General features: G+C 59.6%; 36 protein-coding genes (2 of these 36 cut by a window edge). 12 read left to right on the top strand and 24 right to left on the bottom strand.

Annotated elements, in window-relative coordinates:
• A protein-coding gene (locus tag C8N45_RS16565) for a hypothetical protein (RefSeq protein ID WP_108387375.1) crosses the window boundary here: on the top strand, positions 1–1,150 show its 3' portion. The gene continues 887 nt to the left of window position 1, outside the view; 1,150 of the gene's 2,037 nt are visible here — the last part of the coding sequence; its start codon lies off the left edge, out of view; its stop codon occupies positions 1,148–1,150.
• A 78-nt stretch (positions 1,151–1,228) separates the two neighbouring features.
• On the opposite strand, the gene C8N45_RS16560 is transcribed toward C8N45_RS16565, so the two are convergent.
• From C8N45_RS16560 to C8N45_RS16545, 4 genes are read right to left on the bottom strand one after another with little or no spacing between them, the layout of a single operon-like run.
• Positions 1,229–2,179 carry an ATP-grasp domain-containing protein gene (locus tag C8N45_RS16560; RefSeq protein WP_108387374.1) on the bottom strand — a complete coding sequence of 317 codons (951 nt, stop codon included), beginning with the start codon at positions 2,177–2,179 and terminating at the stop codon, positions 1,229–1,231.
• On the bottom strand, positions 2,176–2,892 hold the full coding sequence (locus C8N45_RS16555) for a hypothetical protein (protein ID WP_108387373.1): 717 nt from the start codon (positions 2,890–2,892) through the stop codon (positions 2,176–2,178). The genes C8N45_RS16560 and C8N45_RS16555 overlap by 4 nt, the downstream gene beginning before the upstream one ends.
• 60 nt (positions 2,893–2,952) lie before the next feature.
• A complete protein-coding gene (locus C8N45_RS16550; RefSeq protein ID WP_211095480.1) occupies positions 2,953–4,836 on the bottom strand; it encodes a S8 family peptidase in 1,884 nt (627 codons plus the stop codon).
• A gap of 27 nt (positions 4,837–4,863) precedes the next feature.
• The gene (locus C8N45_RS16545; protein ID WP_108387372.1) at positions 4,864–5,070 is read right to left on the bottom strand and encodes a hypothetical protein; all 207 of its coding nucleotides are present in this window, start codon (positions 5,068–5,070) and stop codon (positions 4,864–4,866) included.
• A gap of 361 nt (positions 5,071–5,431) precedes the next feature.
• Between C8N45_RS16545 and C8N45_RS16540 the strand changes: the two genes are divergently transcribed.
• Entirely contained in the window at positions 5,432–8,170 is a 2,739-nt protein-coding gene (locus C8N45_RS16540; RefSeq protein WP_108387371.1) for a trypsin-like peptidase domain-containing protein, read from the top strand.
• A gap of 60 nt (positions 8,171–8,230) precedes the next feature.
• Here the strand turns inward: C8N45_RS16540 and C8N45_RS16535 are convergent, their stop codons facing one another.
• Both C8N45_RS16535 and C8N45_RS16530 read right to left on the bottom strand, forming a co-directional pair.
• Positions 8,231–8,905: a fumarylacetoacetate hydrolase family protein gene (locus C8N45_RS16535; RefSeq protein ID WP_375342480.1), complete on the bottom strand. Its 675-nt coding sequence runs from the start codon at positions 8,903–8,905 to the stop codon at positions 8,231–8,233.
• A 199-nt stretch (positions 8,906–9,104) separates the two neighbouring features.
• Entirely contained in the window at positions 9,105–10,517 is a 1,413-nt protein-coding gene (locus C8N45_RS16530; RefSeq protein WP_108387369.1) for a preATP grasp domain-containing protein, read from the bottom strand.
• Positions 10,518–10,645: 128 nt separating this feature from the next.
• On the opposite strand from C8N45_RS16530, the gene C8N45_RS16525 reads away from it, so the two are divergent.
• Entirely contained in the window at positions 10,646–11,464 is an 819-nt protein-coding gene (locus tag C8N45_RS16525; protein ID WP_108387368.1) for a class II glutamine amidotransferase, read from the top strand.
• Between the two features lie 7 nt (positions 11,465–11,471).
• Here the strand turns inward: C8N45_RS16525 and C8N45_RS16520 are convergent, their stop codons facing one another.
• Both C8N45_RS16520 and C8N45_RS16515 read right to left on the bottom strand, forming a co-directional pair.
• Positions 11,472–12,485, bottom strand: coding sequence for a hypothetical protein (locus tag C8N45_RS16520; protein WP_108387367.1), 1,014 nt, complete (start codon positions 12,483–12,485; stop codon positions 11,472–11,474).
• Positions 12,472–12,705 carry a hypothetical protein gene (locus C8N45_RS16515; RefSeq protein WP_114427853.1) on the bottom strand — a complete coding sequence of 78 codons (234 nt, stop codon included), beginning with the start codon at positions 12,703–12,705 and terminating at the stop codon, positions 12,472–12,474. The genes C8N45_RS16520 and C8N45_RS16515 overlap by 14 nt, the downstream gene beginning before the upstream one ends.
• A gap of 275 nt (positions 12,706–12,980) precedes the next feature.
• Between C8N45_RS16515 and C8N45_RS16510 the strand changes: the two genes are divergently transcribed.
• The 4 genes from C8N45_RS16510 (at position 12,981) to C8N45_RS16495 (ending at position 20,852) form a co-directional block, all read left to right on the top strand.
• Entirely contained in the window at positions 12,981–14,222 is a 1,242-nt protein-coding gene (locus C8N45_RS16510) for an efflux RND transporter periplasmic adaptor subunit (protein ID WP_108387365.1), read from the top strand.
• Positions 14,215–14,925, top strand: a complete 711-nt coding sequence (locus C8N45_RS16505; protein ID WP_108387364.1) for an ABC transporter ATP-binding protein — start codon at positions 14,215–14,217, stop codon at positions 14,923–14,925. The genes C8N45_RS16510 and C8N45_RS16505 overlap by 8 nt, the downstream gene beginning before the upstream one ends.
• The gene (locus C8N45_RS16500; protein ID WP_245882711.1) at positions 14,879–16,138 is read left to right on the top strand and encodes an ABC transporter permease; all 1,260 of its coding nucleotides are present in this window, start codon (positions 14,879–14,881) and stop codon (positions 16,136–16,138) included. Before C8N45_RS16505 ends, C8N45_RS16500 begins: the two co-directional genes overlap by 47 nt.
• A gap of 328 nt (positions 16,139–16,466) precedes the next feature.
• Positions 16,467–20,852, top strand: a complete 4,386-nt coding sequence (locus C8N45_RS16495) for a chemotaxis protein CheB (protein ID WP_168769505.1) — start codon at positions 16,467–16,469, stop codon at positions 20,850–20,852.
• A 59-nt stretch (positions 20,853–20,911) separates the two neighbouring features.
• Here the strand turns inward: C8N45_RS16495 and C8N45_RS16490 are convergent, their stop codons facing one another.
• The 5 genes from C8N45_RS16490 to C8N45_RS16470 all read right to left on the bottom strand — a co-directional run bounded on the left by C8N45_RS16490 (position 20,912) and on the right by C8N45_RS16470 (position 26,535).
• Entirely contained in the window at positions 20,912–22,315 is a 1,404-nt protein-coding gene (locus tag C8N45_RS16490) for a DegQ family serine endoprotease (RefSeq protein WP_108387361.1), read from the bottom strand.
• A gap of 58 nt (positions 22,316–22,373) precedes the next feature.
• Positions 22,374–22,880 carry an Hsp20/alpha crystallin family protein gene (locus C8N45_RS16485; protein WP_108387360.1) on the bottom strand — a complete coding sequence of 169 codons (507 nt, stop codon included), beginning with the start codon at positions 22,878–22,880 and terminating at the stop codon, positions 22,374–22,376.
• 43 nt (positions 22,881–22,923) lie between these two features.
• Positions 22,924–23,325 carry an Hsp20/alpha crystallin family protein gene (locus C8N45_RS16480; RefSeq protein WP_108387359.1) on the bottom strand — a complete coding sequence of 134 codons (402 nt, stop codon included), beginning with the start codon at positions 23,323–23,325 and terminating at the stop codon, positions 22,924–22,926.
• A 26-nt stretch (positions 23,326–23,351) separates the two neighbouring features.
• Complete coding sequence (locus tag C8N45_RS16475; protein WP_108387358.1) at positions 23,352–23,795, bottom strand: Hsp20/alpha crystallin family protein; 444 nt, start codon at positions 23,793–23,795, stop codon at positions 23,352–23,354.
• Between the two features lie 94 nt (positions 23,796–23,889).
• Positions 23,890–26,535, bottom strand: a complete 2,646-nt coding sequence (locus tag C8N45_RS16470; protein WP_108387357.1) for an erythromycin esterase family protein — start codon at positions 26,533–26,535, stop codon at positions 23,890–23,892.
• Positions 26,536–26,724: 189 nt separating this feature from the next.
• Here C8N45_RS16470 and C8N45_RS16465 point away from each other — a divergent pair, with 189 nt between their 5' ends.
• The gene (locus tag C8N45_RS16465; RefSeq protein ID WP_108387356.1) at positions 26,725–27,000 is read left to right on the top strand and encodes a hypothetical protein; all 276 of its coding nucleotides are present in this window, start codon (positions 26,725–26,727) and stop codon (positions 26,998–27,000) included.
• A gap of 36 nt (positions 27,001–27,036) precedes the next feature.
• Here C8N45_RS16465 and C8N45_RS16460 read toward each other — a convergent pair whose 3' ends face one another.
• Positions 27,037–28,320 (bottom strand): SAM-dependent methyltransferase, encoded by a 1,284-nt coding sequence (locus C8N45_RS16460; protein ID WP_108387400.1) that lies wholly within the window; start codon positions 28,318–28,320, stop codon positions 27,037–27,039.
• A 280-nt stretch (positions 28,321–28,600) separates the two neighbouring features.
• Here C8N45_RS16460 and C8N45_RS16455 point away from each other — a divergent pair, with 280 nt between their 5' ends.
• The 4 genes from C8N45_RS16455 (at position 28,601) to C8N45_RS16440 (ending at position 40,734) form a co-directional block, all read left to right on the top strand.
• Positions 28,601–29,626 (top strand): universal stress protein, encoded by a 1,026-nt coding sequence (locus C8N45_RS16455; protein ID WP_108387355.1) that lies wholly within the window; start codon positions 28,601–28,603, stop codon positions 29,624–29,626.
• Positions 29,626–38,067, top strand: a complete 8,442-nt coding sequence (locus C8N45_RS16450; RefSeq protein ID WP_108387354.1) for a glycoside hydrolase family 94 protein — start codon at positions 29,626–29,628, stop codon at positions 38,065–38,067. The genes C8N45_RS16455 and C8N45_RS16450 overlap by 1 nt, the downstream gene beginning before the upstream one ends.
• Before the next feature lie 317 nt (positions 38,068–38,384).
• Positions 38,385–39,329: a hypothetical protein gene (locus tag C8N45_RS16445; RefSeq protein ID WP_108387353.1), complete on the top strand. Its 945-nt coding sequence runs from the start codon at positions 38,385–38,387 to the stop codon at positions 39,327–39,329.
• A gap of 31 nt (positions 39,330–39,360) precedes the next feature.
• Positions 39,361–40,734: a sigma 54-interacting transcriptional regulator gene (locus C8N45_RS16440; RefSeq protein WP_108387352.1), complete on the top strand. Its 1,374-nt coding sequence runs from the start codon at positions 39,361–39,363 to the stop codon at positions 40,732–40,734.
• Here C8N45_RS16440 and C8N45_RS16435 read toward each other — a convergent pair.
• From C8N45_RS16435 to C8N45_RS16390, 10 genes are all read right to left on the bottom strand, one after another.
• Positions 40,731–43,922: a hypothetical protein gene (locus C8N45_RS16435; RefSeq protein ID WP_108387351.1), complete on the bottom strand. Its 3,192-nt coding sequence runs from the start codon at positions 43,920–43,922 to the stop codon at positions 40,731–40,733. The two genes, C8N45_RS16440 and C8N45_RS16435, sit on opposite strands and share 4 nt — an antisense overlap.
• A gap of 38 nt (positions 43,923–43,960) precedes the next feature.
• Positions 43,961–44,887, bottom strand: coding sequence for a hypothetical protein (locus C8N45_RS16430; RefSeq protein WP_108387350.1), 927 nt, complete (start codon positions 44,885–44,887; stop codon positions 43,961–43,963).
• Between the two features lie 2 nt (positions 44,888–44,889).
• The gene (locus tag C8N45_RS16425; RefSeq protein WP_108387349.1) at positions 44,890–49,689 is read right to left on the bottom strand and encodes a hypothetical protein; all 4,800 of its coding nucleotides are present in this window, start codon (positions 49,687–49,689) and stop codon (positions 44,890–44,892) included.
• Complete coding sequence (locus C8N45_RS16420) at positions 49,689–51,302, bottom strand: baseplate J/gp47 family protein (RefSeq protein ID WP_108387348.1); 1,614 nt, start codon at positions 51,300–51,302, stop codon at positions 49,689–49,691. The genes C8N45_RS16425 and C8N45_RS16420 overlap by 1 nt, the downstream gene beginning before the upstream one ends.
• Positions 51,299–51,769 carry a GPW/gp25 family protein gene (locus C8N45_RS16415; RefSeq protein ID WP_108387347.1) on the bottom strand — a complete coding sequence of 157 codons (471 nt, stop codon included), beginning with the start codon at positions 51,767–51,769 and terminating at the stop codon, positions 51,299–51,301. Before C8N45_RS16415 ends, C8N45_RS16420 begins: the two co-directional genes overlap by 4 nt.
• A 16-nt stretch (positions 51,770–51,785) precedes the next feature.
• The gene (locus C8N45_RS16410; protein ID WP_108387346.1) at positions 51,786–52,118 is read right to left on the bottom strand and encodes a hypothetical protein; all 333 of its coding nucleotides are present in this window, start codon (positions 52,116–52,118) and stop codon (positions 51,786–51,788) included.
• A 12-nt stretch (positions 52,119–52,130) separates the two neighbouring features.
• Positions 52,131–52,931: a phage baseplate assembly protein V gene (locus tag C8N45_RS16405; RefSeq protein ID WP_108387345.1), complete on the bottom strand. Its 801-nt coding sequence runs from the start codon at positions 52,929–52,931 to the stop codon at positions 52,131–52,133.
• Positions 52,928–53,890: a contractile injection system protein, VgrG/Pvc8 family gene (locus C8N45_RS16400; RefSeq protein ID WP_168769504.1), complete on the bottom strand. Its 963-nt coding sequence runs from the start codon at positions 53,888–53,890 to the stop codon at positions 52,928–52,930. Before C8N45_RS16400 ends, C8N45_RS16405 begins: the two co-directional genes overlap by 4 nt.
• 72 nt (positions 53,891–53,962) lie before the next feature.
• Entirely contained in the window at positions 53,963–54,712 is a 750-nt protein-coding gene (locus C8N45_RS16395; protein WP_108387343.1) for a hypothetical protein, read from the bottom strand.
• An 8-nt stretch (positions 54,713–54,720) separates the two neighbouring features.
• On the bottom strand, positions 54,721–57,671 hold the 3' portion of the coding sequence (locus tag C8N45_RS16390) for a peptidoglycan-binding protein (RefSeq protein ID WP_108387342.1). 1,135 nt of this gene lie beyond the right edge of the window; only the last 2,951 of its 4,086 coding nucleotides appear in the window; the start codon falls outside the window, past its right edge; it ends in the stop codon at positions 54,721–54,723.

The raw sequence follows: 57,671 nt of genomic DNA, 5'->3' as shown, positions 1-57,671 counted from the left end.
ACCGGGGCCTGCGATCTGGCTGAAGGCAGGCGATCTGCTGAAGAATCTGGAACCTGCGAGCCGGGATCTGGGGCTGGATGCCTTGCACGACAATATCGGTGACGTGGCGCAATGTGCACCGCCGTCGATCACCTTTATCAGCGGGGTGGAAGTGGGGGTCATCGACCCGACCACAGGTCTTGGTGATTGGGGTGGTGTTGCGCAACGGCCCTTTGCCGGAGATATCCGTATTCAGGGGTCCATGCCCGAGGTTGTGAATTGCCCTAATCTGGCACTTTACGAGTACCGGGTGGAAATCGACCAGGGTGCTGGGTTCCCGACCTTTGCCGACCCCGGTGTTGTGCATATGGCCAGCGATAACTGGCGGCGCATGGTGCGGCCGACTCCATTTTCGCCATGCCCGATTTCGCGCAATGACACCTATGACAGCGATGCGCTTGGCTGGTTTGCGGTGACGGACTATCGGCGCTTTGACGGTTGCGGTGATCCGCCAAGCCTTGCTGTCTGGGATTCGACCACCGGTGCCAGCAATGCCTTGGTGCGTGTCCGTCTGGTGATGCGTGAAATCGGGGCCGCGACCCCGACCTATGTCAGTGGCGCTGTGCGCGTGCAGATTGACAATGACCGGATCAGCCTGCCTGACAACCTGCTGCAAACGTCGTCAGGGACCGGCGACATGTGGTTTGACATCTACCGCGCGTCCGAGACTTCACCACTGGGTGATCAGTGCAAGGTCGAAGGCGAGGGCGAGGATGTGGTGCTCGACATGAAAGGGCGGATCAACGACGACCATTTCTGGAAGTATGATCTGCGTTGGTCGGGCGGGTTTGTCGTGGGGGCGCATATGATCACGGATGCGACCGATCAGACCCATTTTGATGATGGCCGTGCGGATCTCAACAGCACTGGCACGCAGCCGCCTGCGTCCATTCTGATACCGCTCAAGACCGGATTTGATCTGACAGCGGCCTATGCGACCGTTGCCGCAGCACAAAGCGTGCCGACAGCGCTGCCGGACGTGTGTGGCTTTACGGTGCATTTCCGGGCGTGGGACAGGGCCGTGCAGCTGAACTTTGTTCCCGGCAACAACCACTTCAGCCCTGTCAGCAGACATACGACGATGTGGCGATCTTTCTGCGTCTCGCGCTAGGACCGCAGCAGGCAAAAAATGGCCCCCGACCTTGCAGAAGGTCGGGGGCTGTTCAAAAAGTATCAAAAGATACACCCGCTAGTCCGACATCCCCGCCAGATACTGCGCGATCGCAGTCGAAATCGGCTGGCCCGTGTTCGCTTCATAATAGGAATAGGCGGGGCTTGGGTTCACTTCGAAACAGACCCATTCGCCTTGCGGCGTCTCGCGCAGGTCAATGCCCGCAAGTGGCAGATCAAGCGCCTGTGACAAGGCCACCGACCGCGCGGCCACTTCGGGTGGCAGGGCAAAGGGCGCAAGATCGGTTTCGCCGCCATCATCGCGGCTGGCATAGCGGTAATCGACACCCGTGGTTGTAATGCGGGTGGCAAAGACCTGTTCGCCCACGACATGCACGCGCACGTCGCGCCCTGTGACCCTCTCTTGAAACTGCACCGGACAGATCCGCAGCCGGTCCAGCCGGTTCAGATCACCAGCCGTGACCGTGCGCACAATCGACCGCACGGCGCTGGCGGATTTGAAAATCACCTCTGTGCCGTGCGCCTTCGCATCCAGCACAAAGGCGCGGGCCTTGTCGGGGACGTTGGTAATCAGCGTGCGCGGGGTGGCAAACCCTGCACGTGCAATGATCTGCGCCTGAAACGGTTTGGAATTATTGGTGCCCATACCGGGGGTTCGGTTCAGGACCCGGCCGGAACAGAGGTCGGAAAACACCGTGAACAGGGTCACGATGCGCCCGAAGCGGACCCTTGCAGGGTGGGTCGGCGGCAGGTCACACAGGTCTGGGAAGCTGTCATCAGAATGCAGGCGCTGATAGAGCCCGGTGACGGTTTCAAGCGCGATGTCCTCTTCGCCTGCACAGCGCAGGTGACCCTGCAAGATACCCTGTGCACCTGCCGGATCAAACGACAGATGCATGTCCGCGTGGCGGCGCTGGTCGATCATGCGGTACGCGATACCCAAATCATCCAGCGCAGTAGCGACACGCGCGATGGGCGGCTCATCGGGCAATCCTGCCAGCACGATCATGGTGCTGCGCCGTGGAATATCTGTGCGACCTGCGCAAGCAGTGCACTGTCCGCGCGGCCAAGGTCTGGGATGGGTGAGGCGGCAGAAAAGACCGGACCATCGGGACCGGCACCAAAGAAAAGCTCGACCATATCAAGCCCCGCAAAGGCTGCCAGATCGCAACAGGCGCCAAAAAGGGCGGGGGGCAAGGATGCGCTATGGCACTGCCCCTGACAGACAATCGCCGACTGCACAGGCGTCGGCGGCACCGGGTCAGGCAGATCGGCGTCATAGGTCAATTGCGCCACAGGCAGCCCGGCTGCGGCGGCGCTATGGTGCCAGACTGCGGGGTGATACATCGGTCCGGATATCGATGTCGCAGTGGGCCGGTTCAGTACCGTACAGGGGAGGGCGCTTATCCAGCTGGACCAGATTGCGAGCAATTCCTGCTGTATGTAGGTGCGGTCTGTGGCGGCCACGTTGGCCAAATGCCCATCGGGCAAAAAGGCAATGCGGTTGATCACGCCCGTGATGGATGCGCTGTCCAATGGCCCAACCGATTTCAGCGTCACGCTGCTGCTGGACGCGGTTCCATCAGAGCGCAAGTGCATGTCGGGCGCATAGACCAATTCCTGCGGGGTGACGATGCGCGCCTGCACGCCATGCCGCCTGCGCAGTTCGGTCGTAAACCATTGCGCCGCGCGGTCGTCGGGCGCGCATAGACAAAGTAGCATAGGAAAAACTTTCAAAGAAATGCAGCGCCCCCCGGAACTGGTCAGAGGGGCGCTGTGGGATCAGAAGGTTTCAGTGTCCTTGGCGTCTTTTTCATCCTTGGCCATCTGGGCTGCCACTTCGGGGTCTTCGTCGTAGTCCCCTGCATAATCCTGCGCGCCCTGCGCCAGATCGGGACGAAGTTCAGACGTGATGAAATGGGTCAACTCGCCCACCATCGCTTCCAGCGACGCCATGCGGTCTTCAATCGTGTCACCGGTTGGTGTCAGCCCGCCTTCGCGCTGTTTCTCGATCTGCTTTTCTACCTGCTTGTCAAAACGCTTCTCAATCGATTTTTCAAAGCGGTCCTTATCCTTTTCCTTGAACTCCTTGATCTCTTTCTCTTTGACCTCTTTGCGGTCTTTTTCCTTCATCTCTTTGATGAATTCCTTACGCTCTTTGTTCTTTTCGATCTCTTTGATCGTTTCTTTTATGAACTCTTTGCGCTTGATGACCGGGCCAAAGGCACAGCGATGCAGGGCCTTCAGGTCGGGACGGTTGCCGATGCGCTGGGTGCGCGGGCGACCGGGGCCGTCGGTTTGGGCAGCGCCCGTTGTGCGCAGGCAACGGCGGACCTTGGCGGGGCTTAGCACCGCCGTGCCCCGTGCGCGCGCCATCCCCTGCAAAGATGCCACGGCACCAACTACTATGGGTGATGCGGATGACGTCCCCGAGAATGTGTCGGTGTACCAGACATCCTCGTGACCGCCCTGAAGCCCGCCATAGCCGCAGGTCGTGACTTCGCGGCCCCAACCCTGGGCATCAATCAGCGCGCCATAGTTCGAAAAGTCCAACCGCGACCGGTCTGGCCCATGGTTGCGCCCATGTGTGCCCGGAGGCGGCGCACCGGCACCAACGACAACCGCCCCCGAATCCCGGTTTGATCGGCGGAACGGGTTGGTCCAGCTTGTGGGGAACCCCGATGGCCGCGTCTGATAGAGATTGTCGTCAAGGTTTTCCGCACCGTTCCCGGCGGCTTCGACAACGACGATCCCGCGCCGGGTCGCGGCCAGAATGGCGGCAAAGTCGTCTTCCCACCATTCGATCGCGATATAGCCTTTCTGATCGGACCGGGACTGGAAGTTGTGCCGTGGCCCGGGCCGGTGCAATTCCAGCAACATCACATCGCCGCGGCGCAAACGGGTGGTGGCATGGCGGATCGCACCTGCCGACCCCATCCCGCCAAAGATCGACACGGCCGAGGCGCGGGCCCGATCGGCGATTCCGGAAATCCCAAAGCTGTTGTGATCGCCCGAGTATTCGCCCAGCACCGCAGTGCCGTGGTTGCGCCAGCCAATGTTGGTGGATTGGGTCCCACCCACGACGCCGCCCTGCATCTGGCGCAGGTCTTCGTGGGTAAACCGCCACGCGCCTTCGATGTCGATGATGCGCACATTCTGGCCGCGACCGCCACCGCGCGCCCATGCCCAGCGGGCATCGACTCCCACGGGACTTGGATCAAGATAGCCTTGCCGCGACACAAAGTTTGGCGTCACTGGCGGCTCTTCCTCGGCGGGGGCGGCTTCGCTTTCCGGCATCACAGGTGGCTCTGCGCCGGGCTTGACGTAAGCCGCCTCGACCTGGCTCAATTCGGCCATTGCGGCGGCTGCCTCTTCGGCCTTGGCGTCCTCGACCTCCAGCTTGTAGAAACGCGACAGCTCTGGCATGGGCGCATCGCTTTCGGCGGTTTCCTCCATCATTTCCAGCTCGATCCGCTCTTCTGTGGTGCCAAAGATCGGCGCCATGCTCGCCTTGTATTTCTTCAGCACTTTTTCAAGATCGGTGACAGGTTCTGCTGTGGTGGTTTCAAACCTGCCTGCGGACGCGCGCAAGCCTGCGTCGGGCTGCATCACGACAATCGTCTCGCGCGGTGACGCAGGCGCGTTGTTGGGTGTATCCTCGGTCATGTCTCAAGCTCCTCCATAGGTAAATCGCTAGGGAAGGGCGTCAGCTGGCTTTCTATAGCTTGTGTCAACGAACGCCTTACCCACAAGTTCAGCGATCAACGCGTCTGCCTGCGCCTCGTCTGAGGTCAGAACAGCCGCAAACCGCAAGGTTTCCGCATCGTTGTCGACAGGTGTTTGGACAGTCACATCATGTGTGGCCGCCCAGTCTTTGAGCATCGCAAATGCCTGAGCCATAGAAACCGCGCCAGAGGGCTCCGGCACGGGTTTAAGAATAACTGTTATCAAAGTCGGCTCAGGCAAATACAATTCTCCTGTGCAACGTGCGGTAAACGCCTAAAAAAAACTGTATGGTCGTCTGATGGGCCAGATTTGACAAATATCAATTGGCGGGTTCCGCCAGCGACCTAACAAGAGTATTATACGCGAACCTCGCGATATGTCTATTTTACAGTGCATTCGCCACAAGACGGAGCGTCCGATTTCCGCGCTACGACAGTTTTAGGGTCAGAAGAACCCGATATCGGAGACGACGCACCACGAAAATTCACATTGGCATTTGCACGGTCCGGGGCCGGCAATTCAACGAAGGTGCATTATGACAAAGCAAATTACACTGACAGAACTCAAAGCCAAAATCCGTGACATTGATACCCCCGACGAAGAAATTGCTGCCTATTTGCAGGCTGCCCCGGATGTATCTGATGCTTTTGCCCCGCAAGTGCGGATCAACCCCGAACTGGTTGATGATGAAGGAAAAGAGGCCGACGTCGCCATGCGTTTCTTTAACGCCATGTCCAAACGGCGGCGGCAAAAGAAATATCAGCGCAAGATCGCAAATGGCTGGACCGGCCTGCGTGTCGTGTCCGAAGGTGACAGCTGGTTTCAGTACCCGTTTCTGCTGTGCGATGTGATTGACCAGCTTTTCGATGACTACGCGATCTACAGTCTGGGTGCTGCGGGTGATCTGGTACAGGATATGCTGGATCAGGATGAAATCCTGCAAGCGGTCCGGCAGCAAAAGCCCCATGTTTTCCTGATCAGTGGTGGCGGGAACGACCTGTTGGGCGACGGCATGCTCAAGACCGCCTTGCACCCCTTCAAAGCGGGCAGACCGGTCAAGGATTACCCGAATGCCACTTTTGCCAGCCGTCTGAACGATATCATCGGCGTCTATCGCAACATCTTTAAGTCGTTGCTGGCTGAATTTCCCAGCCTCAAGATCCTGTGCCATGGCTATGATTATGCCAAGCCCGACAACGCCCGCTGGCTGGGCAAGCCGATGGCCAGTCTGGGCATCAAGGACCAGACACTTCAAACCCAGATCGTGGCCGAACTGATTGACCGCTTCAACATCGCATTGGTAGGGCTGGCGAGCGAATTTCCCGGGGCGGTCACGCATGTCAGTTGTCTCAATACGGTGGGCGACAACTGGCATGACGAACTGCATCCCAACAACGCGGGCTACGCGGACGCTGCCAACAAGTTCCGCTCTGTCATTGCATCGATGTTTGGCGCGCCACATGCGTTCGAAGAAACGGCACGCCTGTCGCCGGGCAAAGAGGCGATGATCGATGCGCAGGACCTCGAGCCCGAAGCCTTTCGTGAACTCGTCGATTACCGGGGCCGCGAATTGCTGGCTACCCCGCTGCCCCCGACCGAGGATGAAAGCCGCCGCAAGGAAATCGAACAGGATATCTCGCAGCATTTCGAAAAGATATCGGGGGGCGCCGACTTCCTGCCTGCCAGTTTCCTGTATCACGGGGCGGATGCCGCCGCCTCTGTCTGCCGGATCAACCTGCCGGGTGGTTCCGGCACCGGTTTTCTGATTGCCACCAGCAATTTCATCATGACCAACAACCATGTGATCGCCGACAAAGAAGAAGCCCGCGACGCGCTGGCCGAATTCCGTTTTGAAGAGGGCGGTGACAGCTTGATGGTCAACCTTGATCCGGATCGTTTCTTTATCACCTCAAGGGAACTGGATTTCACAATTGTTGGGTGCGACGACCCCGCGCTTGCCGATTTTGACCCGATCCCGCTGTTGCGCAACCCGTCCACTGTGACGCGGGGCGAAAAGGTCAACATCGTGCAACATCCGCGGGGCCGCCCGAAAGAGGTGGCCTTGCATAACAATGATGTGTTGCGGATCAAGGACAAGGTGGTCTGGTACGAAACCGACACCGAACCGGGGTCATCGGGCAGTCCGGTTTTCAATAACACGTGGGATTTGGTGGCGCTGCATCATGCTGGCTGGATTGAAAACGGCGTGACCACCAACGAAGGTGTGCGCATGGCGGCCATCGTATCGCATCTGGTTGCCCGCCAGCACACAGAAGCCACCGCATCAGGCGCGCTTATGGAATTGCTGTCCACTATCCCGGACAGTTCGCCACATTTGGGGTTCTTTGATATTGCAGGGATCACCGGGGCCCGCCCGGAAGAAGTCGAGGTGCCCGAATACAAAGGGTCGCTTGAATTCGCCGATATCGGCTTTTGGAACATCGAGCATTTCAATGATGCAATTACTGATGCGCGGGTGGATAAGGTGGCAGGCGTACTGGGCCATCTGTCGCTTGATGCGATGGGCCTTGTGGAGGTGCAAAAAGACGCGATGGACCGCGTCGTTGAATCACTTCAGGCGCTTGGGCATAGTTACTCGTACAAATACCTTGATGTGAAAGGCCGGCAGGATCTGGCCGTGCTGTATGATAGCAAGACGACCGAGGTAAACATCTCGGCCAAGATACTGAACCGTCACAAGACCGCGTGGGCCGCGACGACTGGCACAGGGCGCACGGCCTTTCCGCGTCGCCCGCTGATCGCGCATGTCAAGGTGGCCCCCAATACCAAGAACGCAGAGCAGGTGGAATTCATCATGATCCTGCTGCACCTGAAGGCCTTTGGAGATCCGCAAAGCAAGGCACGCCGCCGTCTTGCCGCCGAGATTCTGACCGAGGTGATCGCCGACATTCGCAAGACCGAGAAACTGCCCGTGGTGCTGGGTGGTGATCTGAATGAAACGCTCAACACCGATGTGCTTGCTCCGCTGACCGATGCGCCTGATCTGTTCACGCTGACCACCGACGATGCGGCCAACAATGCGCTGTCTTATGTGGGGGCAAGCCACAGGTCTCTGATCGATCATATCGTGGTCAGCAATGACGTGCGGATGTCACCCATCAGCGGCGATGACGCCGCCATCGTGCGGCTTGACAAATCAGTGGCGGATTTCACCCAAGACGTGTCCGACCACATGCCGTTGGTCATCCGGATGGTCAACCGCGACGCACCGATCCAGATGAACGATGCGGGCAAAGGGCAGGATCAGTGTTGACGTTTGCAGCCCACAAATAAGGGGCAGGGCTGTTATTGTGATTGCGCTGACCCTGATGGCTTAGACGACCTTGACCTCAAGGCTGCCAAGCCCGTCAATTGTCATCGTCATGACGTCACCCTTTTCGACAGCGGCAACACCGGAAGGTGTGCCCGACATGATCACGTCGCCTGCGGCAAGTTCGAAATAGGCAGACAGGTAAGAAATCATTTCCGGGACCTTCCAGATCATCTGGTTCAGGTCGGCGGCTTGACGGGTTTCACCGTTGACCTTCAGTTCAAGGTGGCCGCAATCGGGGTGTCCGACCTGCGACACAGGATGCAACGGGCCGCAGGGGGCGGACTTTTCAAAGGCTTTGCCAATTGCCCACGGCCGCCCCATTTTCTTTTGGATGCCCTGCAAGTCTCGGCGGGTCATGTCGAGTGACAGTCCGTACCCAAAAACATGGCCAAGCGCATTGTCAGGCGCAATGTCGGTTCCGCCGGATTTGAGGGCGACGATCATTTCGGCCTCGTGGTGGACGTCACTGGATTGGGGTGGGTAGGGGAACAGGCCGGACACATCCAGATTGTCAGGATTCTTTTGAAAGAAAAACGGTTCTTCGCGGTCCGGGTCGTGGCCCATCTCGATCGCATGGGCGGCATAGTTGCGACCGATGCAATACACCCGACGGACCGGAAACTTTGCATCTGTTCCGACGACCGGAAGGGCGACCACGGGCGGGGTGTCGATCACGTATTCTGTCAATTGGGGCTCCGGCCAGCAAGGATTTCATGATCAATCTAGGTGAGTGTTTGTCGCCGATCAATCGCAACTCAACGCGAACATGAAATGCAGCCAGATGGATCGTTTGGAAGTGACGGTGATTTGTCGGTCCTTGGCACAAACAGCCGACCAATTGCCCGAAATGCGTGGCGCCACAGGCTGGCTTGGTTTAGCCGGTGGAGTGGGTTCTCAGCAGTGTTATTGCCCGCTGGGCCATCTCGTCTGCTGCGGACTGGCTTTCGGCAAAGACCAGCAGATTGATAACCATGCTGCGCGCGCCGGAGGGCGGTGACATTAGCACGACGCCGTTTGCGGGGGCTGCGTCGGATCCGGGCCGCGCCAACATATCATCCAACGCCTCAACAGCCCGTGTGGTGCCGATCACGCGCCCTTGCAAGGTTTGCTGCACAACGACAATCCCCTCTGGGCGCTTGCCCCGCGTGATATTATCCAACGTGATCAGAGGTATCGAAACACCTGTCCAACGCCCATTGCATTCAATCCAATGGATGTGACGGGTCCCGCTTTCATCTTTGTAGATCACGGCATCAAGGCTGCAATTCCCGTAGTAGCCAAGCCTTTGCAGAACGGCAGCGATTCTGGTGGCCTGCGCCACAAGTTCGTCCTGCATCGCCTTTGGAAGGGTCGAGCGCACCGCGCCGATAAAGGCACCGGCTTGCCCCATAACGGCTTGTTCGAAGACCCCCAGCGAAATGGGCCGGCCATCAGTGGTATGTGGCAGCCACATCTGGACAGAAGGGCTATGGGTGACGTGCCTGTCCCAAACGCCCACAAGGATCGGAAAGCGGTCTGCCCAGCCCGTCGCATGCAGACGATCCAGCAACAGGGTTTCAAGGCTTTGGATTGTTTGCTGCGCCATCAGGGTGGAATCCAGCCTGATATTGCCCGCTGACCCTGCACTGTCAGGCACTTTGACAACAACCTGTTCCCCTGACTTTCCCAGTTTCAGGGCAACCGCCGCTGCGGCATCGGGGCCATAGGCGGGCATTGTCGGCGGCACGGCACTGGCCCCGATAATCGTGCGCGCCAATCGCGTGAACCACAATTTGTCATTTGCCCTTTCGCTGATGCGCGGGGCAGGGCCGCTGACGTTTATGGTGCAACCAGTGGCCGCGCCAATCTGTTGTGCCAGCCGCCATATTGTTCCAGTGGTCAGATAGGATTTGACCGTCAGACCACCATGTTTGCGGGTGATGTCCGTGATTGCCTGTTGCAGCAGGTCCTTCTCCATCGCCTTTGTCGCGATTGGACCCCCGTCCAGCGGATCGGGTGCAAGGATCGTGATGTCATCAAGTCCGCGTACCTGCGCCAGATAGCTGTCGAATTCCGGGTCCCTGCGCCCGACCAGAACAATGTCACCGGGTTTGGCCAGATGCGCCATCCGGTAATCAAGGTAAGAGCTGCCAGGCGGTTGCATCAGGCTGATCTGGGACATGTCGCCGATCAGAAGCGACGGGCCTGCGCCGGTGCCTTGCGTCACATGCGGCCCGAAATCAAGCGATGACAGGAATGCAGGCTCATCAGCAAGAAGTTGGTTTGTCAGCGTATTATCATTGGACATAAGCGGCCTGTTTTCGCGCTGGATTGCTTCTTAGAGCTATACGGCCATCACCTGCAAAAGACTGATCTATGTCAACGTGGATCTGACCTGAACTGTATCCTGTTCCCAAAAGCTGACAGGAGCGAAAAATGTGCCGTCTTTATGCAATGCACGCCAATGAGCCCACCCGCGTCGAATGCGGGCTGGTCATTGCCCAGAATGCGCTGATGGCGCAAAGTGCAAGCGATATGCAGGGCTATTCGCATGGTCATGGCTGGGGTGTCGCCGACTATAATAATGGTCTGCCCTTGGTTGAAAAGCAGACATGGGCGGCGTTTCATGGCGAACATTTCGCCAAAAAAGCGGCACGGGTCTATGCGCGCACGGTCCTTGCCCATGTCCGCCGGGCAACTGTTGGCGGCACCAGCATTGAAAACACGCACCCGTTTCATCACGGCAAATGGATATTTGCCCATAATGGTACGGTGCCCGCGTTTGATCAGGTGCGTCCGCTGATGCTGGAACATACTGACCCGCTGCACCGTGTCGAAATCAGGGGCACAACCGACAGCGAGCATGTCTTTCGTTATCTGCTCAGCCTGTTTCTGCACCATCCGGAACGGGGTCTGAAAGACACCGTGCGGCATGGGTTGGAGCAGGTGATTGCATGGTCGGCAGAGGTCGCGCCAGAGGCGAAGGTGGGCTTGAATATCGTTCTGACCGACGGCACGCATGTGATTGGATCGCGCTATAACCGCTCGCTCCATTATCTGGTGCGCGATCATATTTATGCCTGTCCGATCTGTGGCAAATCGCACGTGCATCATGAACCAAGCACCGCATATCAAGCGGTCGAGATTGCCTCGGAACCGGTGACACCGGACGAAGACTGGTACAAGGTCCCCAACAAGACGATCTACAGTATCGCTGAAGACTACCGTCTGGATATGGAACCGCTGGGGCGCTGATTGGCGGCTACGTGTCCGGGGTGCCTTCAATACCCAGCGACCTTTCGGCCATCGCGATATAGCGCAGCCCAAGGGGCAGCCATTTTTCAGGGGTGCGCGGTGCAGGCCGTAAAAGATGCGCAAGGCAAAGGCGCGCGCGCAGTAGAGCGTAAGTAATTACGTAGAAGTTGCGCAGTGCGGCATTTGCAGGGCTGCCAAGCGCGTCTGCAAGGGCGGTCCACAGCGCCGTCATTATCCATGGCGCGCCCATCAGATCGGCCTCGATCCCCAGTTGGGTTATTTCCTGATAAGGGTCTAGCAATCGCAGGTTTCGGTTGAATTCCAGACAATCAAAAATGGCCGGTGGATCGATCAGGCAGATATGTTCAAGCCGCAGATCGCCGTGGCATTCCCTGATCCACCCTTTGGCGACCCGGTCAGCCATGTGGTCGTAGGTGCGCTCGTACAGATTACCCAGAGCGTCGGTGACCGCGTTGAAACGTGCGTATTGGTCGCTAAAGAGCGGATCAAACAGGACAGCGTTGTTCATCTCTTGTTGGTCAAGCACGACCGAGAACAGTTCGTCCGGGCCAAGGCAGGTGCGGGGGCAGGACTGATAGAAAACGATCAATTCGCGCGCTAGTATATCAATGAATGGGGCAAGAATTTCGCGCTGTCCGCCATGCACGAAAATCATTTGGTCCAGCATCCGGCTTGCCGGCAGCCGCTTCATTTCAACCAGCCAGTCGATTGTTCGTCCCGGACCAAAAAGCGCCAGCGTGTGATTGGCATCTTCGCGCAACCGCAGCGCACCCAAATAGGTCTGTGGCGCCAGACGCCGGTTGAGGTCGATTTCAGTCAGCGCATTATCGTGACGCCCGCGCAGGCTTGTCAGGTCCTGCAACTCATCCCGGACCCGTTTCTTGAGTTTGTAGACGTGGGTTTCAGTCAGAAAGACCCATGATTTGCTGGTTTCAATGGTCGTGGCGTTGCCCAACAGCTGCGCAACCCGGATGTGTAGGCCGCTTTTAGTCCCGGGCATCGGGTGTCCCGCCGGTTTCCAGTCGCAGCATCCGGCCCAAATGACCGGCAACAAGAATGATCGCAGTGACGAAAGGGGCGATGGGCAGAAACGCAGACAGGATCGGCCTGTTCATCAGCGCCATGACGATCGCGAAAAGCGGGATGATGACCAAATCTTTGATCCTGGTCGGGCCTGTCACGCGCCCTGCGAGCAGGTCATTGATGAATTGATCGGTCATGCTGTAGCCCGCCCACAGTTCATGATGCTGTCCCGGTGCCGCCCGGCAGGACCGCAAGCGCAGCTGTCAGTTTTTGTAATAAAGTGAATGATTTAGGCATGGTTTCTACCTGGGCGCGCAATGAAATCACAAGCTACGGTAGTGGCTCTGCACGGGGTCTGATTGATCAAGATCAATACCTGCTGATCGTGCTGCGGCATCATCCGCGTCAGTGACGGGAACGGAAAGTCCGCCTGCGTCTGATCCGGGGTTTCAATGACAATTGAGGGTGCAGCATGTCGGAAACAGCAGATGACGTCGCCAGAAAGCTCGGCCTTGACGACCACAAGAGCGGCATGCCCCGGTGGGCAAAATATGCGCTTGGTGTGGTCGTGGTTGGTGTGGCGGTTTTGCTCTGGCCGACGCTTACGGATGAAACAAGGGACGTGCGCTATGTGACCGCGCCTGCCATGACGGGCGATTTGCGCGTCACCGTGATTGCAACCGGCACTGTCGAGCCGACCAATCTGGTCGAGATTTCAAGCGAATTGTCGGGCACCCTTGATGAAGTCCGCGTGGATTTCAATGACCAGGTCGTTGCGGGCGATGTGCTGGCTGAGTTGGACACAACCAAGCTTGAGGCATCACTGGCGGTCAGCAAGGCGGCGCTGGACAGTGCAATCGCACGTGTCGCAATGGCGCGGGCCACGCTTGAGGAAGCAAAGACCCAGTACGACAGCGTCGAGCAACTGGAGGAACGTGGCGTCGCGGCGCATCAGACCTTTGTGACGCGCAAAGCGGCCTATGTGCGTGCACAGGCCGAGTTGCAGTCAGCGCTTGCCGACCGTGCCTTGGCCGAAGCCAATCTTGATCTGACCCAAGCTGAACTGGACAAGGCCTGTATCTGTTCGCCCATCACCGGCGTTGTGTTGGACCGGGCCGTTGATCCGGGGCAGATCGTGGCAGCATCCCTGTCCGCACCGATATTGTTCACCTTGGCCGAGGATCTCACCAAGATGGAATTGCAGGTCGATATCGACGAAGCTGACATCGGTCGCACGGCCGTGGGCAACAAGGCCACATTCACGGTGGATGCCTATGACGAGCGTCTGTTCCCTGCCGAGATATCCGAAATACGCTTTGCGCCCGAAACGGTCGAAGGGGTCGTGACCTACAAGGCGGTGCTGACCATCGACAATGCCGATTTGTCCTTGCGTCCGGGCATGACCGCCACAGCCGAGATTACGGTAGAGGAACTATCGGATGTGCTGACGGTCCCGAATGCCGCGCTGCGCTATGTGCCGCCCGCTGTGCCTGACGCAGAAAAAGACGAAACGGTCGGCCTGTTGGGGATGCTGATCCCCGATGGCCCGGATACCCGCAGGATGGGGGATGACCGCACGGTTTGGGTATTGCGCGATGGAATGCCAGTGGAAATCCCGGTTGTTGCGGGTGCGACTGACGGGATCAGAACAGAAATCATCGAAGGTGCGTTGGACAAAGGTGATGAGGTTATCGTGGACCGTGTGGATGCCTGAACCTGTTCCATTGATCCGGCTGCGCGGTATTTCACGCATCTACGGCACAGGAGAGGCCGAAGTGCGTGCGCTTGACGGCATTGATCTGGATATTGATGCGGGCGAGTTCGTGGCGATCATGGGGCCCAGCGGCTCTGGCAAATCGACCGCGATGAATGTGATTGGCTGTCTGGATGCCCCGACAGCGGGCCACTATCTGTTTAACGGGGTTGAGGTGGCAAAACTGACGCAGGACCAGCGTGCCTTGCTGCGCCGCCACTATCTGGGTTTTGTGTTTCAGGGCTATAATCTTTTGCCGCGCACCAGCGCTTTGCAGAATGTCGAACTGCCGCTGATCTACAAGGGGCTGTCGCGTACCGAACGTCATCGCGCCGCAACCGAAGCACTGGCCAAGACCGGATTGGCCGAGCGGGCGCATCATGATCCCTCAGAATTGTCGGGCGGCCAGCAGCAGCGGGTTGCCATCGCGCGCGCACTTGCAGGCAATCCACAGGTCATTCTCGCCGATGAGCCGACGGGCAACCTTGATACCAAGTTATCGGTCGAAATTATGGAAGTTCTGCAAGAGCTGAACCAGCGCGACGGGCTGACAATCATCATGGTGACGCACGAGTCAGACATGGCAGAGTATGCCAAACGGAAGATCTGGATGGTTGATGGGCGGATCGAAAGCGACGCCGCGACAGCAAGGGTGGTGGCTTAGTGTGTTGTGGGAAACGATCAAACTGGCGGTGCAAGCGATCTTTCGCAATGCGCTGCGGTCGTTCCTGACGGTGTTGGGCATCGTGATCGGTGTGGGCGCCGTGATTGCGATGGTCACGGTGGGGCAGGGGTCAACGCAGCAGGTCACCGCCGACGTCGCAAAGCTGGGGACCAACATGCTGATGGTCATGCCCGGACAAGACGCCATGCAAGGCGGACCCCCGGGTACGGCTGTCCCGATGTTTACTGTGCGCATGAACAACCTGCTTGAAGAACAGTTAAGCGTGGTTGAGGTTTCCGCACCGCTGAGCGCCTCGCGCGCCCGTGCGGTCTTTGGCAATGAAAACCGGCGGACTGATATCATTGGCACCGACAACCGCTATTTCACCGCTGCGCGCTGGGAAATGGCGCGTGGTCGGATATTCGATGCCAGCGAACTCCAGTCGGGCAAACCGGTCTGCGTGATTGGCGAAACGGTGCGCAAATCCTTGTTCGGCAACGCGGACCCGGTCGGCGAAGTCATTCGTATTCAGACGCTGTCGTGCGAGGTCATCGGCCTGACCAAATCGAAGGGGGCGTCAACGTTTGGCAGCGATCAGGATGATTTCGTGATCATGCCGCTCAAGACCTTTCAGCGCCGGATTGCCGGTAACACCGATGTGTCGATGATGATTGTCGCCGTCCGCGAAGGCGTGGCGACCGAACGCGCGCAAGAACAGATCGAGTTGCTGATGCGCGATATCCGCCGGATTGGTCGGGGCGAGGATGACGATTTCAGTGTGATGGATATGAAGCAACTGGCAACGATGCTGTCGGGCATCACCGGCGTTCTGACAGGGCTTTTGTCGGCGGTCGCTGCTGTCAGCCTGCTGGTCGGGGGGATTGGGATTATGAACATCATGCTGGTGTCGGTCACCGAACGTACCCGCGAAATAGGCATCCGGCTGGCGATCGGGGCGCAGGCCAGACAGGTGCTGCTGCAATTTCTGGTCGAGGCGATTATCCTGTCGCTTTTTGGAGGGGTGATTGGCATCTTTGTGGGGTTGGGCCTTGGCCTGCTGGGGGCGAACATGTTGTCGATCCCATTCCAGCCGGACCCCGTGATCGTGCTGCTGGCTTTTGCTTTTTCGGCAGCTGTTGGGGTGATCTTTGGCTATTTCCCGGCCCGTCGCGCCGCACGCATGAATCCGATTGATGCGTTAAGGCGGGAGTAGTGCAAACGTCGATTGACCTGCCTTGGCACTCTCTGGCACCGAAAGTGCGCCGTGCCGGTCCCCGCTTCAACGCAAGCCTGCAAGAAACTTTCCGATTTGCAGTCGCGGGAAGACGCAATTGATCCAACTACGCTGGCCAATCTTCGGGGAATTGCGTAGATTTTAACCAAATTAGTGACGAACAGGACATACCCTGATGGTGCGACAACCCAAAAAGCCATCTACGCCGACCAAGCGAAAAGACCGTTCCAATTCGGCTGCAAAGAAAAGGCGCGCGACGCCAAAACCTCGAAGACAGACGTCAACGACAAAGGCCGCGCCTTTCGCCATGCCGGTTGTCGGGCTTGGGGCCTCTGCCGGTGGTTTGCAGGCCTTCACTGATTTCTTTGAGGCGATGCCGGACAAGACCGGCATGGCATTTATCGCCATCCACCATGTGGACCCGGACCACGAAAGCCTGATGGCCGATCTTTTGGCCAAACACACGAAAATGACCGTGGCGCTGGCCCAAGACAGAACGCCAATCGCGCCTGACCACGTCTATATCATTCCGCCCAGACAGTTTCTGCGGATCGAAAAAGGTATCCTGTATCTCAGTGAACCCGCTGAACGGCGGGGCATGCGTTTGCCGATTGACTTCTTTTTTCGGTCGCTGGCCCACGATCAGCAACATAATGCCATCGGCATCATTCTGTCGGGGACCGGTAGTGATGGCACGGCGGGTATCCGCAACATCAAGGAAAGCGGCGGTATGGTTCTGGCGCAGGATCCCCGCGAAGCGGCACATGACGGGATGCCGCGCAATGCGATCGCAACAGGTATGGTCGACCAAACTCTGCCGGTCGCCGAGATGCCCAAGGCGATTTCCAAATATGCCGCACAACCCTATGTGCGGAGGGGATCGACATCAAAAGCGCTGGGCGAAAATGCACGCAGCGCGATGGCTGAAATCATAGAGGTTCTCAAGGCGCATAACCCGATCAACTTTGAATTCTACAAGGAAGGCACGCTGCTGCGCCGGATTGAGCGGCGGATGGCGTTGCGCCATATGGAAGATGCGGCGGACTATCTGGCGTTGTTAAAGGATTCAACTGAAGAAGCACAACAGCTTAGGGCCGATCTTTTGATTTGTGTCACATCGTTCTTTCGCGATCCTGAGGCGTTCGATTATCTGGCCAAAAACGTATTGCCCGATGTGGTCAAGAACTGCGCGCCCGGCAAACCTGTGCGCATCTGGGTGCCCGCCTGTGCTACCGGCGAAGAAGCCTATTCGTTGGCGATGCTCTTTATCGAGCAAATTCAGGCGGTTCGCAAAGACGTCAAGTTGCAGATTTTTGCATCCGATGTCGAAGACCAGTCACTCGCAATCGCGCGCGAGGGGGTCTATCCCGCAGCGATTGTGGGTGACATATCGCCCGAGCGTCTGGCCCGCTTCTTTGACAAGGAAGATCATTCCTACCGGGTGAAAGCGCATTTGCGTGATGCGGTGGTCTTTGCGCATCAGGATATTCTGGCCGATGCACCGTTTTCCAAACTTGATTTGATATCGTGCCGCAACTTGCTCATTTACCTCAATTCAGATGCGCAAGAACGGATCATCCAGATGTTCCACTTCGCGCTGAATGATGACGGTTTGTTGTTTCTGGGGTCCTCGGAGACCACGAACAGTCACGGCGCATATTTTGCGCCAAAGTCCAAAAAGTACCGGGTTTACAAGCGGGTGGGCAAGGCGCGTCATCGGCATCTGGACTTTCCGCTTGGCAAGTCGCCGGTCTTTGGCCGCGCGATACCTGCCGCACGCAATATGGAGATCAGCCACGGGCAGCAACTGGCCGAACTGTGCCAGAAACTGCTCGTGGAGCGATATGCACCCGCCGCTGTTTTGATCAATGCAGGCATGGAGACATTGTTTGTGCAGGGGCCGGCGGATCAATACCTCAAGGTGCCCGCCGGCGAGGCCAGTCAGGATCTGTTGGCGATGGCCCGCCCCGGGTTGCGCGCCAAGCTTGGGAGCACGATCAGGACCGCCTTTCAGACCGAACAGGACGTGACTGCAACGGGAAATCTGACCCGTGCGGGGCACAGTGTGCTGGTGACAATTTCCGCGCTTCCGATGGTGGTGGACGGGGTCAAGCTCTTGCTTGTGACATTCGCGGACGCGCCTGTCAAAGAGGCCGTGGAGGAAGCCGCAGAAAATGGAAACGACAGCCCGATCAGGACCCAGTTAGAGCTGGAACTGGAAGCCACCCGTCAGGAGTTGCAGAACACGATCCGCGAATATGAACGTTCGTCCGAGGAATTGAAGGCCTCGAACGAAGAAGCGATGTCGATGAACGAAGAATTCCAGTCGACCAACGAAGAACTGGAAACGTCCAAGGAAGAACTGCAATCGCTGAACGAAGAATTGACAATGCTGAACTCCCAGCTTCAGCAAAAGGTCGAAGACGAGCATCACCTGACCGATGATCTCAATAACCTGCTGTCCAGCTCGGGGATTGCGACCCTGTTTCTGGACCGTGACCTCAAGATCATGCGTTTCACCCCCGCCACCAGACAGCTGTTCAACGTCATTGCCAATGATGTCGGCCGCCCGTTCAGTGATATCACGGGCAAGATCAACGACCCTTCCTTGATTGAGGACTCTCTCAAGGTTCTCGTGGATCTGAACACGATCGAGTTAGAAGTGCAGGCCACCGACGGCAAATGGTTCATTCGCCGCATCCTGCCCTACCGGACACAGGACGGGAAAATCGATGGCTTTGTTGTCACCTTTTCGGATGTGAGCGACCTCAAGGCGTTGCAGCAGTCAAACGAATCCGCGTTGCAATTTGCTGAAGACATCATTGGGACAGTGCGTGAACCGATGCTGGTTCTGGACGAGGATCTGTGCGTGGTCAGGGCCAGCCGATCATTTTGTTCCATCTTTCAGACAACATCAAAGGCCGTGCAAGGCAAGCAGTTGTTCAATCTGCAAGGCGGGCAGTGGAACCAGCCTGACTTGCGCAAGTTGCTTGAACGGATATTGCCCGACAAGACGACCGTGGAAGGGCATGAAATCCAGATCGAGGTGGCCGACCTTGGCAAACGCAGCGTTCTGGTCAATGCCCGTCAGATGAAGTCCGAGACCCATGGCAACAGACTTATTCTCATGGCTATGGAAGACATCACCGAACGGCAGAAAATCCAGCAGGGTCTGGAAGAACGCGAAGCACGGCTCAGCGCCATTCTGGACGCAGCGCCCGAGGCGATTATCACCATTGATTCACAGGGCATCGTTACCAGCTACAGCCCTGCCGCACGCACCATTCTGGGCTACAACAGCTCAGAGGTGATTGGCCAGAACGTCAAGATGCTGATGCCGGAACCCGACCAAAGCCAACATGATGGCTACATGGCGCATTACCTCGAAACCGGAGAGAAAAAAATCATTGGCATTGGTCGCGAGATGTACGCCCGCCACAAGGATGGATCAGAGGTACCGATCCGCCTGAATGTCGCCGAATGGTGGATTGACGGCGAGAGGAATTTCACCGGCATTGTGCATGATCTGACCGAAGACATGAAACGCCGGGATGCCTTGGCGCGCGCCCAGAAAATGGAGGCAGTCGGCCAGCTGACCGGTGGTCTGGCGCATGACTTCAACAACCTGCTGACCGTGATCATCGGCAATCTGGAACTACTTGAAATGGAGCTTGATGATCGCTCGTCCAAAGAGTTGCTGGCTGAAGCGCTGGAAGCCTCTGAACTGGGTGCCAAGCTGACCACGCAACTGCTGGCCTTTTCGCGCAAACAGTCGCTTGAGCCCGCGACCGTGTCGCTGAATGATCTGGTGATTGCGGTCAAGCCAATTTTGGTGCGCACACTAGGGGATGACATATCGGTCAAGACCGAACTTGCCGATGATCTCAGTCTGACAGTGACCGACCCCGGTCAGGTCGAAAATGCGATCCTGAACCTTGCGATCAATGCCCGTGATGCAATGCCAGACGGCGGCACCCTGACAATTCAGACCAGAAACGTGGTTCTGGATAGTGATTACGCGGCCACGCAGGTGGATGTGGACCCCGGCCCCTATGTTGCCCTGTCTGTGACCGATACAGGCATGGGCATACCCAACGCATTGACCCCCCGCGTGTTCGAGCCGTTTTTCACAACCAAAGGCCTTGGTGCGGGATATGGCCTTGGGCTCAGCATGGTCTATGGTTTTGTCAAACAGTCAGGTGGTCATGTCGCAATCTATAGCGAAGAGGGTCTTGGCACGACCGTCACCCTGTATATTCCGCCCGCTGTCAAAGCCGCAGCGGCGCCTGCGGTAGCCAAGTCGAAACAGGCCAAGATCCCGCAATCACGCAACGAAACCATTCTGGTGGTTGAGGATGACCCGCGCGTCAGGCGGCTGACCGTCAATCGGCTGAATGGTCTCGGCTACCAAACGTTGGCGGCCGAGAACGGGCCAGAGGCGCTGGAAATTCTGCAAGGCAATGACCGGATTGCGCTCGTACTTTCAGATGTTGTGATGCCCGGCGGTATGACCGGTTTCGACGTCGCCGATAAGGCACTGAAAATCAACCCCGCTCTCAAGGTGCTCTTGGCGACGGGATACGCCGACGGAAACGAGGTGGTGGACGGGTTTGCCCGCAAACGCCATCCGATCTTGCGTAAACCCTACAGCCTGAATGAATTGGCCAAGACCCTGCGCGACCTGCTGGATTAAACCAGCAGATCGCGTCTTGGGAAATAACTGTTTGTCATTGAAGCAAACGTTTGGCGGGGTTAGCGCAAAACCAGGAAGATGCGCGCAGACCCGCGCTGAACTGTCAAAGCGAGCACGCCGCTGGTTTGTTCAAGCTGCGCGCGCAACGCGGCCACCGATGTGACAGGCACCTGATTGACGGCAAGGATGATGTCGCCTGCCTCAAGGCCTGAACCGGCGGCACGGCTGCCCGGGTCCAAACGCGCGACCAAGACCCCTGAAACCTGACCATAAAGCGGGTCGCCCGGCTCCATGTTGCGGAGTTGTGCCCCTGACAGCCTGCCCAGCGAGTTTTCATCTGCACTGGCCATGCTGCGTGCGCCCCGGCTCAGAATGGCTTCCAGCGTCATTGGCGCGCCATCGCGGATAATCTCGATTTCGACACGCCTGCCAAGCCGCTTCAGCCCGATCTGGCTGCGCAGGTCTGCCGATCCGGCAACGGCGCGCCCATCGACGGACACGATCAAATCACCGGGTTGCAGACCGGCCCGCTCTGCGGCGCTGTCAGGTTGTACCTGCGTCACAATAGCGCCGACGCCGGTCTCGATGCCCAAAGCATCTGCCAGATCGGGGGTGAAATCCTGAACCGTGACACCAAGCTGACCGCGCTGCACTTCGCCAAATTCAACAAGTTGATCAAAGACCGCATCGGCCATGTTGGCGGGCACGGCAAATCCAATCCCCACATTGCCGCCGGAGGGGGCGATAATCGCGGTATTGATGCCGATCAGGCGTCCGTCCAGCGTGACCAGCGCCCCACCGGAATTGCCCGGATTGATCGACGCATCGGTCTGAATGAAGTCCTCGTAGCCTTCGATATTCAGCCCGCTGCGCCCCAACGCGCTGACGATGCCGGATGTGACGGTCTGACCCAGCCCAAAGGGATTGCCGATCGCAAGAACATAATCTCCGACCTGCAAACGGTCACTGTCGCCCAGCTCAAGCGCGGTAAGACCATCTGCGTCAATCTTGACCAACGCAATATCGGTGCCGGGGTCGCTGCCGACCAATTCGGCATCGAAACTTTGCCGGTTTTTGAGCGTCACGACAATCCGGTCGCCATTTTCGATGACGTGATGATTGGTCAGGATATAGCCCTCTTGGGCATCAATGATGACGCCTGACCCCGAACTCATTCTTTGGCGCTCTTCGGGCTGTTGCGGCATTGGTTGCATATCAAAGAACCGCCGGAAGAACGGGTCGTTGAAAAGCGGATTCATCTCGACCGACTGGTGGCTTTCGACCGAGATATTGACAACAGCGGGTGTGACTTCGGACAACAATGGTGCCAGTGTCGGCAGCCCGTCGTCATTCAGATACAAGGGTCGTTCAAGCGGTTGCGCGGCAATCGGGGTGGCGTATGTCAGCACAAAAATGCAGATCGCGGCCAATGTGCGACCAAGCTGGCTTGCAGATGGTGTCATTTCCCTTCTCCTGTGGGTCACGGCGCCGGGGCAGGCAGCGCCCGCCCCGGGCAATGGATTATGCGGCTTTGACCGGAATGCGTTTGATGTTGGCCTGTGCCTCGGCTGTCTTGGGGAGGCTGACAGTCAGCACACCGTTCTTGAATTTCGCATCGGCCTTGTCAGGATCAACACCGGCGGGCAGGGGAACCGTCCGATAAAACGACCCATAGGACCGCTCTGACATATAGATGCCCTTGCGCTCTTCTTCGTGCTCCACCTTTTTTTCGCCGCGGATGGTCATCGCATTGCTGGACAGCGAAATGTCGATGTCCTTTTCCGTCATACCCGGCAGTTCGATCGAGACATCAATACTTTTTTCCGTCTCGGTGATGTCGGTGCTGGGGCCGGACATGCCCACCGCGTCGCCGCCGTTCCAGTCACTTTCGACCTTGCGCCAAAAGTCATCAAACACATGGTTGATGTCGCGCTGCAAGGAAACCATTGGGTTGACCGCGCGGTTGTCTTCTTGCGGGGGGGCCTGTTTTTTGTCCCGGCCCCAAGGGATCAGATCGCTGATATGCATGTTTCCATCTCCTTGATTGGGTTTGATCGGTTGAATGGGCCTATCAAGCCGCCTTGACTGTGATTTTCTTTGGCTTTGCCTCGGCCGCGCGCGGCAATTCCAGCCGCAGGACCCCATTCTTGAAGGCCGCATTGATACTGCCCAGATCAATTTCGTCAGACAGCGTAAAGGCGCGCAGGTAATCGCCTTCGCGGTATTCCGATGACAGGCGGCGATACCCCTCGGGTTCATGTGGCGTGACCGTGCCGCGCAGGGTCAGGACCTGACGTTCGAGCGTAACTTCGATACCATCGGACTTTACGCCGGGCATATCTGCAAGGATAACAGTGATTTCACCCTGCTCGAAAATATCGACTGCGGGCACAAATGTGGGAACCGTCGGCGCTGTTTCGCCGTTTGGCCGTGCGATATCGGTTGTGTCCTGTGTGGTGACTTCCTGTGCCATGATTTTCCTCCTCCTTTTTTGCGGGGTCAGGACGCTTTGATCTGGATGTGCTTGGGCTTGTCGTCTTCGGGGCGCTGCATTTCGACCGTCAGGACCCCGTTGGCAAAGCGGGCGTCAATCTGGTTGGGGTCGACCCGGAATGGCAGTTCGATAGACCGCAAGAACGATCCGGCTGGGCGTTCGCGGCGATGCCAGACGATATCGTCACCGGTTTCGGCATCAGGGTAGGTACCACGGATCGAGATCATGCTGTCCTTGACAGTCATCTCGATGTCCTGTTCGCCAAGACCGGGCAGTTCGGTTGACATCACGACACTGTCCTGTCCGGCCCAGAAATTGACCGGTGGATAGGTCCCTGAACGGGCAGGGGTGCGCGAGCCGTCGAATATCCGGTTCATGGCGCCTTGCAGGCGGCGCATGTCGGCGAATGGGTCGTGATAGGCCCATGGTGAAAAAGCAGACCGTTGCATTCTGATACTCCTTTTGTTTCCAAATCTGCCGCCCAAGGTCGTACGGCGGTTTCAGTACATCCGTTGGGCCGGTGTCCGGCGAGATCGGAACAGATCACAGCCCAAACGGATAGGTTTCGTCCTCTGCCACATTGGTCAGCGCAGCGAGCGGGGACACCGCATTCGTCCGGTCGAACCAGACGAACGCGTCATATTGGCTGGACAGATCGGCATAGCTGTAATGGCTCGCCCTTTCGGTTTCCGGGCGATAGATAACGCCGATGTAGCGTTCCAGCCGGGGTTGTGAGACAAGATCAAGGAATCCGGCTTTCTGCGGCTTTTTGAAGTCCCACAGAAACCGTTCCGGTTCGATCGCCTGACAGATTGCTTCATAGCTGCCCGGCAGCGGTGGGCGGATGGTCTTGATTTCCATCGGGTCATCCCATTCCGATGCAGCGGCCACCGTGCCCGACGCTGTACCAAAGCCGATCAGGGCGGCATCGTCGCCATATTCCTGCCGACACAGTTGGCCGATATTCCACTCGCCACGGCTGCGGCCCATATCCGTATGCCGCGCGTCGCCGATATGCGAATTATGTGCCCAGACCACGGCCTTTTTGTCGGGCCCAGCATGTTCAAGGATGTCGCGCAGGGTCTGGAACATATGCTGGTCGCGCAGGTTCCATGACTGCTGCGACCCGTAATACATCACGCGATAATAGCGCTCGGCATTGGCGACCAACCGGGCGTTCTGGGTGGCGTCAAAGAACTGATCGCCGTCTTTGGCGATATACTCCAACTCTTTCCGGAACAGATCGAGAAGGATTTCAGACACTGCCTTTTCGCAGACAGAGAACCCGCGCGTCAGTGCCGCGCGCCCGTAGGCGGCAGGCGCGCGCGACCATGGCTCCAGACAGGCATAGCGGGACCGCGCAACCGCTGCGGCGGTCTCATCGACCCGATCCAGATAGGCCAGTACAGCGGCGATCGAGGCGCGCATATTGTAAAGGTCGAGCCCATAGAATGCGACGCGGTCCTCCATCGACTTGGTTTCGTTATGCAGTTTCAGAAAACGGGTGAAGGCTTCGAATTCAACATTGCGCCACATCCAGGTGGGAAAGCGCGCAAAGGCACTGTCTTTCATCGGTTCATGCCGCCGCTGGCGAATGTGTCGATCAACAGCGGCGGCATCGGGCCAGTCGGCCTCTACCGCGACAATGGAAAACCCGTGTTCCTGAACAAGTCGCCGGGTGATGGCTGCGCGGGCGTTATAGAATTCCGAGGTGCCATGCGAGGATTCGCCCAACAGTACGACCCGTTTTGATCCGAACCGGTCAAAAGCCTGCGCAAATTCAGGGTCATTGATCGCCGGCAATGGCTCGGCGGCGTCTGTCAGGATGGAAAGCTCTGTCTCGATCCGGGTCGGCGGCGGCGTCTTGGGGAATTTGAACGCTTTCTTGCGCAGGTGTGTGTTGAACCAGTCAGCGGCGCGGTCGATTGCGTCGTCCAATGTGCCCGGCTCTTCGAACAGATGGCCCGCGCCTGGGACGATTTCCAGCTTTTTGGTACATGTCAGTGCCGCAAGTGCCTGTTGGTTCAAGGTAATGACATCATGGTCATCGCCGCCCACGATCAGAAGGGTCGGGCTTGAAACCTGCGGCAGGAATGCCATCGCAAGGTCCGGACGACCACCGCGTGACACCACCGCAGCAACCCGACCTCTGAGTTCTGCAGCTGCGACAAGGGCTGCCGCCGCACCGGTACTTGCCCCGAACAGGCCCAGTGGCAGGTCCTCAAGATCGGGCTCTGATGTGATCCAGATCGTTGCCTCGACGACGCGATCAGCCAGCAGCGGAATGTCAAAGACATTGCGGCGATCCTCGCCTTCCTCGGGGGTCAACAGGTCGAACAGCAGGGTTGCGAACCCCTGTGCATTCAATTTTTCGGCGACATATGTATTGCGCGGGCTAAGCCTGCTGGACCCGCTGCCATGGGCGAAAAGCACGATGCCCTGTGGGTTCTTGGGCACCGTCAGATCGCCGGCCAGCCCCATGGGGGGAATCGTAATCTGGCGTTTGTAGCTTTTCTGCTCTTTTTGCGCGGTTTCGGGCGTGACCGAATTCAGCAAACCTACGGTTTCATCGTCCGACAACTGATGAAAGTCCCTGTAGAAGCCGCCCACACCGCGAAAAGCGGTGACAGGATAGACACAGACAATGTCATCTGCCTGATCGTAGATATCGTCCAACGCGGACTTGGGCGCGACGGGCAGGGCGACAATGATCCGCGCGGGCTTGGCGCGCTTCAGACCGATCAGTGCGGCCTTCATCGTCGCACCCGTTGCCAGACCGTCATCAACGACAACGACCGTTCTGCCGGTTGGGTCAGGACGCGCGCGGTCGCCCAGATAACGCGTCTTGCGACGGTTAAGTTCGGCCCGCTGGTCGGCCACGGCCTGCGCGATATAGGCATCATCCGCCCCGGACAGACGGCGGACATCTTCGTTGATGACGATCTGCTCGTCTGCGCCTTCGACCAACGCGCCAAGGGCGACTTCGGGATTGCGTGGCGCGCCGATTTTGCGCACCAGCAAAAGATCAAGCGGCGCGCCCAACCTTTTGGCGACCTCGACGGCCACCGGCACACCCCCGCGGGGCAGCGCATAGATTAGCGGGCGATCCAGTTCCATGTCGACCAGTAGTCTGGCCAAAGTACGGCCGGCATCGGCGCGATCCAAGAATTCCTGTGTAGCTTTGTCCATGTGGCGAGAATTACCAGAGGCCGCGACTCGGCTGATTGATTTTACTCAATCCTCAGGACAGGTGATCAGCCAATTCCTGCCGGTTGAAAAAAAATGTGCTGCACATCTTGATCGCGATCAATCGCCCCCTTTATTTTCGGGCGATGGATCACATTCATGCTTTGTCTTGTGTGGAGGTGAAAAGATGACATGAGAGAGATCAGCAGACGTCACGATAAATGCGACAGGATCGCCCTGGCTTACCGCTTGGGCCCAGACCATGCCCCATCAACAGGTGCAAGCCTGACGCCTGAGTTGCTCAAATACCTGCATATTCTGGGTCCGACACCCAAGCGGACACTTGAAGCACTAGCCGATCTTGGCCTGTCAGATGACGAGATCGCGCGCTATTTCTCAATGCCGTGCCATCTGGTCACGCGGCTTCGGGAATTCTGGAAAATAGACGGAAGTTCCGATTTTTTCTAGTGGGTTACGCGGCGTTCTTTAATTGGTATACCGGCTTCAAGATGTGCCCTGTTCGCGGTCGCTGACCAGAACCGGCCTAGGGCGATCAACTGCGGGCATGCCCGCATGCGGGTACATATAGTCGCGCGCGAGTGGCACGGCATCAACACTACGCGTCAGTTGAAACTGGTAGACAGCCTGCGGCGCGTGACGGAAGGTTTGTTCGCTGGCGGCAAGATAAAACCGCCACATCCGCACGAAACGGTCGTCATAAAGCGCGCGCGCCGCATGTTCATGCGCGTTGAAACGCTCATACCAGTGACGCAGGGTGTAAGCATAATGCAGCCGCCAGCATTCAATATCCGCAGCCCACAGGCGTTTTTTTTCGACGGCGGTCATGACCTCTGATACAGAAGGGATATAGCCGCCGGGAAAGATGTATTTTCCGATCCAAGGGTTGGTCGCTTTGGCCGGGGCGGCCCATCCAATTGTGTGGACCAGCGCGACCCCATCCGGGGACAGCCTGTCATGGATGGTTGCGAAGTAGTCATCAAAATGGGGCAGGCCGACATGTTCGAACATGCCCACGGACACGATCCTGTCAAACGTGCCCGCGATCTGGCGATAGTCGCACAGCCGGAACTGGACCCGGTCAGAAAGCCCATCCTGCGCAGCCCTTTTGGTGGCATAGGCTTGCTGTTCCTCGGACAGGGTGATGCCGACCACATGGGCGCCGTGGGTCTTGGCCAGCGACAGGGCCATGCCGCCCCAACCGCAACCAATATCAAGCACGCTCATCCCGGGTTCGAGCATCAGCTTTCGCGCGATATGGGTTTTCTTGTCGCTTTGCGCTTGATCCAGCGTTGCATCGGGCTCTCTGAAATACCCGCAGGAATATTGGCGGTCACTGTCAAGAAACAGGTCAAACAAGCGGCCGGACAGATCGTAATGATGGGCAACATTGCGCCTTGACCGGGTGATGATGTTGTTTTGTGCCAACCCGCGTAACGCATCGCGCGCATGTTGTGACAGCTTTTGCCAGCGCGTCCGTTTGGCATCAGATTTGCGGGCATTACGCACGACCGTCGCCAGCAGACCCTGTAGGTCATCAGCATCAATCGTCAGGGAGCCATTCATGTAGGCTTCGCCCAATGCCAGTTCGGGATTGAGCACCAGTTGCCTTGGCGTGGCAGGTGTATGCAGGCGCACGGTGACAGGCTGGTCGCACCCTGGATCACCGTAGCGGCAAACGTCGCCAGTGGGCATGACAACATACAGGCACCCCTCTTGAATGAGGTGGTCGAGCATCCTGTGCAGCAGATTTTGCCAAACCCACGTCATGACGCGCTTGCCTGTGCTGTGGCGCGGCTTGATCGAGAGCAAGCCCGATCGCCTGAATTTACCGGTTTTTCTGTCTGCATAGGGGGACTGTAATCCGGCGTTGACACAATTCACTGACATAAATCAATCAGTGCAGCGTCTGCACCTCTAGATTGTCCGAGCCGACCCTCATCGGTCCGAAATACGCATTCAAAGACCGTGTCCGCTGACCGCTGATCCCATTTTTCGCCGTTCAGTTTCAAATCACCTTCCCGACTGCATAATGGAGGAGAATTCATAGATGACCCGCAAACCGGACCCAAAATCACAGTCGGGGAACCAAGGTTCCTCTGACGACCATGATGCAGATGAGGCGTCCGACGTCATCGTATTTGTTGAAGAAAAACGAGACAACGGGTCCAGTATTGGCCATGCGCAAAAAGTGGCGCGCGCGTTTGGCGGCAAGGTCGTGCTGGTGCATGTGCAGCGTCAGCCTCACAAGGGGGCCGGTCCCGTCGATCCGGTGGAATGGGACATTCGCAAACAGCAGACGCTCAAGTGGCTTGGCAAGCTGGTCCGCAGTGCTGGCGACGATGATCCCCCCTGCGAGGCCAAACTTCTGGAGGGGCACTGCGGCAATCAGATCCAAAGCTTTCTGGAGCAGCACAGGGGCGATATTGCCGGTGCGCTGCGGTATCGCGGCGATAGCGCATGGAACCTGAGCGAGGTTGCCGCCAGCGTGCTGTCGTCACGCAGTGCCGGGGTGCTGATGATTCCGCAGGAGGCAGAACTTGAAAGTGGCAAGTCCTACAATCGCATCCTTGTGCCGTTGGATGGCTCGACCCGCGGTGAAATTGCATTGCCGTCTGCCGTGATTCTGGCCTTGGCCGAAAATGCCGAACTGGTGCTGTTTTATGTGGCGCCCGAACCGGGCGTCACAGAATTCGAGGTCAAAGATCAGGATGCCGAACGTCTGCACACACTGGTTTGCCAGCGCAACGAAAAGGCGGGCAGAAGCTACCTCACCCGGATCAAGAACCGTCTGGCCCAAAACGGTCTGAAAATCACCACCCGCGTGTGCGGTTCGGGTGATGCGCGTCGTGCGCTGATTGATGCCGTCGGGCGCGAAAAGGCGGATTTTGTCGTCATGACGACGCATGGGCAAAGTGGTCATATGGATGTGCCAACGGGTGATGTGGCCCGTTTCGTTCTGGACCGGGCCGATATCCCTGTGCTTCTGGTCCGCCATCTGAACGGATCAAACGGCAATCACGTCTTTGGCAACCTTGCATCCAAAGGCGTCAGGCAACCTGTCGGCACAGATTAATGAACGAAGTCGTCCCACCCCAGCGCGATGTATTCCCGGATACAGCGGCTCTTGCAACGGAACACACAATCGCGAGCGGGCCTCCGGCCTTGCTTGCCTGCTACCGGGCGTTGCCCGACCTTGATGACTGGTTCGATCAGGTCAGATCGTTCTGTGCGGACCCACCGACGCAGGCAGAGCGCGCCGCGGAATGGATATTGGACAACGACTATCAGATTATCCGCGCCTTACGCAGGCTCAAGGAAGGATTGCCCCGCCATTTCTATGACAAACTTCCGGCACTGGCAGAGCCGGACGGGCCAGGCACACCACGGGTTTTTGCCGTCGCGCGGGCCGCCCTTGATCAGATTGACAAACAGTTGACACTGGAGGGGTTGGCAGGCTTTGTCCTGCAATATCAAAAGACTTCCGAACTCACCAATGGTGAGTTGTGGGCGATGCCATCCATGTTGCGGCTCGCGTGCATGACGCAACTGGTTGCGGCTGTGGGTCAACTTGACCCGGACCTTGTGCTGGACTGGTCCGCAAGTGCCGGCGCCCGTCCGCAAGATGCCGCCCAGACCGTTGAACGGATCTCGACCGCGATCACTGACCTGATTGTCATTGATACGATCAAATGGGCCGATTTCGTTGATCAGGTCAGTTGTATCGAAGCTGCGCTGAAAACGGACCCTGCCGCGATCTATGCGGGCATGACCTTTGAAACCCGTAACAGATACCGCGACGTTGTTGAAACGCTGGCCATCGATTGCGACCTTGCAGAATCCGAAATTGCACGGCGGGCAGTCGCGCTTGGATCGCATGAGGACGCACAAAGCCGACGCCATCACGTTGGATATTGGCTGATCGACGCGGGCAGGCAAGAGCTTGAAGTGGAACTGGGCTTTCGTGCCCCGCGGCGTCTGGCGCTACAGCGCAGCTTGTCGCGCGCCACAGGTTGGCTCTATGCGGCCGGGCTTGTCGCGCTTGCCTTTGCAGCGGTTTGCGTGTCGATGGTTTACCTTTGGTCACAGGGTGCCAGCCCCGGTCAATGGGTCCTGGGTGTTGCAATTTCCATTCTGCCCGCAACCATCCCAAGCGTGTGGTTCGGGCACTGGGTCATTACGCGGCTCAGCAAGCCTGACGTCCTGCCGGAAATGGATTTTGCAGAGGCCATTCCACAGGACTGCGGTACGGCCATTCTGATCCCCGTTATCGTTGCAGATAGCAAAGAGGTCAGGGGCATTCTGGAAAAGATCGAAATCCTGCGTCTGGCCAACCCCGACCCTGCCTTTCGGTTTGTGCTGCTGTCCGATCTTGCTGATGCGCGGACCCAGACGCTGGCAACCGACGCCGAGATCGAACAGGCACTCAAAGACGGGATTGAAACCCTCAACAGCCGATACCGGTCGCGCGGACCTGCGTCATTCATGCTGTTGCATCGGCGGCGTACCCACAACCCTGCCGAAGGGATCTGGATGGCGCGCGAACGCAAGCGCGGCAAGCTTGACGATTTCAACCGGTTTGTGCTGCGTGAAGGGGCGGATGCGTTCGACTTGACAGCAGGAGCGATCGAAACCCTGCGCGGTATTCCCTATGCGATTACTTTGGACGCAGATACCCAGATGCCGCCGGGCGCTGCGGCGCGGCTTGTGGGTATTCTGGCGCATCCGCTGAACCGCGCGGTTGTTGATCCGCGCAGCAGGCGCGTGGTTTCCGGCCATGCCATCCTGCAACCCCGGATCGAGATTTTGCCAAAGTTGGGCAAGGGCACGCATTTTACCCATCTTTATGGTGGCGATACGGCGATTGATATCTATAGCCGCGCTGTGTCTGACGTGTATCAGGATCTTTTTGGCACCGGCATTTTCGTAGGCAAGGGGATTTATGATATTGCCGCGCTTCATCGCAGTGTGGAGGGGCGCATACCCGACAACCACATCCTGAGCCATGATCTGTTTGAGGGGCTGCACGGGCGTGCGGCTTTGGTCAGCAATGTGGTGCTGTACGAAGACCTGCCCGCGACCTATCCGGAATTTGCACTACGCCAACATCGCTGGATGCGCGGTGACTGGCAGCTTTTGCCATGGCTCGGGCGCAGGGTGCCGGTCGCGGCGGGTGACACGGCCCGGACGACCCTATCAACGCTTGATCGCTGGAAACTGATCGACAACCTGCGCCGCAGCCTGATGTCGCCTGCGTTGCTGGTCTTCTTTCTGGCTGGCTGGCTTGTCCTGCCGGGCAGTGCGCTGGTCTGGACGGTTCTGGCGGTCGCTGCACCGGGCAGTTATCTGATAGGTGAGCTTTTCGCCGTGGCCACGGGCGGTATTCGCAAAGGGGCCTTTGGAAGCGCTGTCCATAAAATTCAGGTCACGGCGGGGCGGTGGTTCTTTCTGATTGTGTTTCTTGTGACCGACACGGTGATGGCGCTTGATGCCATCTTTCGCTCGCTTTGGCGGGTCTATGTGTCGGGCCGAAACCGGTTGGAGTGGACATCGGCGGCCCATGCCGCAGCAAAAATGTCAGATCGCAGTATCCGCAATGTGTCATGGCGTCTGATGTGGCCGTCCACGGCCTTTGCGCTTGTGATTTCGGCGCATCTGGCGCTGTTCAACCCGCAGGTGCTTTGGCCTGCTTTGCCGGTGCTGTTCCTTTGGTTGATCGCGCCCGAATTATCGGTTTGGAGCGCGCGTGCCCGTTTCTTTCGCGCGCAGACCCTGACCGACGGGCAACGCGCCTATCTTAAACGCGCCGCCCGGCAGACATGGCATTTCTTTGAGACATTCGCTGGCCCTGAGGAAAATTGGCTGCCGCCCGACAATTACCAGTTTGGCCATGTTGATGAGGTAGCCCATCGCACATCGCCTACAAATATTGGCATGTTTCTGGTCTCTGCGCTTGCGGCGAAAGATATGGGATTTGTCACGACCAGCGATTTTCTCGCGCGTAGTCGCCATACTTTGCACACTTTGACCCGCATGGAACACTATCGCGGCCACATCCTGAACTGGTACGACACCCGCACGCTGGAACCGCTGGAGCCGCATTATGTTTCGACTGTTGATAGTGGCAATCTGGCCGTTTCCCTGATTACACTCAAGCAAGGATGTCTGGAACAGATTGACCAGCCGCCGCTGACGGCGGCGTGCTTTGACGGGCTGCGGGTCACGCTTGATCTGCTGGGCAGGGCATTGCACGAGGCCGATGGCGCTGACCTGTCTCACCTGACAAACACCCAAGCAAAGATCGCGACCGCTCTGGATGATGCGGAAAAGTCACCGCTTAACTGGGCAGACGCGCTGGCCCGCCTTGGTGGCACGCTCTGGCCCGAACTGGAAGCCGGGACGCGCGATGTCATATCAGCGGTTCCCGACCTGTCAGAAAATCAACTAATGGATATCACCACATGGCTGTCGCGGTTTCACCACGGGCTGCATGCGATCTCGCGTGATATCGAAACCTACATGCCGTGGCTGTCCGTTCTTGATGCAGGGACGAAAGCAAAGATGGCTCCGGCTCTCCAGCTTGCCGATTTGCTGCGCACAGAAATGATAGAGGCCCGGACGCCATCAACGCCGGACCTTATCTGTGACAGGCTGGAGGCTTGGCAAAAGTCGCACCCTGACGCGGACCAGACGACATTGATGTGGCTGGACCAGTTGCGCGACGCCGCAAGCGCGGGGCGTGCGCAACAAGACATCCTGCGCGAAGGGCTTCGCGAACTCGCCTTGCAGGCAGATGCCATCGCCTTTGGCATGGATTTCAAGTTTCTCTACGATCCGGCGGTGCGGCTCTTTTCAATCGGGTACAACCGCAGCCTTGGCCGGATGGATGGCAGTCACTATGATCTATTGGCGACCGAAGCGCGCCTTGCCAGTTATTTCGCGATTGCCAAACATGACGCCCCGATTGAGCATTGGTTCGCGTTCAGCAGACCGATCACGCGGCTCAAGGGCAAGCCATCGATCCTGTCGTGGAACGGGTCGATTTTCGAATATCTGATGCCACCGCTATTTTTGCCCAGTTACCGCGATACGCTGCTGGGGGAAAGCGAACTGACGGCGATTGATTTTCAAAGGGACTATGCGCGCGCGCGCAATGTCCCATGGGGCATTTCGGAGTCCGCCTTTGGCACCACCGACACAAGAGGCGTATTCCAATATCGTGCCTTCGGCGTGCCCGCTCTTGGTATACGCCGCGGGTTGACCGACGATCTTGTCATCGCACCATATGGCGCGGCTCTGGCTCTGTGCGGCTGGCCCGGTGCGGCGGTCGATAATCTGCAAGCGCTGGCACAGATGGGCGCGCAGACCAGATATGGCTTTATCGAAGCGCTCGATTTTACCTCTGACCGGATGACACCGGGAGACGGGTTTGTTCCGGTCACAACATTCATGGCGCATCATCAGGGAATGGTGCAGGTGGCGATCGCCAATGCCTTGCTGGGCGATATCATGGTGCAGCGGTTCCTGAACGAAAAGGCCGTCAAGGCTATGGATCTTTTGTTGCAGGAGCGGGTGCCGTGGGATGTCCCGCTTGAACTTGGCCGCGCCGACGAAGTCTGGGACCATCCTGCCGATAAATCAGCGGTGCCCGCACTGGCAGCTTGGGTGCCGTCGCCAGACTTTCCGGTGCATCATCTGCATGTTCTGGGTAATGGGCGCATGTCTTCTTTCCTGACGGAAAGTGGCGGCGGCGGGCTGACGTGGAAAGATACGGCCCTGACCCGGTGGTGGCCGGATCCGACGCGCAACGCCCACGGTATCTGGATGTATTTGCAGGATGCAGACAGCAACGACCTGTGGTCGCTGGGGGCGGCCCCGACCGCACAGTCCGATGATGATACAAGGTGCGTCTTTCATCCGCATATGGTCGAACTTCTGCGCCGTCATGACGGGATCGTTGCACGCATGGACATCACCGTCGCTGCCGAAGATGACGTGGAAATTCGCCGGGTCACGCTTGTCAACGAAAGCGGGGATGATCGCACCATCGACATCACCAGTTGCGGCGAGGTTGTGCTTGCGCCCCCGCTGGATGACGAGCGGCACCCGGCCTTCAGCAAACTATTCGTCCACAGCAGTTATCTGGCCGATGCGCAGGCGCTGCTGTTCACACGCCGCCCCCGACGACCGGAAACGCGCCCGCCCGTTTTGCTGCACAAACTGGTTTCCGCTGATCCCGATATTCGGGTCACGGCATGGGAAAGTGATCGACATAATTTTGTCGGTCGCAACCAGAGCGACAGAAACCCACAGGGCTTGCAGCAGGGGCTGAGCCAAAGTGCGGGCTGGACGCTTGACCCGGTCATGTCGCTTCAGACGAGGGTCAGTTTGAAGCCCATGGAAACCAGACAGCTTGTGTTCCTCACGGTTGCGGCCACATCAGACAGCGAAGCGCTTCATGTGGCAAATCGCTATCCGATGGGAATGATCGACCATGCCTTTCGAGATGCTTTGTCTTATACCGGCCACAGGGTTCACCGGCTTGGCATCGCGTCGGAACATTTGCCGGAATTACAGGTTTTGTCGTCACTGTTGGTGCATGTGCATCCGACATTTCGCCGTCCGGCGCCGCTGGACAAGCCCGATTGGAACGGCCAACCGGATTTGTGGCGCTACGGCATTTCCGGCGATGATCCGATCCTGCTGTTGAAGGTGTCCGATCCGGAAACATCCAGCCTGTTGAGTATTCTTGTGCGGGGTCACAGCCTTTGGCGTCAGATGGGCCTGCATGTTGATCTGGTCATCATGCAGGACGCGGCAATCAGCTATCAGGAGCCGCTGCGCGAAAGGGTTCTGTCGATTATCAGTGAAACCCATGCAGGCAGCCTGTTGGGGATGCGCGGCGGCATCCATCTGCTGTCCGGCGGGCAAATGTCGGAGGTGGCAAAACACGGGATCGAGGCCGCAGCCCGCGTCATATTGCGTGACGAAAACAAATCCCTGCGCGACGTGCTTGACCGCGTACTGGAAACGCGGGAGGCCCCGACGCCGTTCGGGCAGCGTCGTGTGCCGCCCTTTGCCGCAATCCCTGCGGTCAAAAGGCCCCATACACTTTTGTTTGATAATGGCTATGGCGGATTTGACCCCGAGAACGGCGACTACCTGCTGCACCTTGCGCCCGGCATGCGCACCCCCGCACCGTGGATCAATATACTGGCCAATGACGATTTCGGCTGTCTTGTCAGCGAAGCGGGGTTTGGTGCCACCTGGGCGGTCAACAGCGGAGAGCACCGTCTGACGCCATGGTCCAACGATCCGGTCACAGAACGGCCGGGTGAGGCCATGTATCTGCGTGACGAGGCAAGCGGCGCGGTCTGGACGACGACACCGCAGCCGATGGGGCAGGGTGATGCCTGCGCGGTCAGACACGGCATGGGTTTTACCCGCTGGCGCAAGAACAGCCACGGGCTGGAACAGGCGCTGACCTGCTTCGTGCCGGTTGATGCATCGGTCAAGCTGGTGCGGTTGACCCTGACCAACAAGACAGACCAGCCCCGCCGCATCACCGCGACTTACTATGCCGAATGGCTGCTCGGGGCGCTGGGCAGCGTGTCGCAACCGCATGTGACCAGCCGTTATGACACCGCCCTGAAGGCCATCGTCGGGCGGAATCCGTGGAACCCCGAATTTGCGGCGCGCGCAGCGTTTCTGACCGCCACGCAAGACCCCCACAGCATCACCGGCGCACGCCATGATTTTCTGGGGCGCGACGGTGACGTGTTTGATCCCGAAGCTCTGCGTTCATGGGACTTGGGCGGACATTTCCCGCAGGGCGGCGATGCCTGTGCCGCCTATCAGGTGCATCTCGATATCGCACCGGGTGCACGGACCGAAGTTGTCTTTGCACTGGGCGAAGTGGCCACCGCCGATGCGTTGCCTGATATGGTCGCGCGCTGGCAAAGACCCGACGCGGCAGATCGCGCCTTTGCCACGCTGCAAGACACATGGGCGCGCAGGTTGGGTGCCGCGCAGGTCGCGACCCCTGATCCTGCGTTTGATCTGATGGTCAACAAATGGCTACCATATCAAAACAGATCGTCCCGGATTATGGCCCGTGCCGGATTTTATCAGGCGGGCGGTGCGTTCGGTTTCCGCGACCAGTTGCAGGACGTGCTGGCGTTGCTGCTGACAGAGCCCGCGCGCGCGAGGGCGCAGATTCTGCTGGCTGCACAGCACCAGTTCGAACAGGGCGATGTGCTGCATTGGTGGCATCCCCCCGAAGGGCGGGGCGTACGCACAAGATGTTCCGACGATTATCTGTGGCTGGTCTATGTGACGGGCCGTTATGTGCAGGCCACCGGTGACATGGCGATCCTTGACGCGCAAGTACCGTTTCTTTCCGCACCCGAGCTGCGGCCCGAAGAAGACGACCGTTATGCGCTTTTTGACACAGGTGCCACAGGGAGCCTGTTTGACCATTGTGCCAGCGCGCTGGATCTGATGATCGCCACCGGCGCACATAGGCTGCCGCTAATGGGAAGCGGTGACTGGAACGACGGGATGGACAGGATTGGCGCAGAAGGGCGCGGCGAAAGCATCTGGCTTGCGTGGTTTCAAATTGGGATCGTGGAAATTTTTGCGCCTTTGGCACGGCAGGCAGACCGCGCGGATGATGCAAATCGCTGGCAGGCGCATGCCGACCATCTGATCCAGGCTTTGCGCCAATACGGGTGGGATGGCGCATGGTATCTGCGCGCATTTGATGACGACGGCATCCCATGGGGATCATCCGAAAATGATGAATGCCAGATTGATCTGATCGCACAAGCCTGGTCGGTCTTGTCAGGGCAGCCATTTGATGATCGCGCGCGCCTTGCGATGCGGTCAGCGCACGAGAAGCTTGTGGACCCTGACGCCCGGCTTATCCGGCTGCTGACCCCGCCGTTTGATATTTCGGACCGGAACCCCGGTTATATTCAAGCCTATCCACCGGGCATCCGCGAAAACGGCGGGCAATATACCCATGCCGCAACATGGTTGGGAATGGCCTATGCAAAGATCAAAGATGGCGATCATGCTTATCAGGTGTTTGACCTGCTGAACCCGATTGCGCGCACGGGCAGCACGGACGCGGCAGATCAATATCGCCGCGAACCGTATGTGCTGGCCGGTGATGTGTCTGGCACCGGCGGGCTGTCGGGGCGCGGCGGATGGTCGTGGTATTCAGGGGCGGCAGGATGGGCGTGGCAGTTGGGGGTTTGCGGCATTCTGGGCGTTGAACCTGTAAAAGACGCCGTGCGACTGGCGCCCTGCTTGCCCAAAGCGTGGGGTCATGCCGCAGTTGTGATTGACGGCGCGCAGGGTCGCCTTGAAATCGATATTCGCGATCCCGACCGGATCGGGCAGGGCCAGACCCATATCATCGTCGATGGGCAAGCGATCGCAGGAGAATTGGTCAGTTATCCGGGCAAGGGGCGGACCAGCAAAGTGGTGGTCACGCTGTGCGCATCAGGCTGAGATCAAGGAGTAGCCACTCTGTCTCGCACGCCGCAAAAGCTGGGTGAAAAAAACTGACCTTGCCAGCACCCAAAAGAGCGGTTGTTTTCGCAAAGTGGCCGCGCCTGTCAGCTTGCCTTTTTGCTGCAAACCCTGCTTTGCGGGGCCTTTGACATTCATCAAAAGGAAAAATGCACCAGAAAGTAGAGTTTGTGCCTATAGTACCTGTGCGGCCGGTTGTGTCCTTTTGGCGCTGAAAATCGCTGGTCTCTTGTTTTCGCAGGCGTTTTTGTCGCGATTGGCGTGTTTTTCTGAAGAAATCATTAGAGGAACGAATCGTGTTTGGATCTGTCGTACTTGAAATCTTTCTGGGACTTGCCTTCCTCTTTCTCACACTCAGTCTGGTGGTGACCACGGCGCAGGAATTGCTTGCCGGGCTTTTTGGTATGCGTGCGGCCAATCTTATCAAGGGTGTGCGCAATCTCTTGCACGATGGCGATGGGCGCCAGAATGAAAGGCCACTGACCGAAGAGGTTTTCAACCATCCCGCGCTTATGGCGCTTTACAAGGGGAGGGCGCGGAGTTGGCTGTCAGGATTGGTTGGCAACGGACCGTCCTACGTGCCCAACAGTGCCTTTTCTGTCGCTTTGCTTGATACGTTGCGTCGGCGTAACAGCACGGGAACAGTGGCGCCGATCTCGCTTGAAGAACTCTTCGGGCGCGCACCTGATATTGTCGAAGGTTTGCCACCCGGTCCGCTGAGGGACGCGCTGACCTTGTTGGTTGGCCATGGCGGCGAAACGGAACGGTCGCTGCATCGGCGGGCGGCAGAGGCTGAAAAAAAGCTGTCAGAATGGTTTGATGCGTCGATGAACCGCGCGTCAGGCTGGTACAAGCGAAAATCGCAGGCCATTGGTTTGGTACTAGGGGCCGCGCTGGTCTTGGTTGTTGACGCCAATGCGCTGGATTTCATCGCAGATTTGCGCACCAACGCCACCCTGCGCGAAGCCCTGTCCGAAAGCGCGGGCAACGCGGTTTCGGCGACGTCTGACCAAGGTATGGAGTTGCTTCTTGCACAGCTTGACCAATTCCCGCTTGGTTGGGACGCGGGCGAAACGATAGCTGATCGTTTCGCCGACTCTTCGGTTGCGCTGCGATCGGTCGCAGGCTGGTTGATGACCGTGCTCGCCATCAGCTTGGGGGCTGCGTTCTGGTTTGATCTGACCAAAAAGGCACTGACCCTGCGCGCCAGCGGCCCAAAACCCGGCGAAACTATAAGCTAGACGGCAAAAACGGACCTGAGGGACTGCCATCATGGCACACGATTCAGCCCAGACACTTAACCTGATTTCGCTTGAATCCGGCGACCGTCTGGACGCGCTTGTGCGCGCGCTGGGGCAGCTTGATTACCGCGTGACCGTGTCGCCGCCTGACGAAATATTGGCGGAGGCGGGCGGCCGTCCCGGCCTTGTCTACCTTGGGGCCAAAGGATGGACAGCAGAGCCACTCGCGCAGCTAAAGGCATGCGCGGCTGAGCCAACGCAACTACTGGCCCTTGACCGCACAGCCTTTCGCTGGGCCGAACCGGCCATTCGCAAGGCCCGCGATTTCGTGACATGGCCCTGTCCGCGCTCAGAGTTGAAGCTGCGGCTTGAACGCAGTTGCGCCACGAGGTCCGGTGTGCTGCCTCTGACAGAGCAGCGCCGACTGGACCGCAGCGCGCCCGTGAGCGCCTTGGGATTGATTGGCCAGTCACGCGTGTTTGTTGACAAGCTCTTGACCCTGCGGCGCTATGCCGAGTGTGATGCGTTCGTTCTGCTGCACGGCGAGACCGGCACCGGCAAGGAACTGGCCGCCCGCGCGATCCACAAATTGTCACACCGCAGTAAGGGGCCCTTTGTGCCGGTCTGTTGCGGTGCGTTGCCCGACAGCCTGATCGAGGCCGAATTGTTTGGCCATGCCCGGGGCGCTTTTACCGATGCCCGCGAGGCGCGGCCGGGGCTCGTGGCGCAGGCCGAAACCGGCACGCTGTTTCTTGATGAGGTGGACGCACTAAGCCCCAAGGCGCAGTCGGCGCTATTGCGTTTTCTGGAAAGCCTCGAATACCGGCGCGTCGGCGGCAGCCGTAACCGCAAGGCCCGTTTGCGGGTGATTGCGGCGGGAAATGCGGACCTGCATGCCCTGTCCCGTCAGGGTGCATTCAGGCCGGATCTGCTTTATCGCCTGAATGTGCTGTCGCTCAGCCTGCCAGCGCTGCGTGACCGGTCGGGCGATGCGGTCCTGCTGGCGGAACATTTCATGACACAATACGCCGAACGCTACGGCACCGGCCCATTGTCCTTTGATCCGTCGTCCCGGCAATGGCTTGCCGCTTATGAGTGGCCGGGCAACGTCCGCGAACTTGAAAACCTCGTGCACCGCGCGGTGGTCACATCGACCGGCCCGTCGCTATCACTGCGACCCGATACCCAATCACAGGGTGGCACCGGATGCACTTTGGCGCATGACTTCGGTGCAGCAAAGCGGGCGGCGGTCGAAACGTTTGAACGCGACTTCCTGACGCGGCTGATGCAAGAGGCAGGCGGCAACGTCACCCGCGCTGCCGTGCGGGTTGGCAAGGAACGCCGTGCGCTCGGCAAATTGCTCAAGAAACATGGGTTGGACCCCTCCGCGTTTCAGACCGATTAGGATCTGGGCTCGGCTTCTGACAATTTGAGGGCGCGGGCGACCAGATCGCGCGCCATCCTGCGGCTGTAGGCAAGCTGCCGTACCAGTGCGTCGGGGTCCGCGCGGGCCAGATCGTGAACCGTGGATATCCCCAGCGTAGCAAGCTCTGCCCTGCGGACGTCGCCGACCCCGTTTACATCGGCAACAGGGCGGTTCGGCCCGCTGCCCGCCCCGATCCGTTCGCGAAGCGTGCCCGACAGCGTTCGTCGGCCCGCTCCGGCCAGCGTGCGACGAGCCGTGATTGCGGCCATGCGGGCGGTGGCGCTGACCAATGGCAGGTTATGCACAAGCGACCGGACAGGTGTGGCTGCGCGAGCGATGTGGATAGTTGCCTGACTCAGGCTGTCGATGACTGACGTCGCAGACAGCGCCGAAACGGTTGTGGTTGGGGCCGCGTGTTTTTCATCTGTGCCGCAGCACGGATCGGGCTCGCAAACATCTCCTGCTGCGCGGTCGGCTGGTGTGGGGGCGCATGGCGTGGTGCTGAAGGTTGGCGGCGGCGGGGCCGGTGCCGGGCGGAATCCCAGCGTAAAGTCGCGCACGGTCAATCGCCCTGGGGCCTCTGACAGGAACGATACCGGAACCTGCAAAGGTGCCTGCGTTTCTGTGGCGACGGCTAGAAGTGTCAGTGCCGCACCAGACGGGATTTCGATGCGTATCTCGGCCTGTGCCACACCATCAGGTACCGTTGCGGCCAGCCGCGTCACCTCGGAGCCCTGCGCCGCCACGCTGGCGGCCAGCGGTGTGCCGGTCGCCGTGCCTGCGTCATCGAGCCAGATCGCGCCAAAGCCGGGCGCGGGCCCGTTGCGATGCGCCGTGGGCACCCGCCCTTCAAGCCCGGCCGCAAAAGGCGCGCCAGCCGCGACCGGTATGCGCTGGCTCAGAATGAGCGGTTCACCTTGGGGATTCAGGTTGGTCAGTGTCAGCCCCTCAAGCGTCACGTTCCCGGAATAGCCGTTTTCCTCTGTCACCTCGACGGGGCTATTGGCCCAGCCTTGCAGGCCTTCGACGTCTGAGCCGGACATTACGAATTGCCGGAAGTCAGGATTGACGATGCCCGCTGGCCCACCCGTCAGCGACACAACATCGGTAAAGATGCGGGACCCGCCCTCTGCAATAACACGCACTTCGACCTGATCGGCACCCTCCGGGGCAGTCGTGTCGAGCGAGGCCGCCGGGATTGTCCGCAGCGGCGATGTGGCCAAAAAAGCACTGGTGTGACCCGGATCATCAACAAAGAGCGGTGCAGGTGGGTCAAGTGTATCGACCCGCGCGACACTGCATTCCGCCCCATGCCAAATCAGTTCGATGCGTGTATCGCGGTGCGTGGTGAAGCCCCGGAACGTCAGGCGATACGGGCAGCCAGGAGACACCGGAATGACCTGCGATACGGCTTGGGCGGGGCCTTCCTGATCGCCAACCTGAATCAGTCGCACTGTTTCGGTGGTGGACATGCCCATGACCGTAAAGAATTGGCGGCCCAGGGTTCCGTCGCTGACGGTCCAGTCTTGGGGCCTATAGACTTCGCCATCGTCGCGATCGGCGAAACCACCGTTGCGCAGTTGCTCTCCGCGCGGGCAGGCGGTTGCGCGTTGGGCGCTCAATGCGGTGTTGACGGCACCCGCGACAGCATTGGAATCGAGCGCGAATTCAACCCGGCCCAGCGGCTGGAACTGATCAAGTGCCAGTTCGGATGCCGCGGTGCCGCGCCCGATTTCGACCCGCACAGGTACGCGGAAAACAGGTGAGGCACGCCGAAGCCGCAAACCCGGAGCCAACGCCCCGCCCACCAGCTGCACCCGCGCGGGCCGCCACGACAGCCCCCCGTTGTCACTGGTTTGCATCTGAGCCGTTGCCGCATCTGCACTATTGAGGTGCCAGTCCAGCGTTCCGGCAACGGCCTGCACCACGACCCAGATCCGCGGTTTGCCCGTTGCGGGGTCGGTGGGGGCAAGGGTGATGGACTGGCCCAAGGCCACGCTCAGCCAATGCGCCATGGCATAGCGCGAAACATCCAGTGCCCCGCTGGCCCGTTTGGTCAGCAGCGACACATCACCGGGCTTGCCGTCGAAATCCTCGCGCAGGTCGACCTGAATGCTGGCATTACGCACTTGCGTCGACAGCAGCAGATCGACCGCATTGGCAACAGTCTCGACTGTGACCGCGACAGGAGCGGCGGCAGCGTGCCCCTCGGGCAGGGCAAGCGACGCGGCGGGATTACGGTCTGCCAATGGGCCAAAGCTGATCTCAGAGCCCTCGAACGTGCCAGCGATCTCGACCCGCGTGCGGGAGGGGTCAAGCTCCATCCCATCGGGTGCCGCGATGGCAAGCAGGTTATCGCCTGCATCGGCCGTCGCGTCATGCGCGTAATCCAGCGTCACCTCGGGCAACCCGTTGGGCAGGCCCATGGCGGTTTCATCGAATTCAGCGGCGACTTCGATGGCCAGTCGGGCGGTTGTGTCGGTCTTGATAGTGAGCGGCAATGTGGCAAACCCGTTCTCGATCTTTGCACCTGCCAGCGCGGCTTGTACGAATTCTGCCAACTCGCCGGTCTGCACAGCGTCGGTCACGTCGCCGGGGCGCGCCCAGACCGCAGGCTGGTCGCCGATGGCGACGGTCAGGTTGCTGGCCACGGCACGCAGGGACACAGTTTGAACGACCGGTGCGGCGGCGCCATCGTTCGGCGCGACCAGACGCATCCGCCGCACTGACAGGCCAGGCAGATCAGTGTCGTTGCTTGACAGCGCATAGGCCGCACCCTGAACCGGGATTGTGCCATTATCATCAACCGCGACAAAAAGGCCCCCCACATCAACCTGCAAAAGCGCATTTTGCAGGTTGGCACCCGCCACATGTGACAGGGTCCGGAAGCCGTTAAAGGCGACCTCGGTCCAGCGCGGCGGACCGGTGCCAGCCGTGCGGCTGACACCTGTTTGCCGGGTCGGATCGTCAGGGTCGACAGCCACGTCGGCCCCTGCGTCAAAGGACAATGTTTCGACCGCAGGTCCGATCGCGCCGCTATCGTCCGCGATCGGGGTCACGATAAGCCGGAACGACGTCACCTGCGCCCCCGGTGGCAGGCTGCGCACCGTCAGGGTGCGGGCTCCGTTCAAAAAGCCTGTCGCGGGATATCTGTCCACAATGCGCATGTCTGCCAATCCTTTGCCTGCCCTGTGCTGTCTGCGCTTCAGACCTTCAGTAGCACCATCAGGTGCAGCGGTTGCGGTTCACCTGCATCATTTCCCGTCCCGATGGGCGAGACGATCTCTTCCTTCAGCGTGAGGCTGAGCTGGTCAAAGTCATGATGGTCAACCTGAACGCCGCGCGGATGCCGCACGGATTCGGTGTTGCCATCATCGCTGATCCGGTCGGCGGGTGGGTTGACCGTCTTGATCGGTTTGAACTTGCACCAAAGGTCATTCCAATCGCCCTTGGACTTGAGGCTGCCCACGGTCCGTTCCTCGCGGCAGCAGCGTTCGAACCATGGCGAGTGACAATAGTCGCTGTTGTCGAACGGGTCGTTGGGCGGGGCGAACATCGCCTTCCAAAGCTCGGTTTCCAAATCCCCGAGGCTGGTCTCATCATTATAGGCGACGCCAAGGTAATCCAGCAGCCCGGCCAGCGGCATCCGGTAATGCGGATCGCCCCGCTCAAGTTCGGAATCCACGATGACGCTGCCCTTGTATTGCTGGCGGCTTTCGTTGGTATGGTGAAGGAAGAACCGCACGGGTCTGACGTTTGTGTCGTCATCATTGGCGCACAGGACGGGGAAGGCCATCAATTCGTAAAGATCGACCAGCGGACAGAGCTTGAGGTCGTGCGCGATCATGTTGCGCTCGTTCAGCTCGAGCACCTTGAAGAGTTTGCGGTAACCGGTGTGGGAAGGAAATTGTTGCATGGCTTGCTCCAGAAATTTTTGCAGTAGGTCTTCGGCGGTCAACCCGTCGAGCGCGTCGCTGTCTTTCGACTTGTCGATTTCGACAAGAGCGGCGAGCGCTTCGGTGATTTGCGACGCGATCTCGGCGCGCATCTTGCCCTGCATCGCATTCATCGCCTCGGCGGTGATGAGTTGGCCGGGCTCGAATTTCGTGAATGGCTCTTGATCGTCCAACATGGTCAGTCTCCTTTGAAGTAGGGGTTTTCAGGTGGGGTACCGTCGCGCGTGACTGCGATGCGAACACCTGCGGCCTTAAGGTGTGCTGCGCCGCGCGGTCCGGGTTTTGACAGGTCGTCAGGCGTGCCTGTCAACGCGGGGCCCATGACACGCTGCCGGGCATTTTCGAACCGCGCGCCGTCGAATGCGACAAGCAGGTCGAACCTTCCCGGCCCGCTGTCGCAGACAACCACCGAAATCCGGTTTCCGTGCTTGCCCGCAACGCTTGCCGAGAGTGCGATGAAACCCGCCACACCCGGATCGGACAGGTAGAGCCGTGCAGGTTGCGCAGCACTCCCGCCGCTGAGGAATACAGGGCGCGCAAAAGGCAGTGAGACCGGCGCAAAACCAATCGGGACAGTGTCTGCCGCGCGAGCGGTCACAAGCACCGACGCCGAAGCGCCCTCGGCCAATCTGTTCACGAAATGATCGGGATCACCCGCAGGCTCGGTGACCAGCCCGGTGATCGTTTCGGGCGCGTCATCTGACAGGGCGAAACGATCCATGTCGAACCGCGCGCCGAACCGCGCGGGCATGTCCAGCGGCAGGTTGATTTCGGCAGCCGCCGCGGCGTGGTTTTCCCACGAAAGGGTGACATCGGTCGCGCCGCCGCCGTTCATTGGAGCGAACACGGGCGTTGACTGGGCTTTGGGGCTTTCAGCAAAGCGACTGACGTTGAAAATGCCTTGTTCGAGGCAGGGACCACCGGCAAAGCGGTCACGATCAAAATTGGCGGCATCATATCGTGCAGACAGGCAATCGACAAAAAGGCGGCGGCCCTTGCCGCGCGGCAACTCAAGCGCTGCTGTCGGGTCAATCGCTTTGGCCAGAACGAGCGTGGATGGTGCGGGCCCTGTATTGATCTGTTCAACCATCGATAGCGGACCGGTCGCGGCGATTGTTACTGCGGTAAAGGTCTCTGTGACGGGCGGATCAGCATCAAGGTGAATGGTCAGATCGACAAGCTGTTGGAAGCTGGTTGCCATTATCAAGGGCGTTTCCGCATGATCGTGAATTTGCCCCGTGAAGGCAACAAGAGCGCCTATCAGCCCCGCGTGCGGCACGAAGGCTGCATCAATGGTTGCAAGGGTTGTCCCGTCTGCCCCGACAAGCGCAAAACCATCGCCATCCGTTTCGAGACGACCAATCCATAGATCCGGCGGCGCGTCGTCCGGCAAGGCCGCAGCGGGCGCAATCGTGATCTGCGGCGCGGTTGGGTGCTGGCGCAATTCCGACAATTGAATCACGTCCGGGGCAGCAGGCCCGGTTATCACGATTTGCCGCCTCTCACCTGCGCCTTTTGCCATTGTGCGGCGCGTGTCGGCCGGAAAACGCAAATGCGGCAGCAATGGAAGGCCCTCAACCCGCAGCGGCGGAAGGTCTTGGCTGGTGGCCCCGCCGATGACCGCAGACAGCACGCGCTCAGCGCTGGTGATCTGTGCTGTCATGCCCGGTTGCAAGGCGCCGCGCAGGCGCAGTTGCCATCCGGTTTCCAGATTGATCAGGCCGGGCGAACCGACACCTTTGGCCGACCGGAAGCCGACATCAAGCAGAGCCGCCGCAGCGCCGGTGTTATGAGCCAGGATAGCGTCGCCATGGCTGACGCCGCGCACCAGTTGCCTGACTGGTTCGGGCGGATAGTCGATCACTTCGAAATATCGCAGCGGCAACAGCGCGATTGTTTCACCGTCCCTGGCCGTCAGGCTCAGGTATCCATCGGCATCAATCGCGGCCATTGCAGGGAATTGCGCGTTGATTGCGGCGGTGACCTCTTCGGGCGAAGTGACCTCGGCCGCGGTTCCGGCGATATCAATATCGATGGGCAAACCGTCATTTACGGCCAGCCGCAGGACCGAACGCGTGCTCAGATCAACGCCACTGCGCAAATCGACTGTCCCTACCAGTTTTGCGGGCTGTGCAGCCTCGCCAGAGGCCGTTGCCGCATCTGTGCCCAAAAGTGCCATCTGCGCGTCGCCTGATTGCACCGTCTCCAGAACCAGACGGCTTGAAGCGCCTGATGTGGGCGCGCGCAATACCAGATGGCCGTTCTCGATACTGGCCACCGGGGCAGAGGTTGCAGCGTTGATCGCTGCGACGATATCCTCTGGCGCGGCAGCAGCAGGGTCGTCTGTTTCGGCCGCGCAATCGATATCGATGGGTGGGGTCGTGCCGACGCCAAGTCGCAGGAAGCGGGCAACCGAAAGATTGACGCCGCCGGAAATATCCGTCGACCCGGTAAGTTCGGCAGCCAGGGCTTCGGCCCCACTGTATTGCCGTTCCGGCGCAATGCCCAAGATCGCCTTGGTCGCGTCTGCAGACGCCGGGGTCAGGATCGCGACAGAACTGCCCGCGCCCTTGGTAGGCGAGGTCAGCAGGATATGCGCTCCATCGTGGGTGGCGACATTCTGGCCCACCCCCACGTTGATCGCTATGACGATCTGCGCAAGCGTCGTGGCGGCGGGGTCGGGACCAGCGCAGTCGATCTCGACCGCGTCGCCAGCGTCGATGGCAAGGCGCAAATGTGCCGCCGCGCTCAGGTCGATTCCCGCCGAAAGGTCAGCGGTTCCTGTGAAACTGACCTGCTGTGCGGCCCGCCCCTGAATCGTCTGCGGTGCCGCGCCCGTCAACGTGCCCAATGCATCGGCGGCCTGCGGCATCGAGAGCGAAAGCTGACTTTGCGCGCCTTGCGTGGGCGATGTCAGCAGAAGCTTGCCATCATTCGATAGGGTCGCGATCTCCGTTCCGACTGCGCTGTTGAGGTTGGATATGACCTCTTCTGCGGTGGTCGTGCGGGGGCGTGGCCCGGCACAATCGATATCAACAGGCGTGCCGCCGTCGATGGCCAACCGGACAAACCGCCCGCCCGAAAGATCAACGCCACGGCGCAGGTCGATCGTTCCTGTGATACGCGCCGCAGTGGCAGCACTGCCTGCGGCGCGCGCGGTCAATGTCCCGAACACAAGCTGGGCCGCATCCTCGAGGATCGGCACGCGGCTGACGAAACGGCGGGTGACGGGGGCAGAGACAGGAACAAGTTCGACCCGCCCGGCAGCACCATCCGTCGGGCTTTGCAAGACAAGATGTCCGTCTTCCGCGCTGGCTTGTGGCGCGCTGTCCATCGCATTGAGGGCAACCGAAATTCCTGTGGCGTCCAACGGGCCCTCTGCTGCGGCCTGCGATAAATCAAAAGTCTGCGCGGGGCGGTGATCAATGGCGAGCCGTAGCAGTGGCCGCGCGGCCAGCGATACACTGTCGGTCAGATCGCTCTGCCCGCGAAGAATGGCGCGGGTTGCGTCGGTGCCATGCACCTGTCGGGGCGGCAGGCCCAGCAGCGCCAGCGCTGCATCGCCGCCCCCGGCATCGCCCAGTTCCAGCAGACCGGCAGGTCCGGCTTCCAATCCGTTCAGGATAAGGTTGCGCCCGTTGTGGCGGGCAATGTCGGCGCGCAGCGTGGCGTTGATGGCCGACACGACGTCAGGCAATTGTGTATTGGTTGGATCATCCCCCGCGCAATTGACCTCTGTGGGCGCTTCGCCATCGAAGGCGACGAGCAGTGTGGCACCAGCGCTCAGGTCTGCGCCCAAAGCAAGATCGGATGTGCCAACCAGGGTGGCCGGTTCTGCGTCCTTGCCGGTGATGATGGTGGGATGCGGTCCGAAGATGGCTTTGGTTGCGTCCTGCGCGGCTGGCAACAGGAACGCGATGGTCGATCCGATGCCGGTGGTCGGTGACGCAAGTGTTATGAAATGGCCGTCATGGCTCGCTGCCGTCAAACCAAGGCCTGCATTAATCGCATCCACGATTTCGCCGGGCAGGGTGGCTGCTGGGGTGGCCCCGGCACAGTCAATCTCGGACAGATGGGTGCCGTCTACCGTCAGGCGCACGAACCGGTTTTCCGACAGGTCAATGCCGCCAGACAGGTCCGCCGTGCCAGTGAAGACCGCACCTTGGGCATCAGTGCCAATCGTCCGGCGCGGCGGCAGCCCCAAAAGCCGGGCTGCTGCATCGTCAGGTCCGTCAGCAACTGCAATCCGACCGCCGTTGCCAGATGTGGGCGACGTAAGAACCAACCGCCCTGCCACAAGTGTCGCGACCTCGCCGGGTACTGTTTCATTGATCCGGGCAATGACGTCTTGGGGGTGGGTCACTGCCGGAGCGGCCGAAAAATCAACCGTCATGACAGCGCCGCCATCCACCGCGATCCGAAGTGTATTGTCGGCGCCCAGATCAAGGGGATCGGGCAATCGCACAGCACCTGTGATCCGGGCTGGTGCTGCGTCCGCACCTGTCGCAGCGCCCCTGTCAAAGCCAAATATCGCGGGGCCCGCATCGCGGCCGCTGAACCGGGTCGTGGTCAGCCTGTCAGTGTCGCGCCGCCACCACGCGTCAAACGCTGCATCGCTGTCGTCGATCTCAAGCCCCGTCAGGATCGAGCTGGCCCGCAACAGACCGCGCACGGTCGCCGGACCATCAAGGATCAACCGCACCCAAAGTTTGAGCCGCCGCCGAAACTCTTCAATGCCATCATCAGGATGTGGGGATAGCCCGTAGAGTGCTGCGAATTTGGGCAGATCATCGAACTGGCTGGCGCCTAAATCGGCCTGATCACACCAATGCGCCCGCATGATTGCCGCCAGCGCGTTCTCTGCCTCCTGCAACTCGCTCCCATAGGTTTGTGCGAGCGTGACCAGTGGCGAATGCGCCGGTTCTGCTGCAAACGTGCCGGGCAAAAGATCAAGTATGCGCTGGGACTTCGTGACCATCAGCTTGCCGCCTCCTGCAATGCGATGTCGGCGGGTGTGACATCGGCGACAATCCATGCCGGTTCGCTGTCGATTTCAGCCAGAACCTGAAATGTGCCCTCTTCAAGGTCGGTGTCGGTGGCAGGTCCGGTATTTTCGGCGTTCACGATCAGGCTGCGATCTGCGATGCGGTTGCCGGTGGGCGGACCCACATCAAGGCCGAAAAGCAGCGCATCAAGATCAGCGCGCAGGGCGGTTTCCTCTTGTGGCGGATCGGCATCGAGAAAACCGATCAACGCTTCGGTCACGGTGTCGGGGCGCACCGGGGTGGCATCGGTACGGAAGACATGCAGATCGACGATCTTTGCGTCGTCAACCTCGGCCACTTCCTTGATTGCGGCGACCAGATCAGAGCCGACGAGGGGATCGCCCGTGGTCAGCGGGTCAACATGAGCGGTGATCGCCGCGATAATTTCGGTGATCAGCTTTTGTTTGCCCGCGCTGGTCAATCCCGACTGGATATTCACCACCAGCCGTGGGGTGACAAAGACATAGCGGGCCACGACGATGGCTGCGATCCCGGCTGCCCGTTGATCATTGACGGCGGCTTGCAGGCTGGCAAAGCGCTCTGGCTCTGATTCCACCAGCAGTGTGACAACACCGGGCGGCGTGCGCCGGGCCACTGGCCCGTTGGGGTCCCAATATTCCGTCAGTTTGGCAAAACTGTCGCGTACCGCCGCATCAAGCGCGGGCAGCGTGGCATTGCCAAGCTTGTAAAGCTCGGCCTTGGCGCGGGCGCGCAATTCGGCGTCGGTTTCTTCGGCGGCACCAAGGATCATCGCATCCTGATTGGTGATCTGCCCTATCCCGGCGAGCGGGCGCAGCATCGTGTCGATGGCCCCGGCGTCGACGCGGCCATCCTCGCCCGGGAAATCGGCAGCGGCGCGGACGGGCACATCAATGCGGGCCTGCCCACGTTGCAGCGTCCGCTGCTGCGTGGTTTCGAATGTGACAGCGCCGTTGTTTGCGGTCAGCGCAGTTCCCGAAGCAATCGTGACATCACCCGTCACGCCGGGATCGCGAAAGAAAGTCACCAGACCGGCGGCATAGTCACCGGCTTTGCGGGTGACACCAAGGATCGACACGACAAGGTCCAGCGCCTTGCCTTCGGCGGTATCGACAAAGCCATAGCGATAGGCGCGGTTGAGTTGCTCATAAAGCGTCGCGATCTCGCGTGCGACGGCCTCTGACACTGTGCGGGCGACACCGCCCACGTTGATATCTGTAATGGGCGAGTTGGAATCCGCAGGAACGTAATCGACGAAAAAGGTGCTTGTATCGCGTGGCCGGTCGCCCCCATCAAGCCACAGAATAGCACCAAGGTCGGCATCATAGGAAAAGTCGATGCCCTGCTGGAACGCGTGGTTCGTGATCGGGGAGGGCGCGCCGGTTTCTGTGGCCTTCTGCCCGGTCAGGCCGCGTACGCCCGACGCGGGCCGTGCCAGCGGATAAAGATCGGATTTCAGGTCGAAGATGATCGGTTCATTGACCACGCCGCCGACAAGGCTGGTCAGAATATCGTCGGCGACTTCGCCAAAGCTGCGCTGGATCAGGTGAACTTTGTCCGGATTCATGGTGTAGCCCCCGCGTTGAAGAAGAACGGAACGACGAGGTTAAGTGGCGTATCTGCCTCGACGATCTTGAGCTTGAGGTCGATATCAACACCGCCTCTGTCATCAGTGCGCTGCCGCACGGACGCGGACAGAACCTTGTCGACGCGTGGTTCGCGTTGGACAGCCCGCAGTGCAAAAAGCTTGGCAAGGCTGCGGTTGGCCTCTGTGTTGGGCTCTCCGATCAATTCATGCAGGCGCGACCCATAGTGCGGGTGGCCCAGCGGGGCCAGTTCGCCCTCGGCAGTCAGGAACCGCAACAAAAGCGCTTGGGCGATGTTCTCTGCTCCAGTCACGGTGGCAAGGTCACGCGCGCCGGTTATGTCGCGGGTTTCGGTCTGCAAATCCTGACCGCGGTCGCGTTGGGCCTGTTCGCGCCGGTTGCGCAGCAGGATCAGGTCTTTGCCAAGCCGTTCATGGTCAATGCTCATCTGCTTTCTCCTGTGCTCATGGCGGCCATCCGTCGATGACGTAGGGGGCGGCGGGGGGGCCGAGGATGGTAAGGATGCCAGGTGGCGAGGGGATCAGATCGAACATCCGCACAAGTGCCTTGCCTGCGATGCGCACGCCGCTGCTGGCTGTCGGTCCGATCACCAGCGGATAGGGGAAGCCGCTGACCGAATTGATCATGGTGCACAGCGATCCGGTCGTCGCCAGCGGCAGGCCGCCCGCCGTAATGAGGGGCGGGAAGATACCCACAATTGTGCCGGTGTCGGGCGGACCTGCCACGCCGGGGGTCACAATCACCGCAGCACCGATGGAAACCGGAGATCCTGGCATGTTCGTTCCTCCTTACGGGCTGAAATTCGTGACGCCCTGAATCGCCACCACGCCGCCGCGCAGCGTGGCCGAACCAGACGCCTCGACCGACGTGATTGCCCCTTTGAGGCTGGCGTTCACGCCGGCCTCTATGTCGGTGTTTACCTGTCCCTTGATCTTGACGTTCAGACCTTCGATCGTGACGTCGCGCTGGGCCTTCATGGTCAGTGCGCCTACGGCTTCGACCGTGGCGTCGCCGTCTTGATCAAGGGTAATCTTGGTGCCGCCTGTGACGACTGTGACCGTGCCGCCTGACGCGCCCGACTGATCAATGAACAATTCCGATGGCCCCACCGTGGCACGCACCGTGCCGTCGGTGATGCGCAGGGTGATCTTAGGCTCCATCTCGATGATCAGTTCGCGCGGTGGGTCGGCGGACTGATGATTGCGGATCGCGGCTTTGATGGTTTCGTCTTCGCCCGCGTCCAGCGGTAGGCGAAAGATCACCTCGTCACTGGTATTGATCGGCGGGCGGTCCGCGTCATTGTAAAGCCGCCCCGTGATGATCGGCTGGTTCACGTCGCCCCGATCAAAGGCCAGCAAAACAAGATCACCGACATTGGGGATCGCGACAGTGCCGATATGGCCGGTGGCGACGGGCACACGGGCCAGTTCAAGCCCGCTGTTCCTTAGCCGGACGTCGCAGCTATAGTTGTCGCTATCGCCCGCATCTGCATGTGGCTGAACCTCGGTCACGACGCCGATTTCGGTCAGTCGCATCGTTTCGAGTTCGCGCCGGATCACGGCCCTGAGGGTGCTGATCGTATCGCTCATGTGGCCGTGCCTCCGATGGATTGGAACCTGACTTCAGTGAGAAAGCCCGCAGCCTTGTCGATGCGGTGGCGCAAGCCGCGCACCTGAAACGTGGCGTTGAGGTCGTCATCGGGCATGTCTTCAAGCCGGATCGCGTCGCCCAGTTGCACAGGCGGATAACCAAGGATCGTCACATACCCGCGCAGGCGACGGTTCAAAAGCCGCGCCAGCTGCGCATCGGCGGCGCGTTGTGCTGCTTCGGCGGTGCGCAATGCGCTATGTTCCAAAAGGACAAGCGGATCGCCGGACCCCGCCGTGCCACGCTGCGGCGCGCCATCCTTGGCAAGCCACGACCAGCTTTCTGCGCCCGCCGATGATCCGGGGCTTTCGCCCCAAGCCTCCACCCGGTTGGCGTGCGCCATTGTCCGTTCGACCCGGTAGTCCAGAACATCCCGCCCGTGCGAAAGCGGGTGCACCTGCTGGCCATTGCCGAACGCCTCGCAGATCAGGGCATTGTCGGTGTCGGCATAAAGATCAAAGCCCGAAAGGTACGCCAGTTCGGTTATGTGCTGAAACCGGCTGCGGCGCGCATCGGCCACGTAATAGGGCAGAACCTCGCTCTGGCCTGTGCGCGCGACCGTAATGTTGTCGGATGCTGCCAGTTCACGCAGGATGTCGCCTGCGCTCTTGTCGCGGAAGGTCTGGTTGGTGCGGCTGCGCGACAACAGCGAACCTGCACCGAACCCTGCGATGCGTACGCGCTCCGGGCCGGCATCAACCTCATCCACGACGCCAGTCATGACTGTCACCGGCTCCTGGTCCTCACCGATAAACCCCAGCGCGATTACCGCGTCATCGCCGCGCGCGGGTGCCAAAGCGCCAACGCGCGCGACCGTCAGATCAAACCGATCTAACAGCGGCGCCATGTCCCGCCGCACGTTGATCTTCACAAAGGTGCTGGCGAGCGGTTCGGCACCCATGTCGACCCTTTGGTCTCCGATTGTGATACGGTAGCTTGGACTTAGCATGCGACCCTCACGGCTTTGTGGTCATTACACATCGTCTCCTCCATCTTCTGTCGCGACACGCGCGCGCAAGGCAGCACCGGCTTCCGGCGCAAGCAGGCTGGCCATATGGGTGCACCAGGCGGACTTCATTTCGGGGTCGGGGCAGAGGTCCGACATGTCGGCCTCGTGGATCAACCGCGCAACCTCTTCAGGGGCATCTTGGGAAAGCGCCCGCAATTCCTGTTCTAGCCAAGCGGCTTCGGGCATGTCGGAACTCAGATCGGTTCCCGCTTCGAAAAGCACGGGATTCCAGTAGCCCTGAAAGTGGTTGAGGATGAAATCGACCTTGCTGGTCAGTTTTGTGAACCTTGCGTACCGTTGGCGCAGGTAACGCGAGCGTCCGTATTGTGCGATTGCACCGCGGATCTGATTGTCGGTGGTTTGGGCGGCGATTTCATCGAGCCTTGCTGCGACATGCGCGTCGGAAGGGTCGCGGCCGAGCATCAGGATCGAATAATAGGCAAGCCACTTGTTGGCGGCATGGTTTTCAGCGCTTTCAAGGAAAAAAGCCGGGTCCTCACCAAGCCGCCAAAGCCCGTGCAACGCGTCGTAAATCACAGACCGGTTGGTGTCCGCACGGATCGACCCTGCCAGCGCCCGCAATTGCGGGCGTAGCGCTTCGTCTCCGCTCACGCCAGCCTCTTGGACAATGCGGCGCGCATCCGGTGCCGCGACCGTTTCACTGCGCAACGCAGGAAGTGCTTTGTCCAGTTTCGATGCAAGTGTCTGTGTCATTTCTTTCGTTATCTTTGCTGCAATAGGGGTGGGACGGTTGTGTGCCCGCTGCGCGCGCGTGCGCGGGTGTTTTGCGGGCCGTCCAGACGTTTGGAGCCGCCGATCGTGTCGACGGCCGGTGACGGGCCGGCATGAAAAAGATTGGTGGCTGTCGGATGGTGGATGGGATCGCCACCATCGAAAAGCGCGTGGCCCACTTCATGGCCCGCAATATAGGGCATGTCGGCGTCGCTTGTGTCGACGGCCTGCTCTTGGATGATGATGAGATTTTGCCAGCCGGGCAAATTGTTGGCGAGGTAGTCGCCACCTGTGGCGCCAGCCAATATCGCCGCACCCGGCGCAAGCTGTATGTTGATCCGGCCAATGGCGATCAGATCGATGCTATTGGCGACGCCGTCGTTGAAATTGAGCCCCAGAACGCTGCCTTCGAGAAGATTGATGGCATCGGCGAAATTGAGCGCGGGTTCCTGCACGACAACTGCGGCCGCCGGGCTGACGATACTGTCGAAATCGACGTTCTGCCGTGGGTTCACCAAGACGATGCGCTGGGCCTGATGCCGGTGCTCTGTTGCTGCAAATCCTGCGTGGGTCGAAATCTGCGTCGCGATCTTTGTGGCGATGGTCTGGTTGTTGTCGCCGGCGACAATCGGGACTGTGACCGCGGCGGTTGTGCCTGCCGCGTTTGTCATATTGAAGGTAATGTTTCCAGCCGCTGTGGCGGTGCCCGTAACGGTCAGCACATTGGCTACCGGGGTGACAGTCTCGCGCGACAGCAGGTTGAACCGGATCGCAAGCTGCGCCCAATCCTCGCTCATCCGGTCGATCGTGCGCGCCGGATCGCTGTTGGTTCCCGTCAGCGTGACAAAGTGGATATCGCAGGTGCGCACTGCCTTTGGCCCGGTCTCGGCTGGCGGTCGCCCGACGGGCAGATCGATGCGGGCGATCTCTGTGCCGTTCAACACAGCCGTGGCGCGCACGAGGTCTTCCAGCCGGACCAGAACCGTTTGATGCGCGCGGTGGGCATCGTCGACAGCGTTTGAAACCAGGCGCACATGTTCGTTTGCGCGGTAGGCCGGACCAGTGCCGACCACACCTTCGACGATGGCAAATGTATGGTCGGTCTGTTGCACTCCGCCGCGCAAGGTCTCAAGCTGAAGCTGTAGTGGTTGCCCGGCAGGCAGGCCGGTGATTTGCATCCGGAATGTGTCTGGATCAGGTGAAGCGCCGGGCGGTCCGTCAAACGTGGCCGTGTCGGGCAGGTTGACGTTCGTGACAGCTTTGCTGACCATCATGCAGGCATCATCGCCGCTGAAGGGGAAAGCCGCGTTGGCCTGCGTGATGAAATCATATTGCACGGCCGTCACGGCCACCCTGTCACCATCAGGCTCTATCCCCTCAAGCCCAAGCTGGAAACCTGCATCACGCGCGCCCGCGCTGATCTGCGCGCCTTCGGCAAAGAAACGCAGCCCTGCCTCCATCAATGCGGCAGCGGTCTGTGGGATCGTGGCGTTCGCGAAGGTCAGCGGTGGTGTGAGCGCTGTTTGTCCGTCCACCGGAGTTTCGTCTTCCCGTCCGAACAGTCGCAGCCGACCCGCCGCCGGGTTCAGTTCACGCAAGACAAGATTGCCGGTGAAGTCCGCAGGCTCTGCCCGACGCACGAGCACAAGGGCACGGCGGGCATTATTGCGGTCATTCTGGACTTGCAGAATGCGGCCGGGATCGGCCTTGTCCGCCTCGGACAGGACAGGTGGGTCGGCCATCGGCAGCCGCCGGTTTTCGGCGATGTCCAACGTAAGCCTGACAGCCGTCAATTGCGCGCGGTCGGTGAAACCCTGTTCACCGTTAACGTCAAGCTGAAGCGCCAGTTCCACATCGCCAGCCCGCGTGCTGGGGGTGGGCCCGCCCTCAAGATAAACCGTGTGACCGGCAAGCAGTTGATCGGACGTGAAAACGTTGTCAGTGCCGTTGAAAGCCAGTTGGTTGCCTGCTGCGGGCGCATCAAAGACATTTATATGTCCCGCGCCCTGACTGATGGTGAATGTCCCGGTGCCGGTAAAGGCGGCATTCACGCGCAGGACAACGGGTTGGCGCGCGGGGTTGGTATGCGGGCGGCGCACTACCACGGCAGCGGGCGCGGTGATATCGGGCACAAATTGCGCCACCTCGCGGCTGACGATGATCACGTCAAACCGGTCCGAAGCTGCGGCAAGGCGTGTGCAGACCACCGGCCCCTTGGCCTCTTCGAGCGGTGCACCCAGCGGTCGGGCCACGACGTCAGCATCAAGTTCGAGGATGTAGATGCCGGGGCCTTTCAGGCGCGGCTGCCCGGTATCGGGATCAGTGGGAAAGCTGAAGGTGCCATCGGCCTGTGTGCGCGCCCGACGGGGCGTTCCGGCCCGGATGCTGCCTGACCCTGTGGGCACTTCGCCGGGCAGGTATTCGCCATCGGGTGCGGTGACGAAAAATTCGCCCTCATAGGCGCGGCCGTCCGCGTAGCGGATCGATCCTTGCACGATGAATTGGGGTGACGGTTCCGCAGGTTGCCGGGTCAACGGCGCGCCGCGCGGCAGGGTTCCGGGGCAGGTTTCGTGCCGCGCGCTGTTTGGGTTGGGCACAACGAAACAGGACCGCGCCGTTGTGTTGCTGTCGTTCACGCACCAACCACCGGCAACGGCGCCTGTCGTGGGCAAATTGAACGTATCGGGCTGGGCCACGTCGGCGGGCAGTTCTGTCGCGCGGGTGAACAAAAGCTCGGTGCGCCGGTTGGGGCGCCATGCTGTCTGCACATCCCGGACCGGGTCAAGCTCTCCACAGCCCAACCACAGCAGCCGTTCGCCCGGACAATTGGGCAGCAACCGGTCATCGGGGATGGTCAGGTTTTCACCTGCCAGATACGCCCTGATCAACACAGGCCAGGTCGCGCCGTTCATTGCGCCGGTCTCGGGCAGGCCACTGGCGT

The sequence above is a fragment of the Yoonia sediminilitoris genome, from assembly GCF_003058085.1.
GTDB lineage: Bacteria > Pseudomonadota > Alphaproteobacteria > Rhodobacterales > Rhodobacteraceae > Yoonia > Yoonia sediminilitoris.
Note: the sequence above shows the minus strand (reverse complement) of the source record. Positions and strands in the feature narration are given on the sequence as shown.

Bases quoted from the DNA above. Each gene is read 5' to 3' on its own strand.
- C8N45_RS16405 (WP_108387345.1), bottom strand. From the start codon at position 52,931: ATGAGCGATACGATCAGCACCCTCAGGGCCGTGATCCGGCGCGAACTC.
- C8N45_RS16450 (WP_108387354.1), top strand. From the start codon at position 29,626: ATGAACGAAGTCGTCCCACCCCAGCGCGATGTATTCCCGGATACAGCG.
- C8N45_RS16520 (WP_108387367.1), bottom strand. From the start codon at position 12,485: ATGCCCGGGACTAAAAGCGGCCTACACATCCGGGTTGCGCAGCTGTTG.
- C8N45_RS16490 (WP_108387361.1), bottom strand. From the start codon at position 22,315: ATGACACCATCTGCAAGCCAGCTTGGTCGCACATTGGCCGCGATCTGC.
- C8N45_RS16440 (WP_108387352.1), top strand. From the start codon at position 39,361: ATGGCACACGATTCAGCCCAGACACTTAACCTGATTTCGCTTGAATCC.
- C8N45_RS16430 (WP_108387350.1), bottom strand. From the start codon at position 44,887: ATGTTGGACGATCAAGAGCCATTCACGAAATTCGAGCCCGGCCAACTC.
- C8N45_RS16540 (WP_108387371.1), top strand. From the start codon at position 5,432: ATGACAAAGCAAATTACACTGACAGAACTCAAAGCCAAAATCCGTGAC.
- C8N45_RS16495 (WP_168769505.1), top strand. From the start codon at position 16,467: ATGCCGGTTGTCGGGCTTGGGGCCTCTGCCGGTGGTTTGCAGGCCTTC.
- C8N45_RS16560 (WP_108387374.1), bottom strand. From the start codon at position 2,179: ATGATCGTGCTGGCAGGATTGCCCGATGAGCCGCCCATCGCGCGTGTC.
- C8N45_RS16435 (WP_108387351.1), bottom strand. From the start codon at position 43,922: ATGCGCATTGTGGACAGATATCCCGCGACAGGCTTTTTGAACGGAGCC.
- C8N45_RS16550 (WP_211095480.1), bottom strand. From the start codon at position 4,836: ATGACCGAGGATACACCCAACAACGCGCCTGCGTCACCGCGCGAGACG.
- C8N45_RS16530 (WP_108387369.1), bottom strand. From the start codon at position 10,517: ATGTCCAATGATAATACGCTGACAAACCAACTTCTTGCTGATGAGCCT.
- C8N45_RS16425 (WP_108387349.1), bottom strand. From the start codon at position 49,689: ATGGTCACGAAGTCCCAGCGCATACTTGATCTTTTGCCCGGCACGTTT.
- C8N45_RS16555 (WP_108387373.1), bottom strand. From the start codon at position 2,892: ATGCTACTTTGTCTATGCGCGCCCGACGACCGCGCGGCGCAATGGTTT.
- C8N45_RS16455 (WP_108387355.1), top strand. From the start codon at position 28,601: ATGACCCGCAAACCGGACCCAAAATCACAGTCGGGGAACCAAGGTTCC.
- C8N45_RS16395 (WP_108387343.1), bottom strand. From the start codon at position 54,712: ATGACACAGACACTTGCATCGAAACTGGACAAAGCACTTCCTGCGTTG.
- C8N45_RS16400 (WP_168769504.1), bottom strand. From the start codon at position 53,890: ATGGGTGCCGAACCGCTCGCCAGCACCTTTGTGAAGATCAACGTGCGG.
- C8N45_RS16420 (WP_108387348.1), bottom strand. From the start codon at position 51,302: ATGAATCCGGACAAAGTTCACCTGATCCAGCGCAGCTTTGGCGAAGTC.
- C8N45_RS16470 (WP_108387357.1), bottom strand. From the start codon at position 26,535: ATGGACAAAGCTACACAGGAATTCTTGGATCGCGCCGATGCCGGCCGT.
- C8N45_RS16480 (WP_108387359.1), bottom strand. From the start codon at position 23,325: ATGGCACAGGAAGTCACCACACAGGACACAACCGATATCGCACGGCCA.
- C8N45_RS16485 (WP_108387360.1), bottom strand. From the start codon at position 22,880: ATGCATATCAGCGATCTGATCCCTTGGGGCCGGGACAAAAAACAGGCC.
- C8N45_RS16500 (WP_245882711.1), top strand. From the start codon at position 14,879: ATGGGCGGATCGAAAGCGACGCCGCGACAGCAAGGGTGGTGGCTTAGT.
- C8N45_RS16415 (WP_108387347.1), bottom strand. From the start codon at position 51,769: ATGAGCATTGACCATGAACGGCTTGGCAAAGACCTGATCCTGCTGCGC.
- C8N45_RS16475 (WP_108387358.1), bottom strand. From the start codon at position 23,795: ATGCAACGGTCTGCTTTTTCACCATGGGCCTATCACGACCCATTCGCC.
- C8N45_RS16505 (WP_108387364.1), top strand. From the start codon at position 14,215: ATGCCTGAACCTGTTCCATTGATCCGGCTGCGCGGTATTTCACGCATC.
- C8N45_RS16545 (WP_108387372.1), bottom strand. From the start codon at position 5,070: ATGGCTCAGGCATTTGCGATGCTCAAAGACTGGGCGGCCACACATGAT.
- C8N45_RS16465 (WP_108387356.1), top strand. From the start codon at position 26,725: ATGAGAGAGATCAGCAGACGTCACGATAAATGCGACAGGATCGCCCTG.
- C8N45_RS16515 (WP_114427853.1), bottom strand. From the start codon at position 12,705: ATGACCGATCAATTCATCAATGACCTGCTCGCAGGGCGCGTGACAGGC.
- C8N45_RS16525 (WP_108387368.1), top strand. From the start codon at position 10,646: ATGTGCCGTCTTTATGCAATGCACGCCAATGAGCCCACCCGCGTCGAA.
- C8N45_RS16460 (WP_108387400.1), bottom strand. From the start codon at position 28,320: ATGACGTGGGTTTGGCAAAATCTGCTGCACAGGATGCTCGACCACCTC.
- C8N45_RS16410 (WP_108387346.1), bottom strand. From the start codon at position 52,118: ATGCCAGGATCTCCGGTTTCCATCGGTGCTGCGGTGATTGTGACCCCC.
- C8N45_RS16510 (WP_108387365.1), top strand. From the start codon at position 12,981: ATGTCGGAAACAGCAGATGACGTCGCCAGAAAGCTCGGCCTTGACGAC.